Source organism: Streptomyces sp. AK010, assembly GCF_014207295.1.
GTDB lineage: Bacteria > Actinomycetota > Actinomycetes > Streptomycetales > Streptomycetaceae > Streptomyces > Streptomyces massasporeus.
Map to the genome: position 1 here is coordinate 1 of NZ_JACHCX010000004.1, position 57,671 is coordinate 57,671.

At 72.0% G+C, this 57,671-nt stretch carries 43 protein-coding genes (1 of these 43 running past the window's edge); 23 read left to right on the forward strand and 20 right to left on the reverse strand.

Going from position 1 to position 57,671, the window contains the following annotated elements:
- Positions 1-409: 409 nt before the first annotated feature.
- Both HDC93_RS08815 and ptsP read left to right on the forward strand, forming a co-directional pair.
- Entirely contained in the window at positions 410-859 is a 450-nt protein-coding gene (locus HDC93_RS08815; RefSeq protein ID WP_031105072.1) for a PTS glucose transporter subunit IIA, read from the forward strand.
- Between the two features lie 78 nt (positions 860-937).
- Complete coding sequence (gene ptsP / locus HDC93_RS08820; protein ID WP_185008924.1) at positions 938-2,608, forward strand: phosphoenolpyruvate--protein phosphotransferase; 1,671 nt, start codon at positions 938-940, stop codon at positions 2,606-2,608.
- Positions 2,609-2,677: 69 nt separating this feature from the next.
- Here the strand turns inward: ptsP and HDC93_RS08825 are convergent, their stop codons facing one another.
- Positions 2,678-3,568 (reverse strand): hypothetical protein, encoded by an 891-nt coding sequence (locus HDC93_RS08825; protein WP_185008926.1) that lies wholly within the window; start codon positions 3,566-3,568, stop codon positions 2,678-2,680.
- Between the two features lie 174 nt (positions 3,569-3,742).
- On the reverse strand, positions 3,743-5,710 hold the full coding sequence (locus tag HDC93_RS08830; protein WP_185008928.1) for an acetoacetate--CoA ligase: 1,968 nt from the start codon (positions 5,708-5,710) through the stop codon (positions 3,743-3,745).
- A 211-nt stretch (positions 5,711-5,921) separates the two neighbouring features.
- Between HDC93_RS08830 and HDC93_RS08835 the strand changes: the two genes are divergently transcribed.
- Positions 5,922-8,288, forward strand: coding sequence for a glycoside hydrolase family 31 protein (locus tag HDC93_RS08835; RefSeq protein WP_185008930.1), 2,367 nt, complete (start codon positions 5,922-5,924; stop codon positions 8,286-8,288).
- Positions 8,289-8,290: 2 nt separating this feature from the next.
- Here HDC93_RS08835 and HDC93_RS08840 read toward each other — a convergent pair whose 3' ends face one another.
- Positions 8,291-8,827, reverse strand: coding sequence for an NUDIX domain-containing protein (locus HDC93_RS08840; protein ID WP_185008931.1), 537 nt, complete (start codon positions 8,825-8,827; stop codon positions 8,291-8,293).
- Between the two features lie 46 nt (positions 8,828-8,873).
- Positions 8,874-9,683 carry a M15 family metallopeptidase gene (locus tag HDC93_RS08845; protein ID WP_185008934.1) on the reverse strand — a complete coding sequence of 270 codons (810 nt, stop codon included), beginning with the start codon at positions 9,681-9,683 and terminating at the stop codon, positions 8,874-8,876.
- Between the two features lie 176 nt (positions 9,684-9,859).
- On the opposite strand from HDC93_RS08845, the gene HDC93_RS08850 reads away from it, so the two are divergent.
- The 5 genes from HDC93_RS08850 (at position 9,860) to glpK (ending at position 16,426) form a co-directional block, all read left to right on the forward strand.
- Entirely contained in the window at positions 9,860-10,285 is a 426-nt protein-coding gene (locus tag HDC93_RS08850; RefSeq protein ID WP_185009634.1) for a Zn-ribbon domain-containing OB-fold protein, read from the forward strand.
- Complete coding sequence (locus tag HDC93_RS08855) at positions 10,282-11,472, forward strand: lipid-transfer protein (RefSeq protein ID WP_185008936.1); 1,191 nt, start codon at positions 10,282-10,284, stop codon at positions 11,470-11,472. Before HDC93_RS08850 ends, HDC93_RS08855 begins: the two co-directional genes overlap by 4 nt.
- Before the next feature lie 163 nt (positions 11,473-11,635).
- Positions 11,636-13,333, forward strand: coding sequence for an EAL domain-containing protein (locus HDC93_RS08860; protein ID WP_311774525.1), 1,698 nt, complete (start codon positions 11,636-11,638; stop codon positions 13,331-13,333).
- A 758-nt stretch (positions 13,334-14,091) separates the two neighbouring features.
- Positions 14,092-14,886, forward strand: a complete 795-nt coding sequence (locus tag HDC93_RS08865) for an MIP/aquaporin family protein (RefSeq protein WP_185008938.1) — start codon at positions 14,092-14,094, stop codon at positions 14,884-14,886.
- Between the two features lie 19 nt (positions 14,887-14,905).
- Entirely contained in the window at positions 14,906-16,426 is a 1,521-nt protein-coding gene (gene glpK / locus HDC93_RS08870; protein WP_185008941.1) for a glycerol kinase GlpK, read from the forward strand.
- A gap of 110 nt (positions 16,427-16,536) precedes the next feature.
- On the opposite strand, the gene HDC93_RS08875 is transcribed toward glpK, so the two are convergent.
- The 5 genes from HDC93_RS08875 to HDC93_RS08895 are packed head-to-tail and all read right to left on the reverse strand — an operon-like array spanning position 16,537 to position 24,807.
- Positions 16,537-17,142 (reverse strand): ATP/GTP-binding protein, encoded by a 606-nt coding sequence (locus HDC93_RS08875; protein WP_185008943.1) that lies wholly within the window; start codon positions 17,140-17,142, stop codon positions 16,537-16,539.
- Positions 17,123-20,854: a hydantoinase B/oxoprolinase family protein gene (locus tag HDC93_RS08880; protein WP_185008945.1), complete on the reverse strand. Its 3,732-nt coding sequence runs from the start codon at positions 20,852-20,854 to the stop codon at positions 17,123-17,125. The genes HDC93_RS08875 and HDC93_RS08880 overlap by 20 nt, the downstream gene beginning before the upstream one ends.
- A gap of 24 nt (positions 20,855-20,878) precedes the next feature.
- On the reverse strand, positions 20,879-21,274 hold the full coding sequence (locus tag HDC93_RS08885) for a DUF742 domain-containing protein (protein ID WP_031109092.1): 396 nt from the start codon (positions 21,272-21,274) through the stop codon (positions 20,879-20,881).
- Between the two features lie 9 nt (positions 21,275-21,283).
- The gene (locus HDC93_RS08890) at positions 21,284-21,718 is read right to left on the reverse strand and encodes a roadblock/LC7 domain-containing protein (RefSeq protein ID WP_031109090.1); all 435 of its coding nucleotides are present in this window, start codon (positions 21,716-21,718) and stop codon (positions 21,284-21,286) included.
- A complete protein-coding gene (locus tag HDC93_RS08895) occupies positions 21,715-24,807 on the reverse strand; it encodes a nitrate- and nitrite sensing domain-containing protein (RefSeq protein ID WP_185008948.1) in 3,093 nt (1,030 codons plus the stop codon). The genes HDC93_RS08890 and HDC93_RS08895 overlap by 4 nt, the downstream gene beginning before the upstream one ends.
- A 419-nt stretch (positions 24,808-25,226) precedes the next feature.
- On the opposite strand from HDC93_RS08895, the gene HDC93_RS08900 reads away from it, so the two are divergent.
- A complete protein-coding gene (locus tag HDC93_RS08900) occupies positions 25,227-25,784 on the forward strand; it encodes a hypothetical protein (protein WP_185008950.1) in 558 nt (185 codons plus the stop codon).
- A gap of 148 nt (positions 25,785-25,932) precedes the next feature.
- On the opposite strand, the gene HDC93_RS08905 is transcribed toward HDC93_RS08900, so the two are convergent.
- Complete coding sequence (locus HDC93_RS08905; RefSeq protein ID WP_185008952.1) at positions 25,933-27,123, reverse strand: NAD(P)/FAD-dependent oxidoreductase; 1,191 nt, start codon at positions 27,121-27,123, stop codon at positions 25,933-25,935.
- Positions 27,124-27,358: 235 nt separating this feature from the next.
- Positions 27,359-27,682: a bifunctional 3-phenylpropionate/cinnamic acid dioxygenase ferredoxin subunit gene (locus HDC93_RS08910; RefSeq protein ID WP_031107233.1), complete on the reverse strand. Its 324-nt coding sequence runs from the start codon at positions 27,680-27,682 to the stop codon at positions 27,359-27,361.
- Between the two features lie 313 nt (positions 27,683-27,995).
- Here HDC93_RS08910 and HDC93_RS08915 point away from each other — a divergent pair, with 313 nt between their 5' ends.
- The 7 genes from HDC93_RS08915 to HDC93_RS08945 all read left to right on the forward strand — a co-directional run bounded on the left by HDC93_RS08915 (position 27,996) and on the right by HDC93_RS08945 (position 38,642).
- On the forward strand, positions 27,996-28,826 hold the full coding sequence (locus HDC93_RS08915) for an IclR family transcriptional regulator (protein WP_185008954.1): 831 nt from the start codon (positions 27,996-27,998) through the stop codon (positions 28,824-28,826).
- 256 nt (positions 28,827-29,082) lie between these two features.
- Complete coding sequence (locus HDC93_RS08920) at positions 29,083-30,168, forward strand: S-(hydroxymethyl)mycothiol dehydrogenase (protein ID WP_185008956.1); 1,086 nt, start codon at positions 29,083-29,085, stop codon at positions 30,166-30,168.
- Positions 30,169-30,369: 201 nt separating this feature from the next.
- Positions 30,370-32,820, forward strand: coding sequence for an FAD-dependent oxidoreductase (locus tag HDC93_RS08925; RefSeq protein ID WP_185008958.1), 2,451 nt, complete (start codon positions 30,370-30,372; stop codon positions 32,818-32,820).
- A 34-nt stretch (positions 32,821-32,854) separates the two neighbouring features.
- A complete protein-coding gene (locus tag HDC93_RS08930; protein ID WP_185008960.1) occupies positions 32,855-34,015 on the forward strand; it encodes an aromatic ring-hydroxylating dioxygenase subunit alpha in 1,161 nt (386 codons plus the stop codon).
- On the forward strand, positions 33,996-35,462 hold the full coding sequence (locus HDC93_RS08935; RefSeq protein ID WP_185008962.1) for an aldehyde dehydrogenase family protein: 1,467 nt from the start codon (positions 33,996-33,998) through the stop codon (positions 35,460-35,462). The genes HDC93_RS08930 and HDC93_RS08935 overlap by 20 nt, the downstream gene beginning before the upstream one ends.
- Positions 35,463-35,502: 40 nt before the next feature.
- Positions 35,503-37,065, forward strand: a complete 1,563-nt coding sequence (locus HDC93_RS08940) for an APC family permease (protein WP_185008964.1) — start codon at positions 35,503-35,505, stop codon at positions 37,063-37,065.
- Positions 37,066-37,082: 17 nt separating this feature from the next.
- A complete protein-coding gene (locus HDC93_RS08945) occupies positions 37,083-38,642 on the forward strand; it encodes a GMC family oxidoreductase (RefSeq protein WP_185008966.1) in 1,560 nt (519 codons plus the stop codon).
- Here HDC93_RS08945 and HDC93_RS08950 read toward each other — a convergent pair.
- The 4 genes from HDC93_RS08950 to HDC93_RS08965 all read right to left on the reverse strand — a co-directional run bounded on the left by HDC93_RS08950 (position 38,637) and on the right by HDC93_RS08965 (position 46,787).
- Positions 38,637-43,265, reverse strand: coding sequence for a hypothetical protein (locus HDC93_RS08950; protein WP_185008968.1), 4,629 nt, complete (start codon positions 43,263-43,265; stop codon positions 38,637-38,639). The genes HDC93_RS08945 and HDC93_RS08950 overlap by 6 nt on opposite strands.
- Positions 43,266-43,300: 35 nt before the next feature.
- Positions 43,301-44,182, reverse strand: coding sequence for a hypothetical protein (locus HDC93_RS08955; RefSeq protein WP_185008970.1), 882 nt, complete (start codon positions 44,180-44,182; stop codon positions 43,301-43,303).
- Between the two features lie 31 nt (positions 44,183-44,213).
- Positions 44,214-45,740, reverse strand: coding sequence for a hypothetical protein (locus tag HDC93_RS08960; protein ID WP_185008972.1), 1,527 nt, complete (start codon positions 45,738-45,740; stop codon positions 44,214-44,216).
- Positions 45,741-46,091: 351 nt separating this feature from the next.
- Complete coding sequence (locus HDC93_RS08965) at positions 46,092-46,787, reverse strand: GntR family transcriptional regulator (protein WP_185008974.1); 696 nt, start codon at positions 46,785-46,787, stop codon at positions 46,092-46,094.
- 186 nt (positions 46,788-46,973) lie between these two features.
- On the opposite strand from HDC93_RS08965, the gene HDC93_RS08970 reads away from it, so the two are divergent.
- Genes HDC93_RS08970 through HDC93_RS08990 form a run of 5 tightly spaced genes read left to right on the forward strand, consistent with a single transcriptional unit; the run spans position 46,974 to position 51,359 of the window.
- On the forward strand, positions 46,974-48,275 hold the full coding sequence (locus tag HDC93_RS08970) for an MFS transporter (protein ID WP_185008975.1): 1,302 nt from the start codon (positions 46,974-46,976) through the stop codon (positions 48,273-48,275).
- The gene (locus HDC93_RS08975) at positions 48,272-49,105 is read left to right on the forward strand and encodes a putative hydro-lyase (RefSeq protein ID WP_185008977.1); all 834 of its coding nucleotides are present in this window, start codon (positions 48,272-48,274) and stop codon (positions 49,103-49,105) included. The genes HDC93_RS08970 and HDC93_RS08975 overlap by 4 nt, the downstream gene beginning before the upstream one ends.
- 15 nt (positions 49,106-49,120) lie before the next feature.
- Positions 49,121-49,879: a LamB/YcsF family protein gene (locus HDC93_RS08980; RefSeq protein WP_185008979.1), complete on the forward strand. Its 759-nt coding sequence runs from the start codon at positions 49,121-49,123 to the stop codon at positions 49,877-49,879.
- Positions 49,876-50,493 (forward strand): allophanate hydrolase subunit 1, encoded by a 618-nt coding sequence (locus HDC93_RS08985; RefSeq protein WP_185008981.1) that lies wholly within the window; start codon positions 49,876-49,878, stop codon positions 50,491-50,493. The genes HDC93_RS08980 and HDC93_RS08985 overlap by 4 nt, the downstream gene beginning before the upstream one ends.
- A complete protein-coding gene (locus HDC93_RS08990) occupies positions 50,490-51,359 on the forward strand; it encodes a biotin-dependent carboxyltransferase family protein (protein ID WP_185008984.1) in 870 nt (289 codons plus the stop codon). The genes HDC93_RS08985 and HDC93_RS08990 overlap by 4 nt, the downstream gene beginning before the upstream one ends.
- Positions 51,360-51,525: 166 nt before the next feature.
- On the opposite strand, the gene HDC93_RS08995 is transcribed toward HDC93_RS08990, so the two are convergent.
- The 5 genes from HDC93_RS08995 to HDC93_RS09015 form a co-directional block, all read right to left on the reverse strand.
- Positions 51,526-52,434, reverse strand: a complete 909-nt coding sequence (locus HDC93_RS08995) for an SGNH/GDSL hydrolase family protein (protein WP_260419507.1) — start codon at positions 52,432-52,434, stop codon at positions 51,526-51,528.
- Positions 52,431-53,624, reverse strand: a complete 1,194-nt coding sequence (locus tag HDC93_RS09000; RefSeq protein WP_185008986.1) for a glycosyltransferase — start codon at positions 53,622-53,624, stop codon at positions 52,431-52,433. The genes HDC93_RS08995 and HDC93_RS09000 overlap by 4 nt, the downstream gene beginning before the upstream one ends.
- Positions 53,621-54,748: a glycosyltransferase family 1 protein gene (locus tag HDC93_RS09005; protein WP_185008988.1), complete on the reverse strand. Its 1,128-nt coding sequence runs from the start codon at positions 54,746-54,748 to the stop codon at positions 53,621-53,623. The genes HDC93_RS09000 and HDC93_RS09005 overlap by 4 nt, the downstream gene beginning before the upstream one ends.
- 186 nt (positions 54,749-54,934) lie before the next feature.
- The gene (locus tag HDC93_RS09010) at positions 54,935-56,353 is read right to left on the reverse strand and encodes a HEAT repeat domain-containing protein (protein WP_185008990.1); all 1,419 of its coding nucleotides are present in this window, start codon (positions 56,351-56,353) and stop codon (positions 54,935-54,937) included.
- Between the two features lie 300 nt (positions 56,354-56,653).
- Positions 56,654-57,046: an ankyrin repeat domain-containing protein gene (locus tag HDC93_RS09015; protein WP_185008992.1), complete on the reverse strand. Its 393-nt coding sequence runs from the start codon at positions 57,044-57,046 to the stop codon at positions 56,654-56,656.
- Between the two features lie 301 nt (positions 57,047-57,347).
- Between HDC93_RS09015 and HDC93_RS09020 the strand changes: the two genes are divergently transcribed.
- Positions 57,348-57,542, forward strand: a complete 195-nt coding sequence (locus HDC93_RS09020) for a hypothetical protein (RefSeq protein WP_185008994.1) — start codon at positions 57,348-57,350, stop codon at positions 57,540-57,542.
- A 52-nt stretch (positions 57,543-57,594) separates the two neighbouring features.
- A protein-coding gene (locus HDC93_RS09025; RefSeq protein WP_185008996.1) for a hypothetical protein crosses the window boundary here: on the forward strand, positions 57,595-57,671 show its beginning. It continues 1,621 nt past the right edge of the window; only the first 77 of its 1,698 coding nucleotides appear in the window; it begins with the start codon at positions 57,595-57,597; its stop codon lies off the right edge, out of view.

Here is a 57,671-nt window from a genome sequence, read left to right on the forward strand (position 1 = left end):
CTGGCGTTGACTTTTGGCACGCTGTTGAGTTCTCAAGGAACGGTCGCTTCCTTTGTACTCACCCTCTCGGGCTTTCCTCCGGGCTTCCCTTCGGTGTTCCAAACTCTATCAGTGTTTTTCCGGCCCCCTGACCACCGTCCTGCAGGCATGCAGAAGCGGACCCAGAGATAGGATCTGACAAGTTGGTTGCTGCTCAGCCAAGGCGCAAGGTTGCGCCGCTCAGCCCCAAGCAGGAGTACGACTGTACACGCGGCCGCGGAGCCGGTGCAAATCGATTTGGGGTATGGTCTAGACCACTTCGGAGTGCGCACGCGGAACCGGCACTTCAGGTGACATACGCTGCTCAACAGTGTGCCGCCCGGTACCTACAGGGACGGCCATATCGATCTCCATCCCTGGGAGGCTTCCCATGACCACCGTGACGTCCCCGCTCGCAGGACGCGCCATCGGACTGGCAGCCGTGCCGGATCCCGTCTTCTCCGGGGCCATGGTCGGCCCGGGCACAGCGATCGACCCCGTACGAGAACCCTCCGAGGCCGTCTCCCCCGTGGACGGCGTCATCGTCTCCCTGCACCCGCATGCGTTCGTCGTGGTCGACGAGAGCGGGCACGGCGTGCTCACCCACCTCGGTATCGACACCGTGCAGCTCAACGGCGAAGGTTTCGAGCTGCTCGTGAACAAGGGCGACACCGTCCGGCGCGGCCAAGCCGTCGTGCGCTGGAACCCGGCCGCCGTCGAGGCCGCCGGGAAGTCCGCGATCTGCCCGGTCGTGGCGCTGGAGGCCACGGCCGAAGCTCTCTCCGATCTTCGCATCGACGGCGAAGTTAAGGCCGGCGACAGTCTCTTCCTCTGGAAGTGACGTCCGTGCCGTCGTATGACGGCGAGTACGACAACCAACGCGGCGGCGGGGCCCGCCGCTCTATCGGAGACGGGTGAGATGGAGACAACGCTGCGAGGCGTCGGCGTGAGCCACGGTGTGGCCATCGGCGAGGTACGGCACATGGGAACGGCGGTGCTCGAGCCGCCCGCGAAGCAGATCCCGGCGGAAGAGGCGGAGCGTGAACAGGGGCGTGCCCGCAAGGCCGTGGAGGCGGTGGCGGCGGACCTGATGGCGCGCGGCAACCTGGCCGGCGGCGAAGCCCAGGCGGTGCTCGAGGCGCAGGCCATGATGGCCCAGGATCCCGAGCTGATGGCCGATGTGGAGCGACGGATCGCGGTCGGCAGCACGGCGGAGCGCGGGGTGTACGACGCGTTCGCCTCGTACCGCGAGCTGCTGGCGGGAGCCGGTGAGTACCTCGCGGGTCGCGTGGCCGACCTCGACGACGTGCGGAATCGTATTGTCGCCCGTCTGCTGGGGGTGCCGATGCCGGGCGTCCCCGACAGCGACGAGCCCTACGTGCTGGTGGCCCGTGACCTCGCGCCTGCGGACACCGCGCTGCTGGACCCCACTCTGGTGCTCGGTTTCGTCACCGAGGAGGGCGGTCCGACCAGCCACAGCGCGATTCTGGCCCGGGCGCTCGGTGTGCCGGCCGTGGTGGCGCTGCCGGGGGCCGGTGAGCTCGCCGAGGGCACGATGATCGCTGTCGACGGCAGCACGGGAGAGATCTTCGTGGATCCGAGCGACGAGAAGAAGGCCCAGCTCGAGGCCGCGGCCGCCCAGCGGAAGGCCGCGTTGGCGGCTTCGACCGGACCCGGTGCCACCGCTGACGGTCACAAGGTGCCGCTGCTCGCGAACATCGGTGGCCCCGCTGATGTGGAGGCCGCCGTCGAGGCCGGTGCCGAGGGCGTCGGTCTCTTCCGTACCGAGTTCCTCTTCCTGGACGACAGCAAGCAGGCGCCGTCCGAGGAGAAGCAGGTCGCTGCGTACCGGCGGGTGCTCGAGGCGTTCCCCGAGGGGCGTGTCGTGGTGCGCGTGCTGGACGCGGGTGCGGACAAGCCGCTGGACTTCCTCACGCCGGCGGCCGAGCCCAACCCGGCGCTCGGCGTGCGGGGGCTGCGGACGCTGCTGGATCACCCGGACGTCCTGCGTACCCAGCTGACCGCGCTGGCGAAGGCCGCCGAAGGGCTGCCGGTCTACCTCGAGGTCATGGCCCCGATGGTGGCGGACCGTACGGATGCCCGGGCTTTCGCGGCCGCGTGCCGTGAGGCTGGGCTGCGGGCGAAGTTCGGCGCGATGGTCGAGATCCCGTCGGCCGCTCTGCGGGCTCGCTCGATCCTGCAGGAGGTCGAGTTCCTGTCGCTGGGGACGAACGACCTTGCTCAGTACACCTTCGCCGCCGACCGTCAGGTGGGTGCGGTCTCCCGTCTGCAGGACCCGTGGCAGCCCGCGCTTCTCGACCTGGTGGAGCTGTCCGCCGAGGCGGCGAAGGCCGAGGGGAAGAGCTGTGGTGTGTGTGGTGAGGCCGCGTCCGACCCGCTGCTCGCGTGCGTGCTGACCGGTCTGGGTGTCACCTCTCTCTCGATGGGTGCCGCGTCGATTCCCTATGTCCGGGCGACGCTGGCGAAGTACACGCTGGCTCAGTGCGAGCGGGCCGCCGCGGCGGCCCGGGCCACGGACAGCGCCGAGGACGCGCGCAGCGCGGCGCAGGCGGTGTTGTCGGGCGAGTAGCTCCGGCCTTGCTGCCGACGGCTTCCCGGGAGGGGCGCTCCACTGAGGTGGGGCGCCCCTCCGGCGTTCTCAGTGCTGGTGGCCCTGAGCGGGTTTCTCCTCGCCGAGGTCGGGCGGTGCGCAGTAGTCGACGTTGGATTCCGGGGAGATCAGGTCTCCGGATTCGATGTCGGTGCAGTAGGCGTCGAAGACCTCTCCCGCGGTGAGGGGTTCGAGTCCGTATGCGCGCATGCGCCAGCCGTAGACGCGGTCGGGTGTGTCCGGGGCGCTCACGCGGGTGACGAGTCCTCCGGGACTTTCGGTGGCCAGGCCGAGGGCCAGCACCGTGGTGAACTCGAGGGCTTCGGTCTCGTCCAGTTCCAGGGCGGATCCGTCGTCGGCGATGTGGAGGGCGGCGGTGAGGGTTTCCGGCGGTCCGGTGACGCTGCAGACGAGGTGTCGGTTGCCGGGCGGGGCCGTGTCGAGGATGCGGACGAGGAGGCCCGCGGCTCGGGTGAAGGCGGCGCGTCCGATGTCTTCGCCGCAGGAGGTGCAGGCGCCCAGGCGGGCGAGGAGGGTGGTCGCGTACTCCCAGGTGGCCTGCCGGACGGCCTCGTCGACGAGGGCCGGGACGAGGTCGGCCAGCGGCCGGCCGTCGTAGGGAAGGGTCGGGCCGGTGGCCGCGATCTGTGCGGTGAAGCGGGTGCGGCTCGACGAGTTGTCGGGGTCCAGGCCCTTTTGCGTGCAGAACTCGGCGTATTCCTCGGGGTCGAAGAGGGCCACTGTGGTGTGGCTGCCCTGCAGAGCTCGGGCCCTGAGGAGGGACTCGACCTGTTTCAGGTAGGTCGCGTGGTCGGCGAAGGTGAAGGTGCGGTAACGCCGCATGGCCCTGAAGTCGTGTTCGTCGGTGAGCAGGCCGATGGTGCCGGCGATCTCGCGGTGCAGGACGCGTCGCATGGTGCGGTTGTCGGTGTTCGCCATTGTTTCCCCCTGTGCACGGTCGATCAATGCTCACTCACAGTAACCGGCGGCACTGACAATCGGTCCGGGCGTGGTGAGTGTGCACGCAATCGAGACCTCAAGGCGCAGGTCACAATGGGTATGCGCTGTGACCCGCGCCCTGAGTCGTGGTGACGGGGAGTTGCGCGGCAGGGGTCAGGCGCGCTTGCGGGCCAGGTCCTCGTAGAAGTTCAGCAGGTCGAGGTTGTCGATGGAGCCCGGGTTGACCGCCTTCTCCAGCGGGGTGCCTTGCAGGAGGCGCTTGACCGGGACCTCGATGCGCTTGCCGGTGAGGGTGTGCGGGACGCCGGGTACTTCGATGATCTCGTCGGGGACGTGGCGCGGTGACAGCTGCTCCCGGATCGTCTGCTTGATGCGGTTCAGCAGGGCTTCGTCGAGGGCCGCTCCGGGGGCCAGGTGGACGAAGAGGGGCATCCAGTAGCCGCCGTCGGGCTGCTCGATGCCGATGACGAGGGATTCCTTGATCTCGGGGAGCCGCTCGACGGCTTCGTAGATGTCGGCGGATCCCATGCGGACGCCTTGGCGGTTGAGTGTGGAGTCGGAGCGTCCGTGGATGACGACCGATCCGCGGGAGGTGAGGGTGATCCAGTCGCCGTGCCGCCAAACGCCGGGGTAGGTGTCGAAGTAGCTGTCGTGGTAGCGGCTGCCGCCCAGGTCGTTCCAGAAGTGGATGGGCATCGACGGCATGGGATTGGTGACGACGAGTTCGCCGACCTCGTCGACGAGGGGGTTGCCGCTCGGGTCCCAGGACTGCAGGTCGGTGCCGAGGCACGGGGCCTGGAGTTCACCGACGTGGACGGGAAGGGTCGGTACGGCTCCGGCGAAGCAGGAGCACACGTCGGTTCCTCCGCTGACGGAGGCGATCCACAGGTCGTCGCGGACCTCGTCGTGGAGCCAGCGGAAACCGTCGGGCGGGAGGGGCGACCCGGTGGTGGCGACGCACTGCACGGAGGACAGGTCGAAGTCACGGGAGGGGTGCACGTCGGCTTTGCGGCACGCCATGACGTAGGCGGCCGAGGTGCCGTAGAGGGTGGCTTTCGTGCGTTCGGCGATCCGCCACTGGGCGCCGGTGTCGGGGTAGCCGGGGCTGCCGTCGTAGAGGACGATCGTGGTGCCGGTGAGCAGGCCGGAGACGAGGAAGTTCCACATCATCCAGCCGGTCGAGGTGTACCAGAAGAAGCGGTCCTCGGGGCCGAGGTCGCAGTGCAGGCCGAGTTGTTTGAGGTGCTCGACCAGGATGCCGCCCTGGGACTGGACGATGGCCTTGGGCAGACCGGTCGTGCCGGAGGAGTAGAGCACCCACAGGGGGTGGTCGAAGGGCACCTGCTCGAAGACGGGCTCGGTGTCGGCCGAGGTGAGGGCCGACCAGTCCAGGGAGCCCTCGGGTGCCTCGGTGCCGAGGAGCGGAATGTGGATCACGGCGCGAAGGGTGGGCAGTTCCCGGCGCAGTTCGGTGACGACGTCGCGCCGGTCGTGCTCCTTGCCGCCGTAGCGGTAGCCGTCGACCGTGAAGAGCACCACGGGTTCGACCTGCTGGAAGCGGTCGAGGACGCTGCGGGCGCCGAAATCGGGTGCGCAGGACGTCCAGACCCCGCCGACGGCGGCTGTGGCGAGGAGGGCCACCACCGCCTGGGGGACGTTCGGGAGGTAGCCGCTGACGCGGTCGCCGGGGCGTACGCCGAGGGCTCGCAGTTCGGCGGCCAGGGAGCCGACCTGGCGGCGCAGCTCGGTCCAGGTGACGGGGCGTGGTTCGTGTGTCTCGTCGACGTGCAGAAGGGCCGGTTCGTCCGCGCGGGTGGCGGTCGCGCGCAGGGCGTGTTCGGCGTAGTTGAGAGTCGCTTCGGGGAACCACTGGGCGCCCGGCATCGAGCGGTCGCCGAGCACGCGCGCGTAGGGGTGCGAGAAGCGGACGTCGAACCATTCCGTGACGGCTCTCCAGAAGGTGTCCAGCTCGTCGACGGACCAGCGCTGCAGGGCGGCGTAGCCGCCGTCGGCGGGGGCGCCGTGGTGTTCGGCGGCCCAGACCTGGAACCTGGTGATCCGGGCGCGGGCGATGCGCTCGGGGTCGGGCTGCCAGAGCGGCTGGAAACTGTCGGTCGACATGGTCGGCTCCCGGACTGTGCGCGTCGTGTGCGTCCTCCGCGCACGGGCTGGGGTGTGCGCGTGAGCGGCTGGCACGGACAATGCCATGTGATCGACTTCGGCACCAGGGTGCGCCCCACATAGTCCGTGTCGTGAAGATGTGGTCCTGGCACGGGTGAACGGCAGTTGAACGACACACGTGTGCGGGGCGGTCGGTGGCAGGGTGAGCAGCATGAACGGTCGTGACCTGGTGCGTTCGGTGAAAGCGGTGGCTTCGTTGGGGGCGGCGCAGGGTGTGCGTACCGTACGAGCAGCGTGGCGCAGGCGGCGGGCCGACGCCACCGGGCTGCCGGCGCGGGGGGCGGAGCGTGCGCGGGTGCCCGGGCCCGTGGCGGGAGCGGAGCCGGGGCCGGGCGGCGGTGTCGTCCGGTTCAGCCGGTCGGAGCTGCGGATTCTGGTCGCCGTGAACGGGGCCGTGTTCTGGGGCTGGGACGGGGCGGAGCCGGAGCCGTCGTACGCGCTGGCAGGCCGTTGTCCCGAGCCGGATCCTCGGGCGGTCCTGGAGCCGGACAAGGACGGCGGCTGGCGTGTGGTGGCCGAGCGCGTGACGGTGGTGGTCTCGCGATACGGAGCGGTGGAGGTGCGTACCCCGGGTGGTGTGCCCCTGCGGCGTGATCTGCCGCCGCGGTGGTGGGAGCCGGTCGGCGGCGGTCCGGCGCGGTGGATGCAGCGGTCGGAGGTGGGCGCCGACGCGCGGTTCTTCGGCCTCGGGGGGCGTAGCTCGGGTCCTCGGCTGCCGGACGGCACCTACCGGCTGTGGAACAGCGATCCCGGCCGTGTCTTCGCGCCCGGAGAGGACCCGCTGTACATCACGATGCCGGTGCAGCTGGTGGTGTCCGACGGCGGTACGCATCTGGCGTTCCACGACAGCTCGTGGGACGGCACGGTGACATTGCGGGAGGGCGAGGAGGGCGAGGGTTCCGGGCACGACCGTGCCGGGACGTGCGAGCTGCGGATGGACGGCGGGCCGCTGCGGTGCTGGGTGATGGTGGGCACCCCCGCGCGCGTGCTGCTCGCCTGGGCGTCGCTCACCGGGGCGCCCGCGCTGCCCCCCGCGTGGGCGCTCGGGCACCATCACGCGCGGTGGGGGTTCGGCAGTGAGCAGGAGGTGCGGCGGATCGTCGCGGGCTACCTGGAGCACGGTCTGCCTCTGGACGCCGTGCACCTGGACATCGACCACCTCGACGCACATCAGGTGTTCACCGTCGACCAGGACCGCTTCCCCAAGTTGCCCGTGCTGGCGGAGGAGCTCCGGCGGGACGGCATCCGGCTGGTGTCGATCGTCGACCCTGCTGTGAAGGCTGTTGCCGGCAACGCGGTGTACGACGGCGGTGTGGCCGGGGAAGCGTTCGTGCGGGATGCCTCGGGGGAGGTCGTGGAGGGTGTGGCGTGGCCCGGGGAGGCGGTGTTTCCCGATTTCACGCACGCGCGTGTGCGTGACTGGTGGGGCGGCCTCTACGAGGAGCGGCTCGCGCAGGGTTTCTCGGGGTTCTGGCACGACATGAACGAGCCCACGTCGCTCACCGCGTTCGGCGAGTCGACACTGCCGCGCTCGGCTCGTCACTCCCTGGAGGGACGGGGCGGTGACCATCGTGAGGCGCACAATGTGTACGCGCTGTGCATGGCCAGGGCGGGCTACGAAGGGCTGCGCAAGCTCGCGCCCGAGGAGCGGCCGTTCCTGTTCTCCCGCTCCGGGTGGGCCGGCATGCAGCGCTACGGGGGGACGTGGTCGGGGGACGTGGCCACCGGGTGGCCGGGGCTGCGGGCGTCGTTGGCGCTGGTGATGGGGCTGGGGCTGTGCGGCGTCCCGTACTCGGGGCCCGACGTCGGGGGTTTCGACGGGGATCCTTCGCCCGAACTGTATCTGCGGTGGTTCCAGCTGGGCGCGTATCTGCCGCTGTTCCGTACGCACGCGAGTCTTCGGGCGGGGCGCAGGGAGCCGTGGGAGTTCGGTGGCGAGGTGCTGGAGCACGCGCGCGTGGCGCTCGTCGAACGCCGTCGGCTGCTGCCGTACTTCATGACGCTGGCGCATCTGGCGAGGCGTACTGGAGCGCCCTTCGTGCGGCCGCTGTGGTGGGCGGCACCGGAGGAGCGGGCGCTGCGCGACTGCGACGACGCCTTCCTGCTGGGTGACAGCCTGCTGGTGGCGCCGGTGCTGGCCCCGGGCGCCGACCGGCGTGCCGTGCAGCTCCCGTGGGGGCGCTGGTACGACACCGCGACAGGGCGGGCGTACGAGGGGCCGGGGCAGGTGCTCGTCGACGCTCCCCTGGCGCGGATTCCGGTGTTCGCCCGCGCGGGTGCCGTGCTTCCGGTACACGGGGAGGACGGAGGGCTGGAGCTGGAGGTGTGGGCACCCGCCCGGGGGCGGACCGGGGGCGGGCTGGTCGTGCCGGACGGGGGCGACGGATGGGAGGAGCCGGAGATCGAGCGCTACACCGCTCGGTGGACGGGCTCCCGGGTGGTCGTCGAGCGGGAGGGCGAGCACGGCGGACGCGCACCGTCCTACCCGGTGCGCGTCCGCGGGGCCGGGGAGCCCTGAGCTCAGGTGTACCGGCCCTCGAACCAGGCCCGCACGGCCAGCGTGTGCAGGGGGAAGGCGAGTTCCTCGGGCCTGCGCAGGAGGTGCCAGCTCTCCGTCTCGTCCGTGGCGGCGGACGCGGGCAGGCCCTCGACCGGGCGCTCCGGGAGGAGGCCGAAGAGCAGCAGGTGTCCGTCGGGAGAGCTCATCGCGTCGGCGAGCCGTACGTCACGGCCGGCCGCGTCGATGCCGGTCTCCTCCCGGAGTTCGCGTATGACGGCCTGCCGCCAGTCCTCCCGGTCGTCGATGTAGCCGCCGGGCAGGGCGATGCCCCCGCGCGCGGGGGCGATGGTTCGGGTGATGACGACCAGGGCGGTGCCCTTGGTGTCGTACACGGGCTGGAGGGCGACCGCGACCGGGAGCGGATTGCGGTAGGCCACGGCCCCGCACACCGGGCAGGTGCGGGGCCAGCCGGTGACGCCCTCTCCGTAGGGCGCGCCGCAGCTCGAACAGTGGGAGTTCGGCGCGGAGTTGGAAGCGGAGTGCTGTGATTCGGACACGCGCGGACTGTAGCCGATCGCGGGGAGGGCGCTTCGGGCAGGCTGCTCAGTGAGCGCTGGTGAGGGATTTCCTGGCCACGGGGAAGTCGAAGTACGTGTCCGGATGGGCCTCGGGCTTGAAGGTGTAGTGCCACCACTCCTCTGTCAGGTTCACGAAGCCGAGGCCTTCCAGGGTGCCCTTGAGCAGCAGTCGGTTGGCGCGCTGTTGGCCCCGGATGCGTGGGTCGAGGGTGTGCGAGAGGGTGTCGAAGCAGTCGAAGCCGCTCCCCATGTCGATCGAGTTGTCGGGGAACCGCTCACCCTTGGGCGCGAAGCAGGGCACGAGGGGCTCTCCGGGGCGGTAGGGCCGAGTCGGCTTCGCCGGGAGCCTGACAAGCGTAACGTCCAGGGTCGAACCACGGCTGTGGCCGGATTTCGCCGCGATGTAGCCGTCGGCGAACAGCCGGGTCTTGTCGACGTTCGGGTAGAACTCGCCCTTCATCGCCTCGTCGTCGAGGTCCTCGGCCCAGCGGACGAAGTGGTCCACCGCGCGCTGCGGCCGGTAGCAGTCGTACACCTTGAGGGTGTAGCCCTGGCGCAGGAGCTTGCGTTGGGCCTTGTGGAGGGCTTCCGCGGCGGGGCGGGTGAGGATGCAGAGGGGCTGCCGGTAGCCGTCGATGCGCTCACCCACGAAGTTGTGCGGGGTGACATAGCGCATCTCCTGGATGATGGTCGGATCCACGCTTCTCAGCGCCACGAAGTCCTTCGGTGCTTTCGGGTCGGTGCCGGCCTGGGCGGTCGTGCTGGGTGCGGCCGATGCCAGCAGGACTGCGAACGTGGTGATGAGGGCACGCGCCACGGTGGTGAGTCGTGTCATGCCCCTGCGTCTACCAGGACTGGTCGCGTCGTGAGAAGGGGCCGCATGCGGAGTCCGCGACCGTCCGTTCGCTTCGGGCTCGTGGACTGCCGATCTCCGACCGGCCGTGACACACTTCTGACGTCCCGTCAGATTTTTTGTGCAGGGAGGGCGCTGTGGCGCGTGCGCGAACACCTGTGGTGTCGGGGTGGTTCACCGGGGAGGGGGACGATTTCCGGCTGCTCGGCACGCGTTGTTCGGCGTGCGCTTCAGTCTTCTTCCCCCGCGAGGACCATCACTGCCGCAACCCCGCATGCGCGGGCGGCGAGTTGACGGAGGTTCCGCTGTCGCGGCGGGGGCGTGTCTGGTCGTTCACGGACAGCCGGTACCCCCCTCCGTCACCGTACGTGACCGATCCGGAACTTTCGTGGGAGCCGTGCGCGTTCATCGCTGTGGAGCTGGAGGCCGAGCGGATGGTGGTGCTGGGACAGGCGGCTCCCGGGATCACCGTCGCCGACCTGGCGGTGGGCCTGGAGGTGGAGGTCGTACCCGGTGTGCTCCATGAGGACGCGGAGACGACCTGGACGACGTGGCACTGGCGGCCGACGGGGGTGACGGAATGACGGAAGAGGTGGCGGTGCTCGGCGCGGGCATGCACCCGTGGGGCAAGTGGGGGCGCAACTTCGTGGAGTACGGCGTCGCGGCGGCCCGGGAGGCCCTCGCCGATGCCGGGCTGGCGTGGCGGGACATCGGCGCGATCGTCGGCGCGGACACGGTGCGGGGCGGTTATCCCGGCCATGTCGCCGGGGCCACGTTCGCGAAGGCGCTGGGCTGGCAAGGGGCCCGGGTCACCAGCGTGTACGCCGCGTGCGCGTCCGGAGCGCAGGCCATCGACGCCGCACGGGCCCAGATCCGCGCCGGGCTCGCCGATGTGGTGCTCGTCGTGGGGGCCGATGCCGCTCCCAAGGGGTTCTTCCGCCCTGCGGGCGGAGACCGGCCGGACGATCCCGACTGGCTGCGGTTCCGGATTCTCGGGGCCACCAACCCCGTGTACTTCGGGCTGTACGCCCGCAGGCGCATGGCTCGGCACGGCGACACGCCGGACGACTTCGCACAGGTCAAGGTCAAGAACTCGGCGATGGGAGCGCTGAATCCCCGCGCGCGCTACCGCAGCCGCGTGACCGCAGAGGAGGTCGCCGCCTCCGCCGTGGTCGCGGACCCGCTGCGACTGCTCGACATCTGCGCGACCTCCGACGGCGGTGCGGCGGTCGTGCTCTCGAGCATGGAGTACGCGCGTCGGCACGGGCAGGCGGAGCCGGTGCGGATCCGCGCGGTGTCCACGGTGACCCCGCGCTACCCGAACACCGTGCTGGACCTGCCGGACATCGCCACGGACTCCGCGCGGGAAGTGGAGCCACCGGGCGAGACGTTCCGCAGATCGATCGCCCGGGCGGCCTACGAGGAGGCGGGTCTCGGGCCGGAGGACCTGTCGCTCGCCGAGGTCTACGACCTGTCCACCGCCCTCGAGTTGCAGTGGTACGAGGACCTGGGGCTGTGCGGAGAGGGCGAGGGCGTGAAGCTGCTGAGGGATGGTGCGACAGCCCTGGGAGGGCGTATACCTGTGAATGTCAGCGGCGGACTGGCGTCCTTCGGGGAGGCCGTTCCGGCGCAGGCGATAGCCCAGGTCTGCGAGCTGACCCTGCAGTTGAGGGGCGTGGCAGGTGACCGGCAGGTCCCGGCAGCGCGCGTCGGCATCACCGCGAACCAGGGGCTGTTCGGGCACGGGTCGGCGGTGATCGCGGTGCGGTGAGCCCTCAGTGGCCCTGGACCGGGCGGCGGCACTGTTGCTGACGCCGGTCCTTCCGTTCCATTGATCCCGCACGATGCATACGCTGTGTGATCGCGCCGGAATCCTGCGTGAACGTCTCATGAACTGCGCTTGGGCATGCGCCGGAGGCGTCAATCATGCTCCCGTGCACTCCTGGACGGACACTCTCCGCTTCGCCTTCCAACCGGCGGTCAATCTGACGACCGGAGCGGTCGCGGGGCTGGAGATACTCGCCCGACCGGAGAGCGGCGACGTCCTGGCCGAGGCCCGCCGGGACCCGGAGCTCGACTGCCGGCTGGCGGTGGCGGCGATCCGCGCGGCAGCGCGGAAGGAGACCCTGCTTCCGCTGTTCGTCAACGTGTTCGCCGGGACCCTCGCCGACCTCGGAGGGCTCCCTTCCCTGCACGACGCCGTGCGTGAGGCCGGGCGCCTCCCCTGGGAGGTGACGGTCGACGTCTGCCCGCCGTACACGCATGTGCCGCAGCAGTCTCTGCTGGAGGCGGTGGCCGCGCTGCGCGGGCAGGGCTTCCGGATCTGCGCGGACGGTGTCGGGGACGGGGATGTGCCGTTGCGGCTGCTCTCGGACCTCGCGCCCGGCCTGGTCAAGCTGGATGCGTCGCTGCTGACACGACCGGCGGTGGTGCGGTCGATGCGGACGCTGTGCGACGAGATGGGGGCGCTTTTGGCCGTGGAGGGGGTGGAGACCGAAGGGCAGTGCGCGGCGGCGCTGGCGGCCGGGGCCCAGCTGGCGCAGGGCGAGCTGTTCGCGCCGCCGGCCCGCCTGCCCGCCGCCGACGTCTACGTCCCGCCCCGCTCCCCCGCCGAGGCGCCGGCGCCGGGGTCCGGGCCGTCGGTGCGGGAGTTCGTCCGTCCCGCCGCCCTGCTGCCCGCCACCGCGTCCGCGGGGCAGGTGCGAGCCCTGCTGACCGGGTCACCGGACGTGTCCGGGGTGCTGCTCGTGGACACCAGTGGCGTTCCTGTCCGGTCGGTGCACCGCTCCCGCTTTCTGCTGTCGATGTCTGGGCGCTACGGGCATGCCCTGTACGCCGACCGCCCGGCGGCCAAGCTCGGCGACCCGCCGCGGACGGTGGGCGTCGACGCCACGGCCTGGGAGGTGCTGGACGTGGTGGCGGTCGGTGAGCGGGACCGCACCTCGGACGACGTGGCCGTGGTGGACGAGCACGGACGGTGCGTGGGGGTCGTGCGGCTCGCCGACCTCGTGCGAGCCCTGGCCGAGACACGGGTGGAGGAGGCGGCGGGACTCAGTCCGCTGACGCGTCTGCCCGGCTCGGACGCGATCACCGGCGAGGTCGACCGCCGGATCGCGGCCGGGCGGGCGTTCGCGTTGAGCTGGCTGGACGTCGACCACTTCAAGCAGGTCAACGACGGGGCCGGATTCGCGGCGGGAGACGAACTGATCAAGGCGGTGGGCCGGGCGTTGCAGCAGGCCGCGACGGTGGGCGCGCGGGTGGGACACATCGGCGGGGACGACTTCCTGGTGCTCGCCGATCCGGACGGTCTCGATCCGCTGGCCGCCTCGGTGCTGGACGCTCCCTGGTCGGCCGGGGGCCGACCGGTCACGCTGTCGCTCGCGACGGTGCTGTGCGCGCCGGGCAGCGTGAGCGACCACCGGCAGGCCGCAGCCTGCCTGGCCCCGTTGAAGAGGGCGGCCAAGGCGCTGCACGGGGCGAGTTGGGTGCTGGGCCGGGCGGGCGTGGCGGGCCATGAGACCCGCCGGGGCACGCAAACGACGCCGGAGCCTGGGCATGCGTCTGCGTCTGCGTCTGCGTCTGCGTCTGCGAGGTACGGTATGGCGGTCGAGAGCGGCTCGCAAGGCGTCTGAGGTGCGGCGCAGGCCCCTACTCGGTGGCCCCTGCTCGGCCGTTCCCTGCTCGGCGTGGTCGGGCGCCGTCGCCCGCCCCGTTCGGCAGCCGAGCCGGCGCGTGGGCCGTGGAGTTGCGGTGCTGACGAGGTCGTGCACGGGCGCGACGGTGACCGATCGCCCGGCCCGCCGTGACCGGTCGCCGGGCCCCCTCCGCGGAGGCCAGGGCCCCGCGGAGCTTCTGCGGTTGAGAAACCTCCAGGTCAGGTAGATCCTGGACTTTAGCAAGCGAGGAGTCAGGTGCGGCTGGGCTTTCGCCCCTGGCGGAGCCCGGCGGAGGCCGGACACCATCAGCCAGGCCTCGCGCGGCGCCCGGAGGCCCGCGCGGGTCCAAAACAGATCTGAAATCTGAACAACGACCCGACCGGGCGCCGCCATGGCCGAGCAACCGGCCCGTCGGCCAGGCGCGATCCCGGTGGCCGTCGGAAGGCCGTCAACCGTTGCGGTCGGCGACCTTGACGCCCTTTGGGTGCCGGTGAACACTTCCGGTGTCAGTCGACATCGCCGTACATAGTCGGCGTATTCCGGCACTGCGGCGCGTGGGTGCGCCTGCGCCAAGGCCCATTCCCCCACGGGCGATTCGGCTGCGACGGCACGCTCGTCACGGATGCCGGGCGGGGCGCGGGATCTCCCTGCCTTCGGCTGAAGTAGCCACGGGAGAGCGCACCCTGCAGGTGAGGACCGGGGCCGATCGTCCCGGGCCAGGCTGAGGAGCAGCCATGACTAACGGAGACATCTTCTTCGGAGAGATGATCGGCACGGCGATTCTGATCCTGTTCGGTGCCGGCGTGTGTGCCGCCGTCACCCTCAGATTCTCGAAAGCACGGGCCTCCGGGTGGATCGTGATCGCGTTCGGTTGGGGCTTCGGCGTGCTGGCCGGCGCGTACACCGCCGCTCCCCTGTCCGGAGGGGTCATCAACCCGGCCGTCACCTTCGGCCTCGCCGTCGACACCGGCGTGTGGAGCAAGGTCTGGGTCTATCTGCTGGGTCAGATCACCGGCGCCATGATCGGGGCCGTCCTGTGCTACCTCGTGTACTACGCCCAGTTCGCGGCCAACGTGCGGAAGACGGGCACCACGGAGGGCACGGCAGACGAACCGATTCCGACGCTAGGGATATTCTCGACCGTCCCGGAGATCCGGAACCCGATCGCCAACCTGGTCACGGAGATCCTCGCCACGATTGCGCTGGTGTTGCCCATCCTGGCCCTGGTCGGGCAGGACAGGCACGTGGAGGGCGTCGGCATCGGCCTGATTCCCGGGGGCGGCGGCATCTACGGGTCCGGTATCGCGATCCTGCTGGTGTCTCTGCTGGTCGTCGGCATCGGCCTGTCCCTGGGTGGTCCCACCGGCTATGCCATCAACCCGGCGCGCGACCTCGGTCCGCGCATCATCCACGCCATCCTGCCGATCCCGAACAAGGGCACGTCCGACTGGGGCTACTCGTGGATCCCCGTCGTCGGTCCACTGATCGGCGGCCTGCTCGGTGGCGTCATCTACAACGCAGCCTTCTGATCCAGCCGAAGGGGTAGCCATGACGGACAACTCCGCGAAGTACGTCGCAGCCATCGATCAGGGCACCACATCCAGCCGCTGCATCGTCTTCAGCCAGGACGGCGCGATCGTCGCCGTGGACCAGCGCGAGCACCGCCAGATCTTCCCGAAGCCCGGCTGGGTGGAGCACGACGCCACCGAGATCTGGTCGAAGGTACAGGCGGTGGTGGCGGGAGCGCTCGCCAAGGCCGGTCTGAGGGCCGACCAGCTGAGCGCGATGGGGATCACCAACCAGCGCGAGACGACCCTCCTGTGGGACCGGGCGACCGGCAAGCCGGTGCACAACGCGGTCGTCTGGCAGGACACGCGGACGGCGGCGCTCTGCAACCAGCTGGGCGGCTCGGACGGGCAGGACCGTTTCCGTGAGCAGACGGGTCTGCCGCTGGCGACCTACTTCTCCGGGCCCAAGGCGGCCTGGCTGCTCGACAACGTGCCCGACCTGCGGGCCCGGGCCGAACGCGGCGAGATCGCCTTCGGCACGATGGACTCCTGGCTGATCTGGAACCTCACGGGCGGCACGGACGGCGGGCAGCACGTCACCGACGTGACCAACGCCGGGCGCACCATGCTGATGAACCTGGAGACCCTGCAGTGGGACCCTTCGATCCTCTCGGCGATGAACGTCCCCGAGGCCATGCTGCCCGAGATCCGGTCCTCCTCCGAGGTGTACGGCACCGCCGTGGGCCAGCTCGCCGGGGTCCCCGTGGCCTCCGCGCTGGGCGACCAGCAGGCCGCCGTGTTCGGCCAGGCCTGCTACGACGTGGGCACCGCGAAGAACACGTACGGCACGGGCAGCTTCCTGCTGCTCAACACCGGCAACCGCCCGGTGCCGTCGAAGAGCGGTCTGCTGACCACCATGGGGTACAAGATCGGCACTGAAGCGCCGGTCTACTGCCTGGAGGGCGCGATCGCCATCACGGGCGCGCTCGTCCAGTGGTTCCGGGACCAGCTCGGCATCATCCGGACGGCCGACGAGATCGAGCCCCTGGCGGCGAGCGTCGAGGACAACGGCGGCTCGTACATCGTGCCGGCGTTCTCCGGCCTGTTCGCGCCGTACTGGCGCTCCGACGCGCGTGGCGTGATCACCGGACTCACCAGGTACGTGACGAAGGCACACCTCGCGCGCGCGGTGCTCGAGGCGACGAGCTGGCAGACCCGCGAGGTCGTGGACGCCATGTACCAGGACTCCGGGGTGCACATCACGACCCTCAAGGTCGACGGCGGCATGACGAAGAACAACCTGCTGATGCAGCACCAGTCGGACGTGCTCGACGTGCCGGTGGTGCGGCCCAAGGTCTCCGAGACGACCTGTCTGGGTGCCGCGTACGCGGCCGGTCTGGCCACCGGCGTGTGGAACGACACGGACGAACTCAAGGCGCACTGGCAGAAGGACGTCGAGTGGACGCCGAACATGGAGGCGTCGGTGCGGGACCGCGAGTACCACAACTGGCGCAAGGCCGTGGAGAAGAGCTTCGGCTGGGAGGAGGAAGGCGACAGCTGACCACGCGCGCGTGGAGCGTCGCCACGGCTGCGGCCCGTACCCCGGTCGGCGAGGGTACGGGCCGTGCTCATCGGTATTCGGATACGGGCCGTCCGCGTAGATCCTGTGGGTCAGCCGGACAGGGCCTCGCGGCGGTCGGCCGCGTACGCCATGGCGTGCTGGACGACGCCTATGAGTGCTTCCTTGACCGATTCGCGGTCCCGCGCGTCGCACATCAGGAGCGGCACGCCCTCGTCGAGGTCGAGGGCCTGGCGGACGTCCTCGATCGGGTAACGGGGAGCGCCCTCGAAGCAGTTGACGCCGACGAGGAAGGGGATGGAACGCCGTTCGAAGTAGTCGACGGCGGCGAAGCAGTCCTCCAGGCGGCGGGTGTCGGCGAGCACGACGGCGCCGAGCGCGCCCTCGGAGAGCTCGTCCCACATGAACCAGAACCGTTCCTGCCCGGGCGTGCCGAAGAGGTACAGCACGAGGTCCTCGCGGAGGGTGATACGGCCGAAGTCCATGGCCACGGTCGTGGTGTTCTTGCCTTCCACGCCGCTGGTGTCGTCGACCGGGCGCCCGGCCTCGGTGAGCAGCTCCTCGGTGCGCAGCGGTCTGATCTCGCTGACCGCGCCGACGAGCGTGGTCTTGCCCACGCCGAAGCCGCCGGCCACCAGGATCTTGAGCGTGACGGGCTCGACCGGAGGCTTGCCGCGCTCAGAACGCCCGAAGATCATCGATCTCTTCTCCTGCTTGATGGGGGTCGGGCGACGGCGGGCCATAGCCTCCGCCGCCTGGGGTTTCGATGACGAGTACATCGCCGGTGACGAGGTCCGCGGAGTCGCTGCCGCCAAGTGCGGTCACCGTGCCGTCCGCGTGCTCCACCCGGTTGGCGCCGAGAGCACCCGGCTCACCGCCCGCCATGCCGTAGGGCGGGACCCGGCGGTGCTGGGACAGGGTGGAGACGGTCATGGGTTCGAGGAAGCGGATGCGTCGTACGGCGCCGTCCCCGCCGTGCCACCGGCCGGCGCCGCCACTGCCGCGCCGGACGGCGAACTCCTCGAGGCGTACGGGCAGTCGCCACTCCAGAACCTCGGGGTCGGTGAGGCGGGAGTTGGTCATGTGGGTCTGGACGACGGGCGCGCCGGAAAAGCCGTCACCCGCGCCGGAGCCTGAGGCAACGGTTTCGTAGTACTGGTGGCGTTCGTTGCCGAAGGTGACGTTGTTCATGGTCCCGGAGCCCTCGGCCTGGACGCCGAGCGCCGCGTAGAGGGCTCCGGTGACGGCCTGGGAGGTCTCCACGTTGCCCGCGACGACCGCGGCGGGCGGCTCGGGGGCGAGCAGGGAGCCCGGCGGGACGACGATGGCCAGGGGACGCAGACAGCCGTCGTTGAGGGGGATGTCGTCGGCGACGAGGGTGCGGAAGACGTACAGGACGGCCGCGTTGACGACCGAGAAGGGGGCGTTGAAGTTGGTGGGCAGCTGGGCGGACGTGCCGGTGAAGTCGATGGTCGCGGCCCGGTTCTCGCGGTCCACGCGCACGGCCACGCGAATGACGGCGCCCGCGTCGGTCTCGTAGGCGTAGTCGCCGTCGTCGAGGGCGTCGATGACCCGGCGTACGGCCTCTTCGGCATTGTCCTGGACGTGCCTCATGTAAGCCTGGACCACGTCGAGGCCGTAGTCCTCGATCATGCGGCCGACCTCGTCGACACCCTTGCGGTTGGCGGCGATCTGGGCGCGCAGGTCGGCGAGATTGGTCTTCGGGTTGCGGGAGGGGTGGCGCGCCTCGGTGAGGAGGCGGAGGGTCTCGGCCTCCCGGAAGCGGCCCTTCTCGGCGAGCAGCCAGTTGTCGAAGAGGACGCCTTCCTCCTCGATGGTGCGGCTGCCCGCGGGCATGGAGCCGGGGGCGATGCCGCCGATCTCGGCGTGGTGGCCGCGTGAGGCGACGTAGAAGAGGATCTGCGGATCACTGTCCGGAGCACCCGACGAGCCGCTCCTCTCACTGTCCGGAGCACCCGACGAGCCGCTCCCTGCGTCACTCTCCGTGTCGGCCGGCGGTGCGGTGCCGAAGACCGGCGTGATCACGGTGACGTCGGGCAGGTGGGTGCCGCCGTGGTACGGGTCGTTGACGGCATAGGTGTCGCCCGGTCGCATGCGGGGGCCGCGCCGGCGGATGACCTCTTTGACGCTCGTGCCCATCGAGCCCAGGTGGACGGGGATGTGCGGGGCGTTGGCCACCAGGTTTCCGTCCGGGTCGAAGAGGGCGCAGGAGAAGTCCAGGCGCTCCTTGATGTTGACGGACTGGGCGGTTGATTCGAGGCGGGCGCCCATCTGCTCGGCGATCGACATGAACAGGTTGTTGAAGACCTCAAGCAGGACCGGGTCGACTTTCGTGTCGAGATCGGAACTCTGTGTAATCGTGGCGCGTTCCATGACCAGATGCCCGTCGTCGGTCGCCGTGGCCCGCCAGCCGTCGTCGACGACGGTCGTGGAGCTGGCTTCGGTGATGATCGCCGGGCCGGTGACGGTGTCGCCGGGAGGAAGGTCCTCGCGGCGGTGCAGGGGTACGTCGCGCCAGGCGCCGTCCGTGTGGAGGCGGACGGCACCGGGCGCTGCGGAACCGCGGGCGGAGCTGCCGTCGGGGGCGGCTCGCCAAGGGACGAGGGCGGAGAGATCGGGGGGTTCGGTGATGCCGGTGGCTTCGACGGAGAGGGCTTCGACGACGATCGGGCGGTCGAGCGTGAAGGAGTACGTGGCGCGATGACGTTCTTCGAAGGCGTGTCGCATCGTGCCGGGCTCGGTCAGCTCGACGGTGAAGGTGGTGTCCGTGCCGTCGTAGCGCAGTTCCGCGCGTCGGGTGACCTCGATGTGCTCCTCGGGGACGTCCTCGGCGAGGAGTTCGGCCCGGGCCGCCGCCTCCAGGTCTTCGGCGGTCTTGAGGACGCCGGGCATCGAGGCGGCTTCCAGGGGGGCCTCGACGGACTGCTCGCGCATGGCGGTGGTGTCGGCGAGGCCGATGCCGAGTGCGGAGAGAACGCCGGCCATGGGTGGTACGAGGACCGTGCGGATGCCGAGGGAGTCGGCGACCTTGCAGGCGTGCTGGCCGCCGGCGCCGCCGAACGTGGTGAGGGCGTAACGGGTGACGTCGTGGCCCTTTTGGACGGAGATCCGCTTCACCGCCGACGCGATGTTGGCCACGGCGATCTGCAGGTACCCCTCGGCGACCTGTTCCGGCGTGCGGTCGTCGCCGGTCTGCTCGCCGATCTCCCGGGCGAGGGCGGTGAAGCGGTCCCGGACGAGCACCTCGTCGAGGGCCTCGTCGCCGCCCGGTCCGAACACCTTCGGGAAGTGGGCGGGCTGGATCCGGCCGAGCATGACGTTGGCGTCGGTGACGGCGAGCGGCCCACCGCCCCGGTAGCAGGCAGGTCCGGGGTCCGCGCCCGCCGAGTCCGGCCCCACGCGGTAGCGGGAGCCGTCGAAGTGCAGGACGGAACCGCCACCGGCGGCGACGGTGTGGATGTCCAGCATCGGGGCGCGCAGCCGGACGCCGCCGATCCGGCTGGTGAAGACGCGCTCGTACGCGCCGGCGAAGTGGGAGACGTCGGTGGAGGTGCCGCCCATGTCGAAGCCGATCACGCGGTCGAAGCCGGCGAGCTGCGACATCCGGGCCATGCCGACGATGCCGCCGGCCGGCCCGGACAGGATGGCGTCCTTCCCGCGGAACTGCCCGGCCTCGGTGAGGCCGCCGTTGGACTGCATGAACATCAGCCGTACGCCTTCGAGCTCGTCGGCCACGTGCCGGACGTAGCGGCGCAGCACGGGCGAGAGGTAGGCGTCGACCACGGCGGTGTCTCCGCGGGGGACGAGCTTCATCAGGGGGCTGGCCTCGCCGGAGAGCGAGATCTGCGGAAAGCCGATGCGGGCGGCGAGGTCCCCGACGGCCTGTTCGTGGGCCGGGTGGAGGTGGCTGTGCATGCAGACCACCGCGACGGCGCGGATCCCGTCGTCGTACGCCTCCTGGAGCGGCCCGGCGAGGGCGTCCAGGGCGGGGGCGCGCAGGACGGTGCCGTCGGCGGCGATGCGCTCGTCGACCTCGACGACCCGTTCGTACAGCAGCTCGGGCAGGTCGATACGGCGGGCGAAGATGCTCGGGCGGTTCTGGTAGGCGATGCGCAGGGCGTCGCGGAAGCCGCGGGTGATGACCAGCAGCGTGCGCTCGCCCTTGCGCTCCAGGAGGGCGTTGGTGGCGACGGTGGTCCCCATGCGCACGCTGTCGACGGGGTCGTCGGAGCCGGCCAGCAGGGTGCGGACACCCTCGACCGCGGCGTCGGCGTAGCGGGCGGGGTTGTCGGAGAGCAGCTTGTGCGTGAGCAGCCGGCCGTCCGGGCTCCGGGCGACGACGTCGGTGAAGGTGCCGCCGCGGTCCACCCAGAACTGCCAGCCAGTCACGTCAGTACCCCGCTTCCGCGCTGCTCACAGCGCCCGGAGGCCGTTGATCACGTCGCGCAGAATACTCTCGTCCGGCAGCTCGGCAGGGGGTACGGGCCGGTTCACATGGACGAATTCTCCGTCCACGAGATCCCCGACGAGGACCCGTACCACTCCGATCGGCAGGTCGAGTTCCGCTGCGAGTTCGGCGACCGACTGCGGGATGTCACGGCACAGTTCGACGATGTCCACGTGCTCCGGGGAGAGCATGTGGTCCGCTTCCGGATCGTCCGCGTGCGGCTCCGCGACCACGACCGCGATCAGGTCCAGGCGGTGCTGGCCCTGGCTGCTGGTGCGGCCGCGGGTCATGGCGTACGGGCGGACGACCGGTCCGGCGTCGTCGTCGAACCAGTGGCTTCTTCCCTGACCGTCAGCGCTCATGTCATCCCACTACCCGCCTGCGGGCAGATCGGTGCGCGGAGCGGCGGCCAGATGCACGCCCACCCGCTTCACGAGCAGCGTCATCTCGTACGCGACCTGGCCGACATCCGAGTCGGCGTCGGAGAGGACGGCGAGGCAACTGCCGTCACCGGCGGCCGTCACGAAGAGGAAGGCGTCGTCGAGTTCGACGACCGTCTGGCGGACGTTGCCGGCCTCGAAGTGACGCCCCACCCCCTTGGCGAGGCTGTGGAACCCGGAGGCCACGGCGGCCAGGTGCTCGCTGTCCTCCCTGGTCAGGTCCTTGGACACGCCCGTCGGCAAACCGTCGCCGGAGAGCACGAGGGCCTTGCGGATGCTCGCTACTCGGTCCACCAGGTCATCGAGGAGCCAGTTCAGCTCCCCCTTGATCGTCGCGGTGTGGCCGGTCGCCTTCGGTGCGGTCATCGACCGTCCCCCTCTGTCGTTCCTTGCGGTGCTGCGCCGCTGTGGGCGGTATCGCCCGCGGCGTTCTCCTCACGGCCGCGCTGCCAGCCCCGCTGGAGCGATGCCATGCGGCTGCGTACTTCCTCGGCGTCGCGTTCGACGGGCTCGGCACCGTCATCGGTGCGCGGCTCCGAGCTTCGTTTCAGCTGCGGGGCCAGGTTCGCCTGCCGGACGCGCCGGGGCAGCGGGGCCGTGCCGGAACCGGGCTGTGGTGCGGAGCCGGTCCCCTGGGATGCGGAGCCGGTCCCCTGGGGTGTGGCGCCGGAGCCTGTCTCGTGGCGAGAGGGTGCGGCGGTGGTCTCCGAGGCGGAGCGGTGGCCGGGTGCCTGGGGGCCGCTCGAGGCGATCTCCGCGCGGCGGGTCCGCTTCGGGAGGACGGCGGACTCCGACCGGTCGCCCATGGCGCTGCCGGGCGAGGCCGGGGATGCGGTCTGGTCATCGTCGCGGCCGGCTGCGCCGATGCCACGGCGGGTGGAGTCCGTCCCACGACGACGGGACGGCAGCGGTGGCGGTGCGTCGGGCTGGGCGTCGCCCCGACCGCTGCCGGACGAGGAGTTCTCGGTGCGGCGCCGGGCCGGAAGGGCGGGCGCGGGTTCGGGTCCGGGTCGGCCGGTGGCCCGGCTGCCCGTGGACTCCTCGCTCCGGCGGCGTGACGGGAGCGCGGACGCGGGGCCCGACTCCGTCCGGCCGAGGGCCGTGCTGGACTCCTCGTCCGTCTTGCCCCGCCGGGTGCGCTGCTCGGTGACCGGGCGCCCGTGCGAGCTGACCAGCTTCGGGGTGTGGCGGCGGGACAGCGGGACCGGAGCGCTCAGCTCGTCGTCGGCGTCGGTGACGTCCCCCGTGGCGCGGACGTCGGTGGGCCGCCGCGGATCGGTGCGGCGAGCCGCGGTCTCGTCCGGGGCTCGGGTGAGGAAGTGGCGGGGGCGGAACAGACCACCGTGCTCTCCGTCCTCGTCCTCGAGGGCTCCGGGGAGGTCTCCGACGGCGTCCAGGTCGACGGGTGCCTCCAGCTCGACCGGTCCGTCCAGCAGGGAGGCGGGCAGGCCGGGGCGCTGTGCGGACGCCTGGGACAGCGCGGCGCGGCGGCTGTCCTGCGGCTCGCCCTCCGGGGCCAGCTGGGGGCGGTCGAGCCGGAAGCCGATGCCGTTGGTGTCCGGCACGTCGTCGGTCAGCAGCGCGTCGGGGATGAAGACCACGGCGGTCGTGCCGCCGTACGGGGAGGGCTGCAGAGAGACCCGGACGTTCTGGCGCTGGGCGAGCCGGCTGATCACGAACAGGCCGAGCCGGTCGGTGTCGGAGAGCTCGAACTCCGGCGTCTCGGCGAGCCGGAGGTTGGCGTCCAGGAGCGCTTCGGCCGCCATGCCGAGGCCGCGGTCGTGAATCTCCAGGGTGAAGCCGTTGGCGACGCGTTCGCCCAGGACCTGGACGGCGGTGTGCGGCGGCGAGAAGACCGTGGCGTTCTCCAGCAGTTCGGCCACGAGGTGCGTCAGGTCGGCGACGGCCGGGCCGCTGATGGCGATCCGCGGAAGCCGGCGGACCTCGATGCGTTCGTAGTCCTCGACCTCGGCGACGGCGGCGCGCACGACGTCCATCAGCTGGACGGGCTTGCGCCACTGCCGGGAGGGCGCGGCGCCGGAGAGGATCACCAGGCCTTCGGCGTGCCGGCGCATGCGGGTGGTCAGGTGGTCGAGACGGAACAGGTCGGCGAGTTCCTCGGTGTCCTCGGTCCGGCGCTCCATGGCGTCGAGGAGGGTGAGCTGCTTGTGGAGCAGGACCTGGCTGCGGCGCGCGAGGTTGACGAAGACCTCGGAGACGCCGGCGCGCAGTTCGGCCTGCTTGACGGCGGCTTCGACGGCGGCGCGCTGCAGGGTGTTGAGGGCCTGGCCGACCTCGCCCATCTCGTTCCTGTCGTATTCGAGGCGCGGGACCTCGGTCTCGACGTCGACCTGCTCGCCCGCGGAGAGGCGGCGCATGACACTGGGAAGCCGCACTCCGGACGCTTCGTGGGCCTCCAGGCGCAGTTGCCGCAGATCGCGGATGAGGGTGCGACCGACGCGCACGGACAGGAAGAGGGAGACCAGGAGCGCGATCAATCCGAGCGCACCGGCGATGACGGCCTTGGCGATGACGCCGACGGCCACGGGATGGACGCGGTCCTGGTAGCGGTCGTTGGCCTGGTCGTTGAGGGTGCCGAGTTCGTCGAGCACGTTTCCGGCGGCGCTGTCCCAGCTCTTGGCGGAGACCCCGCGGGGGCTGCCGCCCCCGGAGGAGACGGCGGCTTCCTCGGCCACGCGCAAGGGAGCGGAGGAGGCGTTCTTCCAGAAGGTCTGGTAGCGGTCGCGTTCCGCCACGGGCAGCAGCGGCAGGTTGACGTCGTACATCAGGGTGCGCTGGGCCACGAGGTCGGAGATGTCCCGCTCTTCGGAGTGCGAGATCCTGCCGACGATCAGGGCGGAACCGAGGAGGGCGTCCTCGCGGGCGAGCAGCTCGCGGGCGCGGGCGAGGTTGACCAGCGCGCGGTACTGCTTGTCCAGCTCGATGTTGTCGACCACGTGCAGATTGGCGAGGAGCACGTAGGAGGGGTCGACCAGCCGGTTGTAGAGGTCGAGGGCCTGGGTGCGGTTGACCGTGCCGTCCTCGACGCTGCGGCGCAGCGACTCGATGCCGTCGAAGGCGTCCAGGACGGCGGTCAGCCGCTCGTCGGTGTCCGCGCCCATCGCGTCGCGCACATCGGGGTTCCGTGCGTTCTCGCGGATGCTGCCGACGGCCTTGTCGGTGGCGTTCCGGCTGCGCCGGAGCGCGGCGAGGCCGTCGGACGCTCGGGGGTCGGCGAGGTAGACCAGAGTCTGGCGGCGTTCCTCCTGGAGGACGCGGACGGTGTCCTCGATGGGGTAGCCGATCTTCTCCACCACGGACGACACGTTGAAGAGGTCGCTGGCCTCACGTCCCGTGAGCACCGTGGCGAAGGCCCAGATCGCGGTCAGGGACACCAGCGGCACGAGGAGAAGCGCCACGATCTTCCGGCGGATGGACTTCCCGCGAAAGCGCATGGCCTCCCCCAGCTCGGGCCCCCGGCTACCGGGGGTACACATGTGCGTCAACAAACGGCGCGAGCCTACTACCGACCCACAGGGAACTCGAAGACCGGTCCGGAACCTGAAGTTCCGCGCCAGCCACGTGGCATGGCGAGTTGTCCGGGCATTGCGGGAGTTGTCTCCCCGAAACCGGTGGTCGGGGTGCGGGCCAACCACTCGACTCCGCCAGGGCGGTTGGCTGAAATTTTTCGGTTCTCGGGAATTTTCGTGAGGAGTTGTTCGTCCTTCTCCATGGGAAACGGGGGCGGAATCGGCCACAGGAGCCGCGTCCCGCACCTGGGCGGCGTAAAACAGCGCAAGCCGGGCAGCCACTGGGAAGCACGGGTCTTCGGACGCGAGCGAGCGGTCTGCTGGCGGTGGGGAGTGACACGGTGATGGGCACGGCGGAACGGCGCGGTGCGCCCAGGGCGGGTGGGGCGCAGCTGACGGGGCATCGGGATCCCGAGGCGACCGATCGCGACACTTCCGAGGGCGCGGAGCCCTTGGACCGAGAGACGGGGGCCCCGGTTCGCGAGGCGGGTCGTGGCACCCGCGAGCAGCACTACCGGCCCCTGTGGGTCGAGGAGCCCGCACGACGGCGTCGCCTGCCGGATCCGGTGCGGACGGCGGCGGTGCGGGCGGTCCTCCTCATAGCCGTGACGCTGATCCAGGCGATGGTGGCCTTCCTGTGCACGATGGCCGGGTCCTGGCTGGCGTTCCCCATGGTGATCAGCAGTGTGGTCAGCACGATCGCGGCCACTTGGGGAGCGCTCGACGTGTGGGTGACGCGCCAGGTCTGGAACCAGCGCAACGGCGTGGTGTCCGTGCCGAGCAGCACGGCGCGGGCCCTGCGGCGCGAGCGGCGCCGGGCCCGGCGGCAGGAGAGGGCCGCCGAGCGGGCGCAGGAGCGGATACGCCGGCCGGGTGGAGCCGGGCAGCTGTCCCACTCGTGAGGCATGGCGGAGGGAAGCCGGGGCGAGGCCACCGGACGCGAGGGGGGCCGCCGGGCCGAGACCAGGCCCCGGCGCGTCCTCGCCGTAGGCCCCGGCGCGTCCTCGCCGTAGGGCCCGGCGCGCGCTCACCGTTGAGCCCCGCACCTCCTCACCGTAGGGCCGACTGCGCCCGCCACTCCCCCGCGCCCCGCGCCAGATCGCGTCTGGCGCGCATGAACGGACGCGGGCGGTCCACGGCGAGCACGGCCGTCGTACGGCCGTTCCGCTCATAGTGGGCGAGGAAGCCGCCCTCGGCCGGTGCGCCGTCGGAGAGTTCGCCCTCGGTGATGCGGACGGTGTCGCCGTCCCGGTACCGGCCGGCGAACTGGATGCGGGCGCCGTACTGGTCGGACCAGAAGTAGGGCACCCCGTCGGCGGTCTCTGCGGTGCGGCCGGCGAGCAGATTGGTCACGGCGACCTTCGGCTGCTGGGTGGCGGAGGTCCAGTGTTCGGCGCGGTGACCGCCGACGTTGGCGACATCGCCGACGGCGACGACCTGCGGCAGGGCCGTCACGCAGCCGTCGTCGCACAGGACGCCGTCCCGGAGAGTCAGAGTTGAGCCGACGAGCCAGGCGGTGTTGGGGACGGCGCCGATGCCGACGATCACGACGTCCGCCGGGACGGTGCGGCCGTCGGTGAGGTCCACTCCGGTGACAGCGGCGGTACCTCGCAGCCCGGCCACGCCGGTGCCGGTGACCAGGTCCACGCCGGCGCGGCGGTGCAGTGCGGCGCAGACGCCGGCCATCTCGGCGCCCAGCTGGGGCACGAGCGGGAGCGGGGCGGCCTCGACGACGGTGACGCTGTGACCGAGAGAGGAGCACGAGGACGCGGTCTCGGCACCGATGAAGCCGCCGCCGATGACGACGACCCGGCGCGGGCTCCGGGTGAGTTCCTCGCGCAGGGCCAGTGCGTCGTCGAGGGTGCGCAGGGTGTGGACTCCGGCCAGGGTGTCGCCGGGCAGACGGCGGGCCGAGGCGCCGGTGGCGATGACGACGCCATCGGCGGAGACGGCGCGGCCGTCGTCCAGCAGCACGGTGCGGCCTCGGGCGTCGAGGGCGCGGGCGCGGACGCCGAGGATCCACTCGGCGTCGAGCTCGGCGGTCTCCTCGGCGTCGGTGAGCGCGAGGTGGGTCTCGCCGGATCGGCCGGTGAGGAAGTCCTTGGAGAGGGGTGGTCGGTCGTAGGGCTCGTGGGGTTCGTCGCCGACGATCACGAGACGCCCGTCGTAGCCCTGGGCCCGCAGTTCCCGGGCGGCGTAGAGGCCGGAGAGCGAGGCGCCGACGATGGTCACGGTTCGCATGCGGGGTGCCTCCTCGCGGCGCCGGGAACGACGCCGGCCGCACCCGCCGGGGTGCCGCTGCGGGTGCCTGGTGCGTCGGCCTCACCGGCCGCGATGCGGCAGGCGCGGGCCCTCGGTGGGTGGGTGTCACCGGCCCTGGCGTGGCGCCCGCCGACTCCGGGGGCCTGGGCTCGTCCGCCCGCGGCGTGGCCCACCGTGGCGGCCCGCTCGCTCGCGCCACCCGTGCGCTGGGTGTTCACGCCGCCGTCCCCTCCTCCGCAGCGAGGTGGAGGTGGATGACGCCGTCGTCGACGGTGACGCGGTGGGTGCGGACGGGGCGGCGGGCGGGGAGGCAGGTGGGGACGCCCGTGCGCAGGTCGAACGAGGCCGCGTGCAGCGGGCATTCGACGAGGCAGCCCTCCAGCCAGCCCTCGGAGAGGGAGGCGTCCTGGTGGGTGCAGGTGTCGTCGATGGCGTAGAGATCGCCGTCGTCGGTGTGGAACACGGCGACGGGCGGGGTCGTCTCGACGCGGAACGACTCACCCTTGGGGAGGTCTTCGAGGTGGCAGACGGGAATCATGGGCCCCCCTCTCGGTCCGGGACGCATGGTCCGGACCAGTTCGGCCAGACTGTAGGCAGTTCAGGAGTGCCGGACCAAGGGCGGTTCCGGGCACGGGAAGGTGTTGGTGCACGTCATCCGGTCCCGCCCCGGGGGCGGGCTCCCTGCCAGGAGTTCGTCCCCTACCGAGATCCGGACCCTTCGGTAACATGAAGTTTCACATGGCGCATGAGCAAGCGCTATACGCAACAGAATCCGGGCGGGGCGACCGTCGCGTCAAGGGGTTCCCGCAGATGCGGCCCAAACAGGGCCGACAGGTGGTGAGAGTTCAGCCATGACCCGCACGCAGAAGCAGTCCGGCCAGGAGGAGAACCGCACGGAGAGCGGAGCCAAGCGGAGCGGCAGAGGCGCGGCGAGTGCCGTCCAGTCGGTGGACCGCGCCGTGAGTGTGCTGGAGATCCTCGCGCGGCACGGCGAGGCGGGGGTGACCGAGATCGCCGACGAGCTGGACGTGCACAAGTCCACGGCGTTCCGGCTGCTCGGCGTTCTGGAGAACCGCGGCCTGGTGGCCCAGGCGAAGGACCGCGGCAAGTACTACCTGGGCGCCGGAGTACTGCGCCTCGCGGGGGCGGCGGCAGTACGGCTGGACGTCTCCCAGGAAGGCGTCCCGGTGTGCCGGGAACTGGCCGACGAACTGGGCGAGACGGTCAACATCGCGGTCCTGGACGACGACGCGGCGGTCAACATCATGCAGGCCCGCGGCACCGCGTCCGTCACCGCGCAGAACTGGCTCGGCCGGCGCACCCCGCTGCATGCCACGGCCAGCGGAAAGGTGCTGCTCGCCCATCTGCCGCCGACCCTGCGCGAGGGTCTCCTGGCGCGCCCGCTGCACCGCTTCACGGAGCGCACGGCGACCGTCGCGTCCATGCTGCGCGGCGAGTTGGACACGGTGGTGCAGCAGGGGTACGCGATCACGGTGGAGGAGCTGGAGATCGGGCTGGCGGCAGCGGCGTCTCCCGTACGGGCGCACGACGGCAAGGTCATCGCGTCGCTCAGCGTCTCGGGGCCGGTGTACCGGCTGACCCGGGAGCGGCTGCCCGAGGTGGCCAAGCGGACGGAGGCGGCGGCGATCGAGCTGTCCCGTCGTATGGGTTACGGCTTCTGACGCAGGCACGGCCGGTCGGCGGCGGGGCCACGGCCTCCGACGCCGCGCCGGCGCCGCGGGAGCACAGCGCGGGATCAGGTGAAATCCCTGGTCCCGCGCTGTTGTGTGTCCGGCGGGTTTCGCACGTCCCGTTCCGTTTTCCAAGGGTTGACCCGAACCATGGCTCGTACCTCTTGACGGCTCCTCCATGGCGTTCCCACTATGTTCCTCATCGCGCAACCCATCGTGCATTGCGCAACAGCAGAGGAGCTTGGTCGTGCCACACGAGGTCCGTGCCGTAGTCGCTGTCGAGAAGGGCGCACCCGTCGAGGTGCAGACGATCGTGGTTCCCGATCCCGGGCCCGGGGAGGTCCTCGTCAACGTTCAGGCCTGCGGGGTCTGCCACACGGATCTGCACTACCGGGAGGGCGCGATCAACGACGACTTCCCGTTCCTGCTGGGCCATGAGGCGGCCGGCACGATCGAGGCGGTCGGCGAGGGGATCACCGAGCTCAAGCCCGGCGATTACGTGGTGCTGGCCTGGCGGGCCCCCTGCGGCAGTTGCCGTTCTTGTCGCCGGGGCCGTCCCTGGTACTGCTTCGACTCCCGCAACGCCACCCAGCCGATGACCCTGCTGGACGGCACGCCGCTCTCCAACGCCCTCGGTATCGGGGCGTTCGCCGAGAAGACGCTGGTCGCGGCGGGACAGGCGGTGAAGATCGACCCGGCGGCGCGTCCGGAGGCGGCCGGGCTCATCGGCTGCGGCGTGATGGCCGGGTACGGCGCGGCGGTCAACACCGGCAACGTCGGCCGGGGTGACTCGGTCGCCGTGATCGGCTGTGGCGGGGTGGGCAACGCGGCGATCGCGGGCGCCTGTCTCAACGGCGCCATGAAGGTCATTGCCGTGGACATCGACGACAGGAAGCTCGACCAGGCCGAGAAGTTCGGCGCCACGCACACCGTCAACTCACGGGGCACGGACCCGGTCGAGGCGGTGCGGGAGCTCACCGGTGGCTTCGGCGTCGACATCGCGATCGACGCCGTGGGCCGCCCCGAGACCTTCCGGCAGGCCTTCTACATGCGCGACCACGCCGGTCTGCTGGTCCAGGTCGGGGTGCCGTCCCCCGAGATGCAGGTCGAACTGCCGCTGATCGACGTGTTCTCGCGGGGCGGCGCGATCAAGTCGTCCTGGTACGGCGACTGTCTGCCGAGCCGCGACTTCCCGTACCTCATCGATCAGTACCTGTACGGGTTGCTGGACCTCAACGCCTTCGTCAGCGAGACCATCGCCCTGGACCAGGTGGAGGCGGCGTTCGCGAAGATGCACCGGGGTGAGGTGCTGCGTTCGGTGGTCGTGCTGTGAGCACACCCCCCGCTCCCTGAGCCAGCCGATCCCACGCGGGTCCGCAACCCCGACGCCCCACCCCCGTACCCGCTGGGCCCAACGCACCACCCCATACCCGCTGGGCCCAACGCACCACCCCATACCCGCGCAGCCTCAACGCCCCGCTCCCCCAACGCGCACCCGTCCCGGCAACGCGCACCCGTCCCGGCAAGGAGGGGCATGTCCAGCACACCCGAAATCCCCCGCGTGGTCGTCATCGGCGCCGGCATCGTCGGCTGCTCCCTCGCCGACGAACTGACCGCCCGCGGCTGGACCGACATCACCGTCCTCGAACAGGGGCCCCTGCCCGCCCCCGGCGGCTCCACCTCGCACGCCCCCGGCCTCGTCTTCCAGACCAACTCGTCGAAGACCCTCACCGCCCTCGCCCGCTACACCGTGGAGAAGTTCACCTCGCTCGACGTCGACGGCGTCTCCTGCTTCCATCAGGTCGGCGGTCTGGAGCTGGCCACCACCCCCGACCGCCTCGCCGAACTGCACCGCAGGGCCGGCTACGCCGCCTCCTGGGGCGTGCGCGGCGAAATCGTGAGTGCCGCACGCTGCAAGGAACTGTGGCCGCTGATCGACGAGTCGCTGGTCCTCGGCGGCTTCCACACCCCGGACGACGGTCTCGCCCGGGCCCTGCTCGCCTCCCGAGCGCAGATGGCCCGGGCCTGCGCGCGGGGCGCCCGCTTCCTGGAACGGCACACGGTCACCGGCATCGAGCGGGAGGACGGCCGGGTCACCGGCGTCGTCACCGACCGGGGCACCTTCCCGGCCGACCACGTCGTCTCGGCGGCCGGCTTCTGGGGGCCGGTCATCGGCCGCATGGCCGGCATCGACGTCCCGCTCCAGCCGCTGGCCCACCAGTACGCCAGGACCGGGCCGCTCCCCGAGCTGAGCGGCGCCACCGCAGAGGCCTCGAAGCCGATCCTCCGCTTCCAGGACCGCGACCTGTACTTCCGCGAGCACACCGACCGCATCGGCATCGGCTCGTACGCCCACCGGCCCCTGCCCGTCGACCCGTTCGCGGTCCCGCCGTACGACGAGGCCCGTGCCCGGAACATGGACATGCCGTCCTCCTACCCCTTCACGCAGGAGGACTGGGCCCCCAGCTGGGCCGACTGCCGGCAGCTCATGCCCACCCTGCGCGACGCCGAGATCGAGGCGGGCTTCAACGGGGTCTTCTCCTTCACCCCCGACGGCATGCCGGTCCTCGGTGAGTCCCGGCGGCTGCGCGGCTTCTGGTTGGCCGAGGCCGTCTGGGTCACGCACTCCGCCGGCGTCGCCAAGGCCGTCGCCGAGTGGATGGTGGACGGGCGGCCCTCGATCGACCTGCACGAGTGCGACCTCACCCGGTTCGAGGAGGCGCAGCGCTCACCGTCGTACGTCCTAGAACGCGGTGCGCAGCAGTTCGTCGAGGTGTACGACGTGATCCACCCGCTCCAGCCCATGGAGCGGCCCCGGCCCCTGCGCGTCAGCCCCTTCCACGCCCGACAGCAGCAGCTCGGCGCGTACTTCCTGGAGGGCGGCGGCTGGGAGCGCCCGCACTGGTACGAGGCGAACGCCCCGCTCGTGGACGCCCTCGGGCCGCTGCCCGCGCGTGACGCCTGGTCGGCCCGCCACTGGTCCCCCGTCGCGGCTGCCGAGGCGAAGGCGACCCGTGAGGGCGTCGCCCTCTACGACATGACGCCGCTGCGCCGCCTGGAGGTCACCGGCCCCGGCTCTCTCGACTTCCTCGACCGTATGACCAGCAACAACCTCCGCAAGAAGCCCGGCGCGGTCACCTACAGCCTGCTCCTCGACGCCTCGGGCGGCATCCGCTCCGACCTCACCGTGGCCCGCCTCGCCCCCGACCGCTTCCAGGTCGGCGCCAACTCCCCCGCCGACCTGGACTGGCTGCTGCGTCACGCGCCCGCGGACGTTCACATCCGGGACATCACCTCCGGCACGTGCTGCGTCGGGGTCTGGGGGCCGCTCGCCCGCGACCTGGTCCAGCCGCTCACCCCCGACGACTTCTCCCACGAGGCCTTCGGCTACTTCCGGGCCAGGGAGACATACATCGGGCACGTCCCGGTGACGGCCATGCGGCTGAGCTACGTCGGCGAGCTCGGCTGGGAGCTGTACACCACCGCCGACCTGGGGCTCCGGCTCTGGGACACGCTGTGGGATGCAGGCCGGGAACTCGGCGTGATCGCGGCGGGCCGGTCGGCGTTCAACTCCCTGCGCCTGGAGAAGGGCTACCGCGCCTGGGGCGTCGACATGACCGACGAGCACGACCCGTTCGAGGCCGGTGTCGGCTTCGCGGTCCGCATGGACCGGGACGACTTCGTCGGCAAGGCCGCGCTCGCCGGGAAGGGCGAGGCCCCCCGGCGCCTCACCCCGCTGCTCCTCGACGACCCCGCCGCCGTGGTCCTCGGCAAGGAGCCCGTCTACGTCGACGGCCTCCCGGCCGGCTACGTCACCAGCGCGTCGTACGGCTACACGCTCGGCCGTTGCGTCGCGTACGCCTGGCTGCCCGCCGGTCTTCCCACGGGCACGGGCGTGCACATCGAGTACGTCGGCGAGAAGGTCCCGGCCACGGTCGCCGACGAGCCGCTGTTCGACCCGAAGATGACGCGCATCCGCCGCTAGGGGGCATGCCTTGGCCTCTCTGAGGAGCACGCACGTGACGACCACCCCGACCACCCCGACCACCCCGACCACCCCGAGCCTGATCGCCACCCTCCCCGGGCGCTACTACACCGACCCGGACGTCTTCCGGCAGGAGCAGGAACGCGTCTTCGAGGCGATGTGGTTCTGCGCGGTCCGCAGTGCCGACCTGGACCGGCCCGGTGCCTTCCGCACCGTCCAGGTCGGTCGCGAGAACGTCATCATCACCCGGACCCGCAGGGGCGAACTGCGCGCCTTCCTGAACGTCTGCCGGCACCGTGGGGCGCGGTTGTGCGTGGAGGAGTCGGGCGAGATCCGCCGCACGCTCCAGTGCCCCTACCACGCCTGGACGTACGACCTCGACGGCAAGTTGATCGCCGCTCCCAACCTGATCAAGATGCCGGACGTCGACCGTGTCGCGTACGGGTTGATCAATGTCGCCCTGCGCGAGTGGCTGGGCTACGCCTGGGTGTGCCTGGCGGACGAGCCGCCCTCCTTCGAGGAGACGGTCCTGGACGCGGCCGTCGAGCGGCTCGGCGACGTCGCCGCGATCGATCATTACGGCACGGAGAGCCTCGCGCTCGGCAAACGCATCACCTATGACGTGAAGGCGAACTGGAAACTGATCGTCGAGAACTTCATGGAGTGCTACCACTGTGCGACGATCCACCCCGAACTGACCGAGGTGCTGCCTGAGTTCGCCGACGGATACGCCGCCCAGTACTTCGTGGGCCACGGCGCGGAGTTCGGCGACGAGGTCAAGGGCTTCACGGTCGACGGCAGCGAGGGCTTCGGAAGGCTGCCCGAGGTGAGCGCCGAGCAGGACCGCCGCTACTACGCCATCACGGTCAAGCCCACCGTCTTCGTCAACCTCGTCCCGGACCACGTCATCCTGCACCGCATGTTCCCGCTCGCCGAGGACCGCACGGTCGTCGAGTGCGACTGGTTGTACGCGCCCGAGGTGGTGGAGTCCGGGGCAGACGTGGCGAAGTCCGTGGAACTCTTCCACCGCGTCAACGTCCAGGACTTCGAAGCCTGTGAACGGACGCAGCCGGCGATGGCTTCCCGTGCCTACCGCGAGGGCGGTGTGCTGGTCCCCAACGAGCACCACATCCAGATCTTCCACGAATGGCTCATCGAGCGGCTGGGAGGCGCGCATGCCGGACCTGTTCATTGACGGTGAGTGGCGAGGCGCCCTCGACGAGCGCACCCGTGAGATCCGCTGCCCGGCCGACGGCTCCCTGGTCGGGGTCGTGGACGAGGCGGGCGGCAAGGACACGGCGGAGGCGATCGCAGCGGCCCGCCGGGCCTTCGACGAGGGGCCCTGGCCCCGGACCCCGGCGCAGGAGCGTGGCGATCTGCTGCTGCGCGTCGCCGACCTCCTGGTGCGGGACAAGGACGCCCTCGCCCGCGCGGAGTCCCTGGACACGGGCAAGCGGCTCGTGGAGAGCGCGGACGACATCGACGACATCGCGAACTGCTTCCGCTACTTCGGGCGGCTGGTGGCGAGCGAGCACGGCCGGGTCGTGGACACCGGCCGGGACGACGTGGACAGCCGGGTGGTGCACGAGCCGGTCGGTGTGTGCGGGCTGATCACCCCCTGGAACTACCCGCTCCTGCAGACGGCGTGGAAGGTCGCCCCCGCCCTCGCGGCGGGCAACACCTTCGTGCTCAAGCCGAGTGAACTGACCCCGCACACCGCGATCCACCTCCTGCGCCTGCTGGCGGAGGCCGGCCTTCCGCCGGGCGTGGGCAATCTGGTCCTGGGCGCGGGACCGGAGGCGGGCGCCCCGCTCGCCGACCATCCGGACGTGGACCTGGTCTCCTTCACCGGCGGCCTGGAGACCGGCCGCCGTCTGATGGCGACCGCCGCCACGACGGTCAAGAAGGTGGCCCTCGAACTCGGCGGCAAGAACCCGAACGTCGTCTTCGCCGACGCCGACTTCAAGACGGCCGTCGACATGGCGCTGACCGCCGTGTTCCTGCACTCGGGGCAAGTGTGCTCGGCGGGAGCGCGGCTGCTCGTCGAGGACCGCCTGCACGACCGGTTCGTCGACGAGGTGGTGCGACGGGCGAAGGCCATCCGGCTGGGCGATCCGTTCGACGACCGGGCGCAGACCGGGCCGCTGATCTCGGCCGCCCACCGGGCCAAGGTCGAGGCGTACGTGGCGCGGGGCGTGGCGGAGGGCGCGGTGCTGCGCTGCGGCGGATCCCGCCCGGACCGGCCGGAGCTGGCCGACGGGTTCTACTACCTGCCCACCGTGCTGGACGAGTGCGCCTCGGGGATGTCGGTGGTCCGGGAGGAATCCTTCGGACCCGTCCTCACCGTCGAGCGGTTCACGAGCGAGGAGGAGGCCGTACAACTCGCCAACGACACGGTCTACGGCCTCGCCGGCGCGGTGTGGACGAGCGACGAGGCACGCGCGGCCCGGGTCTCGGCCCGGCTGCGGCTCGGCACGGTGTGGATCAACGACTACCACCCCTACGTCCCGCAGGCGGAGTGGGGCGGATTCAAGCAGTCCGGCTTCGGACGCGAACTGGGGCCCGCGGGGCTGGCCGAATATCGCGAAACGAAGCACATCTGGCGCAACACCCGTCCCACCCCCCAGGGTTGGTTCGACTGACCCACGCCGCCCTGAGGCACAGCCCATTGAGGAACCGCCCATGAAAACAACCGCAGAGTCGACCGCCCCTCACGGCCGGGACGACGCCGAACTCACGGAGTTCGGCTACAGACCCGAGCTCAAGCGCACCCTCGGCAACTTCCACACCTTCGCCGCCGGGATCAGCTACATCTCGATCCTCACCGGCACCTTCCAGCTGTTCTACTTCGGCTACGGCAGCGGCGGCCCCGCCTACTGGTGGTCGTGGCCGATGGTCTTCGTGGGCCAGTTCATGGTGGCCCTGTGCTTCGCGGAGCTCGCCGCCCGCTACCCCGTGGCGGGCTCCGTCTACAACTGGTCGAAGAAGATCGGCAATCCGCATCTGGGCTGGCTCGCCGGCTGGATGATGCTGATCGCCTCGATCGTCTCCATATCGGCCGTCGCACTGGCCTACCAGCTGACGCTGCCGCAGATCTCGTCGGTCTTCCAGTTCGTGGGGGACGGCACCGGTACCTACGACGTGGCGACCAACGCGGTCATCCTGGCCGCGGTGCTGATCCTGTTCACGACTCTCGTGAACGCCTTCGGCGTCAAGCTGATGGCACGGATCAACACGGCGGGCGTGTTCATCGAGTTGATCGCCACCGTCGTACTCATCGTCATGTTCGCGGTCCACATCACGCGTGGCCCGCAGGTCGTCATGGAGACGCACGGCACCGGCGCGGGTTACGGAAACGGCTACCTGGGCGCCTTTCTGGTGGCCTCGCTGGCCTCGGCGTACGTCATGTACGGCTTCGACACCGCCGCCTCGCTCGGCGAGGAGTCCCTGGACCCGACCCGCAACGCGCCGCGTGCGATCATCCGGGCGATCGTCGCGTCCTTCGTGCTGGGCGGCCTGATCCTGCTGCTCGCGCTGATGAGCGTGTCCAGTCTGAAGGGCGAGAAGCTGTCCACGGACGGCCTGCAGTACATCGTGCTGGACGTGCTCGGCCCGACGGCCGGCAAGGCGATGCTGTGGTGCGTGCTGATCGCGGTGACCGTGTGCGCTCTGGCCGTGCACACGGCGGCGGTCCGGCTGGCGTTCGCGATGGCCCGCGACAACAACCTGCCCGCGTCCTCGAAACTGGCCAAGTGCCACCCGCGGTTCCAGACGCCGGTCCTGCCGACCGTGATCATCGGGATCCTGGCGCTGGCGATCCTGGTGGTCAACATCCGCCAGCCGCAGATCTTCACGGTCGTCACCAGCATCGGCATCATCATGATCTACCTCGCCTACCTCGGGGTCACGGTGCCGCTGCTGGTCGCGCGGCTGCGCGGGACGTGGCAGCCCGCGGGCGAGGGCCGATTCTCCCTGGGCCGCTGGGGCCTGCCGGTCAACATCCTGGCCGTCGTGTGGGGCGCGGCCATGACGCTCAACCTGATCTGGCCCCGGGCCGCGGTCTACAACGCCGCCGCTCCCTACCACTGGTACCTGCGCTGGGGCGCGGTGCTGTTCGTCGCCGTCATCGCCGGCGGCGGCTTCGCCTACTACTGGTTCGTGCAGCGGCACCGCACCGGCGTGCTCGCCGAGCACCGTTCTCAGGCCGCGGACACCGCTGGCGTCGCCACCCCGGTGGCCGAATGAAGGCTGAAGGAGGACCCATGAGTACGCATGAGTTCGACTACGTCGTCGTCGGCGGCGGCACCGCGGGCAACGTGGTGGCGGCCCGGCTCTCCGAGGACCCCTCCGTCACGGTGTGCGTCCTGGAGGCCGGCCCGAGCGATGTCGGCGACGACGACGTCCTGCGGCTGGAGCGCTGGATGGGACTGCTGGAGTCCGGCTACGACTGGGACTACCCGGTCGAGCCGCAGGCCAGCGGCAACAGCTTCATGCGGCACGCCCGGGCGAAGGTGCTCGGCGGCTGCTCCTCCCACAACTCCTGCATCGCCTTCTGGGCCCCCGCCGAGGACCTCGACGACTGGGCGGCACGCGGCTGTACGGGCTGGGGCGCTGCCGACGTGTTCCCGCTGTACCGCCGGCTGGAGAACAACGACGCCCCGGGCGACCACCACGGCCGTACCGGCCCCGTGAAGCTGCGCACGCTGAAGAGCGACGACCCGTGCGGCACGGCCCTGCTCCAGGCGTGCGAGCAGGCGGGCATCCCCACGGTCGCCTTCAACACCGGCCGCACGGTGGTCCGGGGCGCCAACTGGTTCCAGATCAACTCCGACGAGAACAACATCCGCCAGTCCTCCTCGGTCGCCTATCTCCACCCCGTTCTCGGCAGACGCCCCAACCTGGAGGTGCGCACGGGCGTACGCGCCAAGAAGCTGCTGCTCGACGGGCGGCGCTGTGTGGGTGCCGAGTACCTCGACCCGGATCTGATCCACACCCGGACCGTACGGGCGCGGCGCGAGGTGATCGTGTCCTGCGGGGCGATCGACTCGCCGAAACTGCTGATGCTGTCGGGCATCGGGCCGGGCGGGCATCTGCGCGAGGTCGGCGTCGACGTCGTCGTGGACGCCCCGGGCGTCGGCGAGAACCTCCAGGACCACCCCGAGGGCGTCATCATGTGGGAGGCCCGGCAGCCCATGACCACCACGTCCAGCCAGTGGTGGGAGGCGGGCATCTTCTACGACACCGAGCCCGGGCTCGACCGGCCGGACCTGATGTTCCACTACGGGTCCGTGCCGTTCGACATGAACACCGCCCGGCACGGCTACCCCACGTCGGAGAACGCGTTCTGCCTCACGCCCAACGTGACGCGGGCGAGGTCCCGGGGGACGGTACGGCTGCGGACCCGGGACTACCGGGACAAGCCGAAGGTCGATCCGCGGTATTTCACGCACGAGCACGACGTGCGGGTGATGACGTACGGCCTGAAGCTGGCCCGGCGGATCGCCGGGCAGCCCGCGCTGGGCAGTTGGACGGGGGCCGAGCTGGCGCCCGGGCCCGAGGTGCGCACGGACGACGAGCTGCTCGACTACATCCACAAGACGCACAACACCGTCTATCACCCGTCCTGCACCGTGAAGATGGGGGCGGACGACGATCCGTCGGCCCCTCTGGACGCGCGGCTGCGGGTCAAGGGGGTCGAGGGGCTGAGAGTCGCCGACGGGTCGGTCATGCCCGACCTCGTCACCGTCAACCCGTGCATCACGACCATGATGATCGGCGAGAAGTGCGCGGATCTCCTGGGAGAGGACGCCTCACGCTCATGACACGGGGCGTTTGTACATCCTGGTCGCCGTGATCTCGCTGTGGACCGCCTCCCCCGCCCGGGCCTGCTGCGGCAGGCCCGGGCGGAGGTGTTCCTCGACGCTGATGTACTTCAGGCCGGCCCTCAGGTCCGCGTCGTTGCGCATGCGGATGACCAGGGGGAACTCGGCCAGCGCGGTGGTGTCGAACAGGCCCGTGGTGTACAGGAGCTGCACACCCAGGGCGTCCGACACCGCCCGCTGGAGTTCCAGCAGGTACGTGGCGTTGGCGCGGCCGATGGGGTTGTCGAGGAACAGCGTGCCGGCGTGCCGGTGCTTGTCGCGGCCCCGGTCGTTGGACCGCAGCGCGGCCATCGTGCAGTAGAGGGCGATGGCGGCGGTGAGGAGCTGGCCGCCGGAGAAGACGTCGCCCATCTGCCCGACGGGGACGCGCTCGGCGCGCAGCACGGCGTCGGGTTTGAGGATCTCGACGGCGACGCCCTTGGGCTCCAGCGCCGCCGCGACACCCCGAAGCAGCAGGGACATGCCGTCACGCCGCAGGTCGGAGTTCTTCTTGACGGCGGCGCGGGTCGCCTCGTCGATGACCTCGCCGAGCCGCTCGGTGAGGGTGGCCTGGTCGGGCTCCTCGAAGCGGATGCGGAGGAACTCCTGCCCGGACCACTCCCCGAGGCCCTCCGGGAGCCGGGAGAGCCGCTGCGCGGAGCGCAGGGTGGCCAGGGCCGACTCGACCAGGCCGCGCAGGCGGTCCACGATCGAGTCGCGGTTGCGCTCCAGCTGCTCCAGTTCGTCGGTGAGGACGCGGAGCCGGGGCGCGAAGGCGTCCGCCCACTTCTGGGCGTGCTCGGGCAGCGCGGAGGCGGGCAGTTCGCGGATCTGCTGGCGGGCCGGGGTGCGGACCTGCTCGTAGCGCGTGGAGTTGGCGTGCCGGACGAGGATGTCGCTGGCCTCACGGACGGCGGCCTCGGCGGCGGACAGGTCGGCGGCGCAGCCGCGCAGGGAGCGACGGGCCTCCGCGGCCGACTGCCGGGCCTCCTCGGGGCTGCCGGGGTACGGCTCGGGCTCCTCGTGCTCCTCGTCCGTGGTGTGTTCGCGCAGCAGGTCCCGGAGCATGGCGGCGATCTCGTCGAAGCCGCTCGCCGCGTCCTCGGCGGCGCGGTGGGCGTCGAGGAGTTCGGCGTGTGCCTCACGTGCCTGGTTCAGCGCCTCGGTGTGGGAGGCGAGTTCGGCCGTGGCGGTGCGCAGCAGGGTCTGCGCGTGCTCGGCGTCGCGCGGCTGAAGCTCGTCGGGCAGGTCGGTGTGCGTCTCGCCGTCGTCGGCGGGGGCGAGGCGCTCGGCCTCGCCGCGCAGCCGCCCCAGCTGCTCGCTCGCGGTCGACATCCGGGTCTCCAGGAGCTGCACCAGCTCCTCGGCGCGGGCGGCGGCGGCCTGGCGGCTGGGTCCGTCGGAGCCGTCGGGGGATTCGAGGAGCTGCTCCGCGCGTGTGCGGACCTTGTTGCTCAGCCGGTCCAGCTCCGCGCGGGCCGCGCTCTCGTCGCTCTCGGCACGGGCCTGCTCGGCGCGCAGGTCGGCGCCCACGCCGACCTTCTCGTACACCTGGGACGCGGCCCGGTAGGCCTCGCGCAGGGCGGGCAGGGAGGCCTTGGGCGCCTGGTCCTCCTCCGCGGGCACGTCGTCGGGTGCGCCCGCGATCTCGGAACGCTCGGCGCGCAGCGCGCGAGCGGTACGGCGGGTGTCGTCGGCGGCGCGCTGGGCGGCCCGCCGGTCCTCGTCGGCGGCCCGGGCCCGCTCCAGACAGGACTGGGCACTCGCCTCGGACTCGGCCGCCTCGTCGGCCAGTTCGCGCAGTTTGACCTGCCAGCCTGCCCGTTCGCGCAGCCGGAAGGCGAGCCCGGCGAGGGCGTCGGCGGAGCGGCGGGCCCTCTGGGCGGCCTCCTGCCGCTCGTCCCGGACGCGCGCGGCCTCGGCGGCGACCTCGTCGGCCTCGGCGCGCACGGTCCGGGCCTCGGCCAGCTCGGCCTCGGACTCCTCGGCGAACGCGCGGCTGTCGTGGGCCGCCCGGGCCAGTTCGGTCAGCCGGCCGGCGGGGCAGCCACTGCGCCAGGAGACGAGCCGGGCGGCCAGTTCGCGGTCCTTGCCGAGCCGGGCGGCGAGGGTGCGGATCTCCTCGTCCCGCTCGGTGGCCCGCGCGCGCAGCGCCTGCCGCTCCTCGTCGGCGGCGTGCTCGTCGTGCATGGCCGGGTTCGGCGGCACGAGGAACACGTCGCCGCTGTCGGAGTCCGGGGCGGGCGTCGGGGCCAGCAGGGCGGCTGCGGTGCCGACCGCCACGGCCGAGCGGGGCAGCAGCGCCGCGTCGCCCAGCGCCTCCCGTGCGCGTGCGTGGGAGTCGGGGTCGGTGATGATCACGCCGTCGACGAGTTCGGGCCGGGCGGCCAGCACGCGCGCGTGGTCCGCCGGGTCGACGGCCTGGGCGAGATAGCGCCAGCCGGGCAGCGCGGGGATGCCGTGCTCGCCGAGGAACTCGACGGTGGCCAGCACGTCCGGGCCGGGCGGCAGCAGCCCGCCGTCGCCGAGCGCGCCGAGGATGCGGGAGTCGTCGGCGGCGGCCGTGCGCAGGTCGAACAGCTGCCGCTCGGCGGAGGAGGCGGCGTCGTCGAGCAGGTCGCGCAGGTCGTCGGCGAAGCGGTCGAGTTCCTCGGGGGTGAGGCCCTGTTCGCCGGCCGGGTGCGCGGCGGGCTCGCCGTCCGTGCCGTGGCGGGGTTGCGGGATGCCCGGGCGGGTCTGCGGGGTCAGGCTGAGCAGTTCCGCAAGCCGTTCCTCGCCCGCCAGTGCCTCGGCGGTGCGGCGTTCGGCCTCGTACGAGCGCTCCGCCGCCGTGGCCGCGTCGGCGGCGCGGGCCGCGGTCAGTTCGGCGCGGGTCTCGGTGGAAGCGGCCTCGCGTGCGTGCTCCGAGGCCCGGCGGGATGCCTCGCGGGCGGTGTCCCAGGCCGCGACGGCGCTCTTCTCGGCGTCGCTGGCGGCCAGGGCCGCGCGGGCCGGGTCTGCGTCGGGCGCGGAGTCGTCGAGCCAGCCGGCCCGGACCGCTTCGGCGGTCTCCTGTTCGACCTCGGCGAGGCGCTGCTTGAGGTGACCGATCTCGCTGCGGGCGCGCTGGGCCTGGGTGGCGGCGGCGGTGGAGTCGCGGTAGGCCGCGTCGCTGACTTCTTGGAGGGCGGCGGAGCGCTCCTCCTCCTCGTTGGCGTGGCTCTCCGCCTTCTCCGCGGCGCCGTGCAGGGCCCGTACGAGGTCGACGGCGGCCTTGGAGCGGGCGGCCAGGGCGGGGGCGGCGTCCCGCTCGGCCTCCTGGATGGCGGCGGAGACACGGGTGACGCGGTCCGAGGCGGCGCGGTGGCGCAGCACGGCCTCGGCGGCCTGCCACGCCGAGTACAGCGTGCGGGCGTCGGCGAGCTCGCGCTTCTGCGCGGCGGCGGACTTCTCGGCCCCCGCGAGCGCGAGCGAGGCGTGCCGGTAGGCGAGTTCGGCGGAGATCAGCGCGCTGCGCTCGCGGGCCGCCCCGGCGTGCGTGACGGCGTACGCGGCGGCGGTGACCCGCTGGGCCAGGTCGGCGGCCCGGACCCGCTCCTGCACACCGCGCGCGGACAGCCTGCGGGCCAGGGTCCGGGTGCGGCGCTCGGCTCCGGCGTGGATGTCACGCGCGCGGGATCGGGCCTCGGCGGCCTCGACGATCCGGCCGAGGAGGTCGACGGACCCGGCGGTGAAGTCGCGTTCGGCGATCAGCTCGGCGCGTCGGCCCAGTTTGTTGCCGAAGCCGCTGACCAGGTCGGCGAGCCCGTCGGTGTCACGGGTGTCGGTGACGGCGCGCAGCAGCAGGTCGGTGAAGTCGGCGTCCTTCTTGACCGCGAAGAGACCGGCGGCCTCACCTTCGTCGGCGTTCATCTCGCGCTGGTAGCGGAAGAGCTCGGGGTCGAGGCCGAGGTCGCCGAGGTGCTCGATCCAGCGGTCGTGGGTCTCCTCCCAGTGCACTTCCAGGTGCGGGTAGTTCTTGCCCGCCTCGGTGAGGGCGTCGCGGAAGCCCTTCATGGTGCGGCGTCGCCCGCGCGCACTGGACTGGCCCTCGACCGGGGCCCGTACGGCGGTGGATTCCGCCACGGGGAGACCGTCCAGGCTCAGTCCGGGCCCGGGCCGGAAGGAGTACCAGGCCTCGGCGAACTTGCGCGGGTCGTTGGAGACCTGCCGCCCGCGCCACTCGCTGACCTTGCCGACGACGACGCACTCGCCGGTCAGCACGTGCTGCCACTCCAGCGCCACGTGCCCGCAGTCGTCGGCGAGGAGGAACTTGCGCAGCACGCCGGAGCTGGCGCCGCCGAGGGTGTTGCGGTGGCCCGGCAGCATCACGGAGAAGATCAGCTTGAGCAGCACCGACTTGCCGCCGCCGTTCTCCAGGAAGAGCACACCGGCGGGCGCGGGCCGGCGCGGCGGGCCGACCGGCTCGTCCTCGAAGAACTCCGCCTGCGTGGGCGCGGGGTCGGGGACGATCTCGCCGACCCCCCGCAGGTCAAGCACGGTGTCGGCGTAGCGCGCACCGGCGGGCCCGATCGAGTAGAGGCGGACCCGGGACAGCTCGTACATGGCGGACTCTCGTAAGTCTTCGTGAGATGGGGAGTTCAGGAGGAGTGGAACGGCAGCCCGGCGTCGGCGACCAGCTCCAGGTCGTCGCTCTCCTCGGCGGGCAGCAGCGTCGGCGTGCCGTCGGTGACCGGGACGACGCCCAGTTCCAGCAGCTCGGCCATGGCGGCGCTGCCGGCCAAGTCGCGGACCTGGAGCTGGTAGCGGGCGGTGGTGCGGTAGGTGCCGCCGTGGTCGTCGCCGGTGCGCTGCAGGAATCCGGAGTCGGTGAGGAAGGCGACGGCCTTGGCGACGATGCCGGTGGTCGAACCGGCCAGGCGGCGGGCGTCCTTGGTGGCACCGGTCGCGCTGCGCCGGACCCAGATCCGCCAGGCGGCCTCCAGGCCGGGCGCGTCGGTCGCCGGGTCGGTGTTCTCGCCCCGCTCGTCGGCGCGCTCCTCCAGGCGGCGGCAGGCCTGGCGCACGAAGGCGTCGACGCCGTTGACCGAGACGCGGCCGATGTAGCCGTCGTCGGCGAGGTCCTCGGGGCGCGGGAACGCCATGGCGGCGACGGCGAGATGGGCGAGCCCGTGCAGGAACCGGTCGCCGCCGTCGGCGGACGTACGACGCGCGTAGTCGCCCATGCGGACGGCGAACACCGAGTCCTCGGCGGCGGTCACGGCCATGCCCGCGCGGGGGGACACCTCCAGCACGATCAGGCCGAGCCCGGTCGCCACGGCGTCGGCGAGCCGCGCGAAGGGCGGGTCCTCGCGGTAGCGCCGCAGCAGGTCCGCGTACTCCTGGTCGCGGGCGGGCTGCAGCTTGGGCTGCAGGCCGAACGACACGAGCCGGGCTGCGTCGGCGGCGTCGGCGGGAGTGACGGCGGCGCAGGCCGCGGGCGCCGGTCCGTCCGGCTCGCTCCACTCGACATGCTCGCTCACGGTCGGGACTCCTTGTGCCATTCGTGCTGACTCATGCTGCTTCCGTCCGGTCCGCGGCCATCCCCGCCGCGTCCAGCAGTGCGGTGCCGACGATCAGGTCGGCCCCGCCGAACTCCGGGTCGTCGAGTTCGGTCCCGTCGTCCACGGCGAACAGCAGCTTCTGCTCGCCCTGGCGATAGGCCGTGCCGACCGGCGGGCTGGCGGCGTGCACCGCCAGCAGGGCGACCAGGTACGGCAGCTCGGGGTCCTGCCTGCGAGCCTGTGCCAGCAGTCCGGACAACCGGCGCGGCGCGTTGGCCGGCAGGGCGAGCAGTTCCTGCGCCGCCGCCATCTGCTCCTCGCTGAACCGGCTGTCGTCCGGCGTGGCGATGAGGTCCGGCTCGGGCATCTCCGCACCCAGGTGCTCCCGCTCCACCGGCGGCGTCAGCAGTATGTCGACCAGGTCGCCGACCCGGACGGAGACCGGCGTGCGCAGCCCGGTGCCGCGGCCGAAGAAGGCGTCGGTGACGCGGACGGCCTGCTCCAGCGGCAGCGGGAGCACGGGCGAGACGAGATGCCCGTAGAGGTCTATGCCCGACGTCGTCATCGGTGTGGCGAAGGCCTGCCGGTCCTGCTCGGCGCGGAACAGCGGTCCGGCCTCCAGCAGCCGGGACTGCAACTGCGTGTGCCGGCGGATGCAGTCCTTGACGATGTCGACGAGCTCCGCGGCGCGGCGCTTCTGCTCCGGGTCCTCGGACTCGTCCCGCGCCTTGCGGATGTTGGTGAGGATCGCGTTCTCGTGGCGGTAGCGGTCGGCAACGTGCTCCAGCGCCTCGGCGATCATGTCGGGCACCGTGGAGAGCCAGTCCACCGCGCGCACGTTGCGCCGGGTGGCGTCCAGGGCGCGGCGCAGGGTCTCCGAGTACTGCACGGTCCGGTAGCGGGCCTGTTCGGCCGCGAGCTGGGCGTCGGCGAGCCGGCCGCGGCTGATCAGCACCTCCAGCTTGACCTCCGCGGCGATCTGCGCGCTGGTGACGTCCGTGTCGAGGGCGCCGACGAGGACGTTGACCGCTTCGTCCGTCGTACGGAGGTAGACCGTGCCGCCGGGGCCGGGGACCTCTTCGATCAGCTTGAAGTCGTAGTCCCGGCGCACATAGGTGCCGTCCGCCCCGAACGTGCCGTACACGGCGCGGAAGCCGCGGTCGACGCTGCCGACGTTGATCAGGTTCTCCAGGACCCAGCGGGCCACCCGCTCGTGCTCGGCGGTGGGGCGCTGCGGGGCCTGGGCGGCGATGCGCGGGATGAGGCGGGCGACGATCTGGTCGTGGTCCGCGCCCGTGTCGAAGTCCATGTTCAGGGTGACCAGGTCGATCGCCGCGAGGGCGACCTCCGCCATGCCGTACACGGAGTACGCGCCGGCCAGGTTCGCCTTGCGCGCGTCCAGGTCGTGCAACGGCGCGGTGCAGGCGAGCGCGCGCAGGCGCCGCGCCAGGCCCTCGTCGGCGGCCGGCCCCGGGGCGGGGCGCGGCCCCGCGCTGAGCTGGGGCGGAACGCTGTCCGTCGATGCAGGCGAAGTCACGGTGCACAGACTAGGTCCTGGGTCTGACAACAACCCAAACGACGCGGTACGCCCCCTGGGCCGTCGGCCCCAGCCGCCCTCGCCGGCCTCCGGAGCCGCCGCCCTCAGCCACGCTCACCGACCACCTTCGGCGCCGCCGCCCTCAGCCGACGGCGCCTACCCCTGACCCGCCGCCCTCAGCCGTTCTCCCCGCCCCCTGAGCCGCCGCCCTCAGCCACGCTCGCCGACCACCTTCGGCGCCGCCGCCCTCAGCCGCCGGCGCCTACCCCTGACCCGCCGCCCTCAGCCGTTCTCCCCGCCCCCTGAGCCGCCGCCCTCAGCCACCCTCACCGAAGTCCGGAGCCGCGGCCCTCAGCCGTCCTCGCCCACCCGCCGCCGGTACACCTCCACCACGCGCTCCAGCGAGTCGTCGAGATACCCGGCGAGCAGCCCCTCGGCCCCCTCACGATCTCCGCCCTGAAGGGCCTGAAGAATCGCGACATTTCGTGCGATGTACGGCTCGTGCAGCCGCTGCGGCTCCTCCACCACATGAAACGCCAGCCGCAGTTCGGCGAAGACGCTCCGCATCAGCTCGGCGGTGCGCTCGCTCGCGGCGAGGGCGACCAGCTCCCGGTGGAAGTGGATGTTCGCGGTACCCACCGCTTTCCAGTCACCCTCCCGGGCCGCGCTCCGCCCCTCCTCGACCGCTCCGGCGAGCCCGTCCAGGCCGTACGGCGGCTCACCGAGACCGCGGACCACGGCGCACTCGACGAGCCGCCGGGTGCGGTAGATGTCCTCGACGTCCTCCACGGTCAGGACCCGGACGAAGACGCCCCGGTTCAGCTCGTGGACGAGCAGACGCTCGTGCGTGAGCAGCCGGAACGCCTCGCGCAGCGTATTGCGGGAGACGCCGAGCGCGCCTTTGATGCTGTCCTCCGACAGGCGGGTCCCGGGCGGGAAGTAGCCCTCGGCGATCCGGCTCCTGAGGATGTCCGAGACCCGCTCCGCGGTGCTGGTGCGCCCGAGGAGGGCCCGGTCGTCGGCGAGGTCCTTCAGCTGCTCTGCCATGCCGGAATTCAATCGCAGATCACAAGAACGAACCAACATGGGTATTGAGGGATCGTTGAACAATCCTCTACGGTGCTACGCATGGCGTCACGGCGGCGGGGCCGCTTTCCCCACCGCGGCGCCGACCGCTTCCGTACGGCACGGCTCACCCCGAAGCACCCTCCGTCCTCCCTCTGCGAGGTGCCCATGAGCACGACCCCTCCACCGCAGGCCCAGATCGACGACCCACGCCCCGCGACCACCGAACGCACCTCGGACGACGGGGCGTTCGGCTGGCTGCGCGCCCTGGGCCCGCGCGGCCGCCGCGCCTTCACCGGCGCCTTCGGCGGCTATGCCCTGGACTCGTACGACTACTTCACGCTGCCGCTGAGCATGGTCGCGCTGTCCGCCTACTTCGGCCTGAACAGCGGCCAGACCGGTCTCTTCACCACGGTCACTCTGGTGGTCTCCGCGGTCGGCGGCGCCCTGGCGGGCGTGCTCGCGGACCGCATCGGCCGGGTGAAGGCGCTGATGCTCACGGTGATCACGTACGCGGTGTTCACCGTCGCCTGCGGTTTCGCACCCAACTACGAGACGCTGCTGGTCTTCCGCGCGCTCCAGGGGCTCGGTTTCGGCGGCGAGTGGGCCGTCGGGGCGATCCTGGTCGCCGAGTACGCGAGCGCCAAGCACCGGGGGCGCACCCTCGGCGCGATCCAGAGCTCCTGGGCCGTGGGCTGGGGCCTCGCCGTGATCGTCTACACCCTGGTCTTCTCGGTGGCCGGCGACGACCTGGCCTGGCGCATCATGTTCTGGACCGGGGCGCTGCCCGCACTGCTCGTCATCTGGCTGCGGCGCAGTGTGCACGACGCCCCCGAGGCGGCCGCGGCTCGTGAACAGAGCACCAAGAAGGGCTCGTTCACGGCGATCTTCAAGCCCGGCCTGCTGCGGATCACCCTCTTCGCGGGGCTGCTCTCCACCGGCGTCCAGGGCGGCTACTACACGCTGGCCACCTGGGTGCCGACGTATCTGAAGTCCGAGCGCGACCTGTCGGTCGTCGGCACCGGCGGCTATCTGACGTTCCTCATATCGGGCGCCTTCATCGGCTATCTGACCGGCGGCTACCTCACCGACAAGCTGGGCCGGCGGCGCAACATCTGGCTCTTCGCCCTGCTCTCCGCGCTCTGCATCCTGGCGTACGCGAACATCCCGAGCGGCGCCAACACCCTGCTCCTGGTACTCGGTTTCCCGCTCGGGTTCTGCATGTCGGCGATCTTCAGCGGCTTCGGGTCCTACCTGAGCGAGCTGTACCCGACGGCGGTGCGCGGGACGGGGCAGGGCTTCACGTACAACACCGGGCGGGCGGTGGGTGCCGTGTTCCCGACGACGGTCGGGTTCCTGGCCGACAGCTGGGGCGTCGGCGGCGCGCTGGTCTTCGGCGCGATCGGCTACGGCATCGCGGCCCTGGCCCTGCTCGGGCTGCCGGAGACGCGTGGGAAGGAACTCGCGTGAATCGCACGGGCACCGGCACCGAGGACCGTCCGGTGGTCCTCGTCGACGAGGACGCGCACGTGTGGAGCCCCCGAGCGGCCCGCTCCCGCTTCCGGGAGGGCATGACGGGCCCCACGGCCGGGGTCGCGGCGGGGCACACCCAGGTCAACCTGATCTCGGTGCCGGCCGACTGGGCCTACGACATGCTGCTGTTCTGCCAGCGCAATCCCAAGCCCTGCCCGGTCCTCGACGTCACCGACGCCGGCTCCTGGACGACCGTGCTGGCCGAGGGCGCGGACCTGCGCACCGACCTGCCGCGCTACCGGGTCTGGCGGGACGGCGAGCTGGTGGACGAGCCGACGGACGTGCGGGCCCACTGGCGGGACGACCTGGTGTCGTTCCTCATCGGGTGCAGCTTCACCTTCGAGTGGGCGCTGGGCGAGGCGGGTGTGCCCATCCGCCACGTCGAGCAGGGCCGCAACGTCCCGATGTACGTGACGAGTCGGCAGTGCCGTCCGGCGGGGCGCCTGCACGGGCCGCTGGTGGTGTCCATGCGGCCCGTGCCGCCCCGGCAGCTGGCGGCGGCGATCCGGGAGAGCAGCCTCATGCCGGCGGTGCACGGCGGCCCCGTCCACTGCGGCCCTCCCTCGGGCCTCGGCATCGACGACCTCGGTCTCCCCGACTTCGGGGACCCGGTGGACGCCGAGCCGGACGACATCCCGGTGTTCTGGGCCTGCGGCGTGACCCCGCAGGCGTGCGTGATGGCCTCGCGTCCGCCGTTCGCCCTCACGCACGCCCTGGGGCAGATGTTCCTCACCGACGCCCGCGACGAGCAGTACCGCGTGGCCTGACAGGAGACACGGCACATGACCTCGATCGACCTGAACGCCGACCTCGGCGAGGGCTTCGGCCGCTGGCGGCTCACCGACGACGAACAGCTGCTGTCCGTCGTCACCAGCGCCAATGTGGCCTGCGGTTTCCACGCCGGGGACGCGGTCACGATGCGCCGGGTGTGCGAGCTGGCGGCCGAGCGCGGCGTCCGGATCGGCGCCCAGGTGTCCTACCGGGACCTGGCCGGGTTCGGGCGGCGCGCGATGGACGTTCCGCCCGCCGAGCTGGCGGCCGAAGTGGCCTACCAGATCGGCGCCCTGGAGGTCTTCGCCCGGGCGGCCGGTGCCCGCGTCGCCTACGTCAAACCGCACGGCGCGCTCTACAACCGGGTCGTGCACGACGAGGAGCAGGCCGCCGCGGTCGTCGACGGCGTGCTCCTCGCGGACGCCGCGCTGCCCGTCCTCGGGCTGCCCGGCTCACGCCTGCTGGGGCTGGCCGGGAAGGCCGGACTGCCGGTCGTCACCGAGGCGTTCGCGGACCGGGCGTACACCGACGCGGGCACCCTGGTGCCGCGCACCCTGGAGGGCGCCGTGGTCACCGATCCGGACGCCGTGGTGGAGCGCTCGGTGAGCCTGGCCCGGTCCGGTGAGGTCGTCTCCCACACGGGGACGCGCATCGAGGTTCGCGCGCGGTCGCTGTGCCTGCACGGCGACACCCCGGGCGCGGTGGACCTGGTGCGCCGGGTCCGCGAGCGCCTGGCGGCCTGCGGGGTCCGGGTGGAGGCCTTCGTATGAAGGTGCTGCCCGTCGGCGAGGACGCCCTGCTCGTCGAGGTCTCCTCGGGCGACCAGGCCCAGGCCCTGCACGCGGAGTTGCTGCGGCGCCGGGCGGAGGGCACCCTCTCGGCCCGCGAGATCGTGCCCGCGGCCCGCACGGTCCTCCTCGACGGCCTCGACGCCCCGGCCCGGCTGGCCGCCGAACTGACCACCGCCGACCTGCCGCCCGCTCCCCCACGCACGCGTGACGTCGTGGAGATCCCGGTGCGGTACGACGGCCCGGACCTGGCCGACGTCGCCGCCCACTGGGGCGTGCCGCGGAAGGAGGTCGCCCGCATCCACGGGGACACCGAATTCCGGGTCGCCTTCTGCGGCTTCGCACCCGGCTTCGGCTACCTCACCGGCCTGCCACCGCGCTACGACGTCCCGCGCCGGTCCACTCCGCGCACGGCCGTCCCGGCGGGGTCGGTCGCTTTGGCGGGCCCGTACACGGGCGTGTACCCGCGCTCGTCGCCGGGCGGCTGGCAGCTGATCGGCACGACGGACGCCGTGCTGTGGGACCACGCGCGTGTGCCGGCCGCGCTGCTGTCGCCGGGCACGCGCGTGCGCTTCGTCCCCGAGGCGAGGTCATGACGGACCGCGCCCTCGCCGTCGTCCGGGCCGGTGCCCTCACCACCGTGCAGGACGCGGGCCGCCCCGGACACGCCCATCTCGGCGTACCCCGCTCCGGGGCGCTGGACCGGCCCGCCGCGGACCTCGTCAACCGGCTCGTCGGCAATCCGCCCGCGGCGGCCGTGCTGGAGACGACCCTCGACGGCTGTGCCGTACGCCCCCGTTCGGCCGTCACGGTGGCGGTGGCGGGCGCGGCGTGCCGGGTCACGGTGGACGGACGTCCCGTCGCCTGGGGCGCACCGGTGCGCGTGCCCGCGGGGGCGCTGCTGGACGTCGGACCCGCCGTGTCGGGCGTACGCGCCTACCTGGGGGTCTCCGGAGGCATCGCGGTCGAGGCGGTGCTCGGAAGCCGGTCGACGGACCTGCTGTCGGGGCTCGGCCCGGCCCCTCTGGCGGTCGGCACGGTGCTGCCCCTGGGACGGCCGTCGGGCGTGCACGCGCGCGTGGACGTCGCCCCGCAGCCGGCACCACCGGCCGAGCTGGTGCTGCGGGTGACCCTCGGCCCGCGCGACGGCTGGTTCACGCCGGAGGCCGTGGACACCTTCTGCTCCCGTGCCTACCGGGTGTCGTCCGCGAGCAACCGCATCGGGCTGCGCACGGAGGGACCCGCCCTGGAGCGGGCCCGGCCGGGCGAACTCGCCAGCGAGGCCATGGTGCTGGGTGCCGTGCAGGTCCCGCCGGACGGCAGGCCGGTGGTGTTCCTCGCCGACCACCCGACCACCGGGGGCTACCCGGTGATCGCCGTGGTCCGCGCCGCCGACCTCCCGGCCGCGGCCCAGGCGGTCCCGGGCACACCGGTCCGCTTCTTGGCCGTACGCCGCCGCTAGGCCCCGCGTCTGCGGGTGACCCGGACGACAGGCCCTGGCTGGAGGACCGATGAAGATCTTGCTCCGGCCGCCGGGACCGCCCCGGACTGCCGGTACATGTCAATCGCTACGAACCGATGCAAGCCGGGCGCAATTCCAAGATCTTCAGGACTCTCCTAGGCCAGCCCTAGTAGGCCGCGTCCGCCTGTTCCGTCACCGACAGGGCGCCGAGCGCGGCGGACACCGCGGCCGAGGCCCTCAGGTCGAGCCGGGCGCTCGTGCCCCGGGCGCGGTGCCGGAGTTCGTCGGCGGCCAGGGTCAGGAGCTGGGGCAGCAGGTCGGTGCAGCGGCGCGCCACCCAGCCGGTGCCGGCCGTGGCCAGCCACCACAGGCTCGCCGAGGTCGTCGGGACGGGGAACTCGGGCTCGGGCGAGGGCGCGGGCCCCGTGGCGAGGCCGCGCTCGGCGAGCAGCGTGTGGAAGCGCAGGGCGAGTTGCCGGTGCCCGCGTTCTCCCGGGTGCAGCCGGTCCGCGCTCCACAGGGCACGGTCGGTGGTCCACTCGCCCTCGCACGCGTGCAGGTGCAGCGCCTCGTAACGCTCGGACAGGGCGTGCACCACGGTGTTCACGGCCCGTTGCCGCCGGGCGAGTGGGTTGGCGAGGGCACCCGGCAGACCGAGCATCGTCCCCGGGTCGGGCAGGCACGCGGTGAGCAGGACCGCCCCCTGTCCGGTGCAGGACGCGTACACCTGGTCGAGCCGGGCGGCCACGGCCCGGATGTCGAAGGTGCAGCGCAGGGTGTCGTTGACGCCGACGACGACGGACACGAGGTCGGGCCGCAGCTCCAGCGCGGCGGGCAGCTGCCGCTCCAGCACGTCCAGGGTCTGCGAGCCGCTCACCGCGAGGTTGGTGAACCCGACCGGCTCCTCGGCGAGTCCGTCCGCGAGCAGCGCGGCCCAGCCGCGCCACGCCCCGTCACCGACGGGATCCCCCACGCCCTCGGTGAGCGAGTCACCGAGGGCCACGAACCGCAGCGGCCCCCCGAACCGTGAGGATCCCTCGAACCTCGGGGGTCCCTCGAACCGCGGGGGTCTCATGCCACGCCCCCGGGCACGAACGGCCGGGCCGGACGCACCGGGACGGCCGCGTCGTGCGCGGCGAGAAACGCGTCGACCGCCGTGTCCCAGCCGAAGCACTCCGCACGCGCGCGTGCCGCCTCACGCCGGTCCGTCTCCGGGCGCTCCAGCAGCTGATCCACGGAGTCCGCGAAGGCCTCCCCGTGGTCCGCGGCGACGGCCCCGGCGGAGCCGATCACCTCCGACAGCGCGGACGACGCGCTCGCCACCACGGGCGTGCCGCAGGCCATGGCCTCCAGCGCGGCGAGCCCGAAGGTCTCGGCGGGCCCCGGCGCCAGGGCCAGGTCGGCGGACGCCTGGAGCGCGCCGAGCAGTCCCCGGTCGGAGACGTGCCCGAGGAAGGTGACCGGCAGGCCGCTCTCGCGCGCCCGCTGTTCGAGCCGGGAGCGCAGCGGACCGTCCCCGGCCACCACCAGCACGGCCCGCCGCCCGCGCCGCCGCAGCGCCTCCAGGGCGTCCAGCGCCGTGCCGGGCCGCTTCTCCACGGACAGCCGCGAGCACATCACGAGCAGCGTCTCGTCCTCGCGTGCGTGCCTGGCCCGTACCTGCGGGTCGCGCAGCGCCGGGTGCCGCCGCACCAGGTCGACACCGAGCGGCGCCCGGAGGACGTTGCGGGCGCCGATCCGCACGAACTCGCGCTCGGCGAACTCGGTGGTGCACACCACGCGCGAGTAGGTGTGGGCCGTACGGACGTTGAGGGCGTCGGCGGCGCGCCGGGCGGCTCCCTCGGGCACACCCCAGGTACGCAGCACCCCGTCGGCCGTCTCGTGGGAGACCATCACGGACGGGACCCGGGCGCGCCGCGCCCACCTGCCGGTCCACCTCAGGGTCGTGCGGTCGGACACCTCCAGCCGGTCCGGCGCGAGCTCCTCCAGCAGCCGGGCGACCCGACGCTTGTCGGCGAGGACGCGGTAGCCGCCGGTGCCGGGCAGCAGCGGCCCGGGGAGGGTGATCACCCTCCCCTGCTCGCTCTCGTGGTCGCTGACGCGCTCGCCGGGGATCACGAGGACGGGGTCGTGCCCCGCGGCCTTGAAGCCCTTGCCGAGTTCGCGCAGCGCGGTGCGCAGTCCGCCGGACGAGGGGGCGACGAAGTTGGCGAGCCGGACGATCCGCAGCGCCTGGCGGCCGCTGCCGGGACGGGAGTCGCTCATGCCGCCACCGCCGTCCGCCGCCCGGCGAGCACCTTGGTGTAGTGCCCGATCAGCCGGTCGCCGACGGCCGCCCAGGTACGGCCCTCGACGGTGGCGCGTCCGGCGGCGCCGAATGCGGTCCGCACTCCGGGATCGGCGGCCAGGGACCGCACCGCGTCCCGTACGGCGGTCGCGTCGCGCGGCGGCACGAGCAGCCCGGTGTGCCCGTGGGCGACCAGGTCCAGCGGCCCGCCCGCGGCGGGCGCCACCACCGGCAGACCGCTGGCCATGGCCTCCTGGACCGTCTGGCAGAAGGTCTCGAAGGGGCCCGTGTGCGCGAAGACGTCGAACGAGGCGAAGACCCGGGCGAGGTCGTCACCGGTGCGCCGGCCGAGGAAGACGGCGCCGGGCAGGGCCTGTTCCAGGCCGGGCCGGCTGGGGCCGTCGCCGACGATCACGACCCGGACGCCCTCCAGGCCGCAGACGCCGGCGAGGAGTTCGACCTGCTTCTCGGGGGCGAGCCGGCCGACGTAGCCGACGATCAGCTCGCCGTTCGGGGCGAGTTCGCGGCGCAGGGCCTCGTCGCGCCGGTCGGGCCGGAAGCGCTCGGTGTCCACGCCGCGCGGCCACAGCTCGACCCGGGGTACTCCGTGGGTCGCCAGGTCGTGCAGGGCGGCGCTGGACGGGGCGAGGGTGAGGTCGGCGGCGCCGTGGACGGAGCGGATGCGCCGCCAGGCGGCGGCCTCTCCGGCGCCCATGTAGGTGCGGGCGTAGCCGGCCAGATCGGTCTGGTAGACGGCGACGGCGGGGATGCCGAGGCGGGCGGCGGCGGCCATGCCGCGTACGCCGAGGACGAAGGGGCTGGCGAGGTGGACCACGTCGGCACGGTGCTCGACGAGGGTGGCGGCCAGGCGGCGGCTGGGGAGGGCGACGCGGACCTGGGGGTAGCCGGGGAGCGGGAGGGAGGGGACGTGGACGACGGGGCACGGCGCGAAGGCGTCGGGCTTGTGCCCGGGCGCGGGGGCCGGGGCGACGACGACGGGGGCGTGACCGCGATCGACGAGGTGCCGGGCGGTCTGGAGCGCGCAGTGGGCCACGCCGTTCACGTCGGGGGGAAATGATTCGGTCACGATGACGACACGCATACCGGTGTTGTCGCCGGGCCGGACGTGGCCGCGTCAACGTGGATCTTTCCGGACGAGGAACGTCCTATGAGCGTTCTGAGGTGCACCCGCGCAGGTCAGGGGGTGTCCATGCCCTCCTGACCCGCGGGTCACCCCGTGTTCACCCCGGAGGCACGAATCCGCCCCCGCGTCCCCTCGGGGAAGGGGTCACACAGCGGCATCCCCCGGGCCGATCCGGCTGCGTACGGCCGTCTGCACCTCGGCCTCCTCGGCCGGGTCGGCGGCGAGCCGGCGCAGGCGCTCGACGACGCGGGCGTCTCCCGTCTCGGCGTGCCGGGCGGCGATCTCCCGGGTGGTCTCCTCGCAGTCCCACAGGCACTCGACGGCGAAGCCGGTGGCGAAGGAGGGGTCGGTGGCGGCGAGGGCCCGGGCGGCCCGGCCGCGCAGATGGGAGGAGGCGGTCTCGCGATAGACGTGGCGCAGCACGGGAGCGGCGCAGGCGATGCCGAGCCGTCCGGTGCCGTCCACGAGGGTCCACAGGGCCGGTGCGTCCGGGCCTTCGCCCCGTACGGCCTCCCGCAGCGCCGCGAGGACCAGGTCGCGGTCCTGGACTCCGCCCCGGCAGGCGAGGACGCGGCCGGCGGCGGCGCCGAGCGCGTCTGGCCGCCGGGCCCAGCGGCGCGCCCGGTCCACCGCGGCCAGCGAGCGCATCCGCTCGAAGGCGTCGACGGCGGCGTCCGCGACGAGCGTCGAGCCGGTGGCCACGGCGCCCTCGATCAGATCGAGGGCCTCGGGATCATTGCCGTCGGCGAGGTACCTGAGGGCCGTGCACCGGGCTCCGTCGGTGCCGTCCTGCGCCGCCCGGACGATCTCGGCCCGGTCTTCGGGGCCCGCCACGGCGGTCAGGCAGCGGGCGGCCGGCACATGGAGGGCGGCACCCCGATCGATGCCCTGCTGGGCCCATTCGAAGACGGCTTGCACGCTCCAGCCCGGGCGGGGGCCGGACGGTCGCATCTGCCGCTGCCAGCGGTCGAAACAGCCCGTCTCGTGGGCGGCACGCACGCGTGCGGCGACGGATTCGCGCGGATCCTCGGCCCACAACCGCCAGGGCCGGGGCTCGAAGGCGTCCCGGACGGTGGCGGCCAGCTCGGCATCGCCCTCCGGGTCCGCGGGGAACCGGGCGAGGACGGGTGCGGCGAGGGCGCGCAGTCCCGCGTCGTCGTCCCTGAGGGCCAGTTCGTCGAGGGCCCAGGCCCAGTTGGAACCGTGGGCGGCGTACCTGCGCAGCAGTTCGAGCGCGTCCCGCCTGCCGTAGGAGGCGAGGTGCCCGAGAACGGCCAGGGCGAGCCCGGTGCGTGACTCGTCGCCGTCGAGGACGTCCTCGGCGCGGAAGAGATGGGCCTCGACCTCGTCCAGCTCGCCGCCCAGGTCGAGGAAGAGGCGGGCGTAGTAGAGGGAGCGGTTCTCCACCTGCCAGTCGTGGCGGGGATCGCGCAGCACACAGTGGTTCAGCGCCGCCAGCGCCTCGGGGCGCGGGGCGGTGAGCGCGTGCAGCGTGCCGTCGCCGCGGCCCCGCTGAAGCAGGCCGAGCAGCGTACCGCTGGGCGCTATGACCGGATCGAACATGGGAAACAGCCTCACATCAAGCGTCGACGCAACCGGGGACGTGTACTACCTGGCCGCGCGACAACACGTCGGAGTGCCCGCCGTTTCCTGCTTGCTGTAGACCATCTTCCTCTGCCTCTCGTCGGTGGCCCTTGCGGACCGCGTCACGGCCCGCGCGGTGCGGCAACACCTGCCCAACCATCACGTCCGTGAACCACGTCGTCATGATGACTCGGCACTCTCGTCTGCCGCGACCGAAATTTCGGCGGCCCTGTACCGCCTCCCCCGTTTTCTGTGTTTTTGCTGGTCAGACCTGTCGGTTCAGTGCTCGCCGAACAGTTCGAGCAATTCCGTCCGGCCGAACATCCGGGCGGTGTCGACCGCCGAGGGCGTGCCGGCGGACGGGTCGGCGCCGCCCTCGAGAAGGGCCTTGATCACGTCCGATTCGCCCTTGAAGACCGCTCCGGCGAGCGGGGTCTGGCCCCGGTCGTTGATCCGGTCGGCCTCGGCACCCCGCTCCAGCAGCGCGCGCACCGCGTCGGAGTGGCCGTGGTAGGCGGCGAGCATCACGAGCGAGTCGCCCCGGTCGTTGGTGAGATTGGCCGGAACACCCGCGTCGACGTACGCCACGAGCGTCTCGGTCTGTCCCCGCCGGGCCAGATCGAAGATCTTGGTCGCCAGCTCCACGACCTCGGGGTCGGGGACTTCGGTCATCGGACGGACCGCCTCTCCACTACGCATCGCCGCCGGTGCGTACGCCTGCGAGGGGCGCAGCCGTACGAGTGAATCGCCAGGGTACTGGCTCGCGCGGCACATGACCCGATGTGCCCGAGGTAAAGATCAGCACAGACCCGGACAAGCGCAACAGCCCGGCTCCACCGCCGGGCCCGGGACCACTCCGCCACACAGGGAGAATCGTCCGAATTTAACCCAGTTGCACCTTTTATCGCATGGATACATCCTGTGAGCCTGGAAGTACTCATGGTGACTGTCCCCGCGAACCAGGAGAACTCAAATGATCCTCTCCATCTCAGGCGTGGTCCTGCTCGGCGTCGTCGTCTTCATCTTCTTCCGCAAGGACGGGCTGAAGGCGTCGCATGCCGTGGTCGCCATGCTGTTCGGCTTCTATCTGGCGAGTACGGCCATCGCTCCGAGCATCAAGGCGGGCGGCGAGAGCCTGGCGAGCCTCCTCGGCGGAATCAAGTTCTGACGACCCCGTCCTCCGTACGTATCCCGCCCGTACGCACTCACTGGAGGCAGTAGTGGCCCGGCGCCCCCTCCCCCGCATTCTGAGCAACGGCAGCGCGCAGCTCGCCCGGAGCCGGGAGCTGGCCCGGAC

Excerpts from the sequence above, each read along its gene's own strand:
- HDC93_RS08865 (WP_185008938.1), top strand. The coding sequence starts at position 14,092 with ATGACTAACGGAGACATCTTCTTCGGAGAGATGATCGGCACGGCGATT.
- HDC93_RS08825 (WP_185008926.1), bottom strand. The coding sequence starts at position 3,568 with ATGGCGAACACCGACAACCGCACCATGCGACGCGTCCTGCACCGCGAG.
- HDC93_RS08910 (WP_031107233.1), bottom strand. The coding sequence starts at position 27,682 with ATGATTCCCGTCTGCCACCTCGAAGACCTCCCCAAGGGTGAGTCGTTC.
- HDC93_RS08900 (WP_185008950.1), top strand. The coding sequence starts at position 25,227 with ATGGGCACGGCGGAACGGCGCGGTGCGCCCAGGGCGGGTGGGGCGCAG.
- HDC93_RS09015 (WP_185008992.1), bottom strand. The coding sequence starts at position 57,046 with ATGACCGAAGTCCCCGACCCCGAGGTCGTGGAGCTGGCGACCAAGATC.
- HDC93_RS08995 (WP_260419507.1), bottom strand. The coding sequence starts at position 52,434 with ATGAGACCCCCGCGGTTCGAGGGACCCCCGAGGTTCGAGGGATCCTCA.
- HDC93_RS08990 (WP_185008984.1), top strand. The coding sequence starts at position 50,490 with ATGACGGACCGCGCCCTCGCCGTCGTCCGGGCCGGTGCCCTCACCACC.
- HDC93_RS08965 (WP_185008974.1), bottom strand. The coding sequence starts at position 46,787 with ATGGCAGAGCAGCTGAAGGACCTCGCCGACGACCGGGCCCTCCTCGGG.
- ptsP (WP_185008924.1), top strand. The coding sequence starts at position 938 with ATGGAGACAACGCTGCGAGGCGTCGGCGTGAGCCACGGTGTGGCCATC.
- HDC93_RS09010 (WP_185008990.1), bottom strand. The coding sequence starts at position 56,353 with ATGTTCGATCCGGTCATAGCGCCCAGCGGTACGCTGCTCGGCCTGCTT.
- HDC93_RS08885 (WP_031109092.1), bottom strand. The coding sequence starts at position 21,274 with ATGAGCGCTGACGGTCAGGGAAGAAGCCACTGGTTCGACGACGACGCC.
- HDC93_RS08985 (WP_185008981.1), top strand. The coding sequence starts at position 49,876 with ATGAAGGTGCTGCCCGTCGGCGAGGACGCCCTGCTCGTCGAGGTCTCC.
- HDC93_RS08905 (WP_185008952.1), bottom strand. The coding sequence starts at position 27,123 with ATGCGAACCGTGACCATCGTCGGCGCCTCGCTCTCCGGCCTCTACGCC.
- HDC93_RS08835 (WP_185008930.1), top strand. The coding sequence starts at position 5,922 with ATGAACGGTCGTGACCTGGTGCGTTCGGTGAAAGCGGTGGCTTCGTTG.
- HDC93_RS08875 (WP_185008943.1), bottom strand. The coding sequence starts at position 17,142 with ATGATCTTCGGGCGTTCTGAGCGCGGCAAGCCTCCGGTCGAGCCCGTC.
- HDC93_RS09020 (WP_185008994.1), top strand. The coding sequence starts at position 57,348 with ATGATCCTCTCCATCTCAGGCGTGGTCCTGCTCGGCGTCGTCGTCTTC.
- HDC93_RS08845 (WP_185008934.1), bottom strand. The coding sequence starts at position 9,683 with ATGACACGACTCACCACCGTGGCGCGTGCCCTCATCACCACGTTCGCA.
- HDC93_RS09000 (WP_185008986.1), bottom strand. The coding sequence starts at position 53,624 with ATGAGCGACTCCCGTCCCGGCAGCGGCCGCCAGGCGCTGCGGATCGTC.
- HDC93_RS08945 (WP_185008966.1), top strand. The coding sequence starts at position 37,083 with ATGAGTACGCATGAGTTCGACTACGTCGTCGTCGGCGGCGGCACCGCG.
- HDC93_RS08815 (WP_031105072.1), top strand. The coding sequence starts at position 410 with ATGACCACCGTGACGTCCCCGCTCGCAGGACGCGCCATCGGACTGGCA.
- HDC93_RS09005 (WP_185008988.1), bottom strand. The coding sequence starts at position 54,748 with ATGCGTGTCGTCATCGTGACCGAATCATTTCCCCCCGACGTGAACGGC.
- HDC93_RS08925 (WP_185008958.1), top strand. The coding sequence starts at position 30,370 with ATGTCCAGCACACCCGAAATCCCCCGCGTGGTCGTCATCGGCGCCGGC.
- HDC93_RS08940 (WP_185008964.1), top strand. The coding sequence starts at position 35,503 with ATGAAAACAACCGCAGAGTCGACCGCCCCTCACGGCCGGGACGACGCC.
- HDC93_RS08970 (WP_185008975.1), top strand. The coding sequence starts at position 46,974 with ATGAGCACGACCCCTCCACCGCAGGCCCAGATCGACGACCCACGCCCC.
- HDC93_RS08895 (WP_185008948.1), bottom strand. The coding sequence starts at position 24,807 with ATGCGCTTTCGCGGGAAGTCCATCCGCCGGAAGATCGTGGCGCTTCTC.
- HDC93_RS08950 (WP_185008968.1), bottom strand. The coding sequence starts at position 43,265 with ATGTACGAGCTGTCCCGGGTCCGCCTCTACTCGATCGGGCCCGCCGGT.
- HDC93_RS08935 (WP_185008962.1), top strand. The coding sequence starts at position 33,996 with ATGCCGGACCTGTTCATTGACGGTGAGTGGCGAGGCGCCCTCGACGAG.
- HDC93_RS08830 (WP_185008928.1), bottom strand. The coding sequence starts at position 5,710 with ATGTCGACCGACAGTTTCCAGCCGCTCTGGCAGCCCGACCCCGAGCGC.
- HDC93_RS08980 (WP_185008979.1), top strand. The coding sequence starts at position 49,121 with ATGACCTCGATCGACCTGAACGCCGACCTCGGCGAGGGCTTCGGCCGC.
- HDC93_RS08915 (WP_185008954.1), top strand. The coding sequence starts at position 27,996 with ATGACCCGCACGCAGAAGCAGTCCGGCCAGGAGGAGAACCGCACGGAG.
- HDC93_RS08855 (WP_185008936.1), top strand. The coding sequence starts at position 10,282 with ATGACGGAAGAGGTGGCGGTGCTCGGCGCGGGCATGCACCCGTGGGGC.
- glpK (WP_185008941.1), top strand. The coding sequence starts at position 14,906 with ATGACGGACAACTCCGCGAAGTACGTCGCAGCCATCGATCAGGGCACC.
- HDC93_RS08890 (WP_031109090.1), bottom strand. The coding sequence starts at position 21,718 with ATGACCGCACCGAAGGCGACCGGCCACACCGCGACGATCAAGGGGGAG.